The organism is Luteimonas salinilitoris, from assembly GCF_041300785.1.
GTDB classification, from domain to species: domain Bacteria; phylum Pseudomonadota; class Gammaproteobacteria; order Xanthomonadales; family Xanthomonadaceae; genus Luteimonas; species Luteimonas salinilitoris.
In genome coordinates this window covers 56,556-110,537 of the sequence record NZ_JBFWIB010000013.1, presented here as the reverse complement: position 1 = coordinate 110,537, position 53,982 = coordinate 56,556, and the positions used below count along the sequence as shown (strand labels likewise).

Sequence of the window (53,982 nt, the reverse complement as noted above, 5' to 3'; positions counted from 1 at the left end):
ACATCTAACAATTCATTCAAGCCGAAGCCGCTTCGCGGGTCGGCTTAATTCAAGCGTTAGGACTCAATGGCATCTTCCGATCTCAACGAGCTTTTCAAAGCCGCTCTTGGCTTCGCTGAGATCATGCTGACCAAAGAGGGAGATTTCATTCCATTCGGCGTGTCAATGGATCCGAGTGGCCAAGTTGCACTCGTTGCGGGTGACGTGGGCTCAGAGCATCCCGCTTCAGCAGATGTAATCGCCCTGCTCCAATCATCCTTCCGGCAGTCTGTCGCCGAGGGCACAATCCGCGCCGCTGGCGTTTGCCTAGATGTGCGCGTCACCCCTCCTGGCACAGCCGCAAAATCCGACGCAATTTGTGTTCGTCTCGCCCACACATCGGGTGAGGCCGTTGAGGTATACGTTCCCTACACTGGGCAGCAACCCGGGACTCACACATATGGAGAGGTCTTTGCCACCCCTGCTAGTGAGTTTAAGGTGGTTGAGTCCTAACAATTCATTCAAGCCGAAACCGCTTCGCGGTTCGGCTTAATTCAGGCGTTAGGCCGCTTTCCCACCATCAATGGAATTGGCGATGACTCGAGCAACGACAATGCATGAAGTGCACAGCGAATACGTGCAGGTAGGCACTCTTCAGATGTATTGCGAGACCCAAGGCCACGGCCCGCCGCTGTTGTTGTTGCACGCAGGGTTCGCGACGATTGAGACTTCGTTCGAAAAATTGCGGCCTGTGTTGGCCAAGCGCTGGACGACGATCGCAGTAGAGCAGCAAGGCCATGGCCACACTGCCGACATCGACAGGGCGCTGACCTACGAGCAGATGGTCAAGGACACCGCAGCGCTACTGCGAAAAAAAAAGATTACCGGTGCCAGTGTCTTCGGTTGGAGCGACGGCGGGATCGTAGCGCTCGGCCTGGCAGCGCGGCATCCGAAAATCGTCCACAAAGTTGCGACTATCGGCTCCGGCTACAACTCCGAAGCAGAGACACCGGAATTCAAGCAACGCTTGGCGGAAATGAAGCCCGACAATGAACACACTTTGCCGTTCCGTGACGCCTATCGGGAGGTCGCACCGAGACCGGAGGAGTGGCCGTTGCTGGTCGAAAAGGTAAAGGCGATGTACGCCGGTTTCAAAGGTTGGTCGGAAGCCGAGATGCGATCGCTCAAGGCACCACTGATGGTGATGCTGGGCGACGAGGACTTCCTCCGTCCTGAGCATGCGCTAGAGTTGTTCAGAATGGTGCCAAGCGGAACACTGGCAATACTGCCGGGTAGCGACCATTCGGCACCCGTCACGCGAACGGATTGGGTGACGGCCATGCTCGTCGATTTTTTCGACGCTCCGTAGCAAGCGACCGCCAATAGTTCTTTCAAATGCGCTGACAAATCGTCTTACCTGTAATCCGCTCGCGCTAGTCGGCTGCCGAACGCAGTATATTTGAGGAGAGAGTCATGGCTGAATCATCAAAAGACTTCGATGAGTTCATGAAGCAACGCGAAGAAGCGTCTGATGCGTTCGTCAACGGTAACTCCAATCCACTAGACAAAATTTCCGCTCAAAGCTCGCCTGCAACTATTTTTGGGCCAAAGGGAGATTGTGTGCAGGGTGCCAAGCACGTAAATGCTGCAAACACCAAGGGCGCTAAGCTCTTCAAGTCCGGGAGCAACAATGCTTTTGAGGTGCTACACAAGGCGGCGGATGACAACATCGCATACTGGGTTGGCATTCAGCGCTCTATCGTGCAGATACAAGGCGAGGAGCAAGGTGTTCCTATGGACTTGAGAGTGACAGAAATATTCCGGCGCGAAAACGGACTGTGGAAACTGATTCATCGGCATGCTGACCGTTTGGCATCGGACAACGCGGCCTAACAATTCATTCAAGCCGAACCCGCTTCGCGGCTCGGCTTAATTCAGGCGTTAGACCGCAGAACGGAGAATCGTGAGTAAAGCAACGAACAACGCAACCGCCGGCGACCCATCAAACGGCTACGAGGCAGTCGCCCCAGAATTCATGCGACGGCGTGAGCAGTCGATCATCGGTATCGCAACAGTCCAAATGTGGTCTCGATTTCTCCCGCGAGGCGGTGCGATTCTCGACCTCGGCTGTGGATCCGGAGTGCCGATCTCGACGGCGCTAAACAACGAAGGATTCGTGGTATATGGCATAGATGCTTCGGCAAGTCTGACTGCAGCGTTTCGCCGCCGGTTGCCTCATGCGCATGTCGCCTGCGAAGCGATCGAGGATTCACGTTTCTTTGGTCGAACGTTTGACGGCGTGATCGCGGTAGGCTTGATGTTTCTGCTGCCCCCAGACGTGCAACGAGATCTCATTCGCAAGGTCGCTGTGGCGCTGAACCCCGACGGTAGATTTCTGTTCACATCCCCGGCGCAGCTGTGCACTTGGACGGACGTGCTGACGGGTCAGGAGTCGCACTCTCTGGGAACCGAGGAGTACAAGGCCGCATTCTCGGAAGCAGGCCTCACGCTGATTGGTGAGTACGAGGATGAAGGCGAGAACCATTACTATGACACACGTCATTCGCGCGCACGTTCGTCAGGCGCGGGTGTTGCGCCTACTTAGTTGACCCGCGACCGCTAACATGCCGCTCCAGAGGACACGCCGCAAGCGGCGCGCCGCTGAGCTGGTATGTTCGGCCTCATGAAGAACGCGCCAGCCGGCTACGAGTGTCCGTTCTGCCGCGTAGCGGAAACTCTGCCGACGCCGGCACCGGGATCGGCCGTTGTTCTGGTGGAGCCGCGCGTGTTTGCCTTCGTTCCGCTCCATCACTACGCGGGCATACAAGGCAACTGCCTAGTCGCACCCAGGCTTCATTACGAGAACGTGCTGGACATCCCCGATAGTCTCGGCAATGACTTCTTTCGTGCCACACGTCTCCTGGCGAGCGCGATGAAGAAGGCATTTGGTTGTGAGGGAATCTCTACGCGTCAGCACAATGGCCCAGCGGGCGATCAAGACGTTTGGCACTTCCATCTTCACGTGTTCCCTCGCTTCCGCGATGATGGCCTCTGGGGCGGGCATAAGGCGCCCTACGTAACCGAAGAGCGTCTAGAAGCGGCGGACCGTCTTAGGACTGCTCTGCGGTAGCGCATGCTTCCTTGCGATGCACTCCGGCCGGAAGCACCATGCTCGCCTAACAGGTCGTGTAGCCGATGCGGTAATTCCTACGGTTCAGTGCCTGAAAGGCGACCGGATCGGTGTCCGGCACCGGCACGAATCCCTCCGGCGGAGACGGATGGCGGAAAAGGAACGTCCGCTTCCCGTCGTACACGGCCAGCGGCACCGCCAGCGGGTCGAAACCGGGCCAGAGGCCCTCTCCTGCGTGCTCCGCGGCCAGCCGCGCCACTTCCCGTTCCAGGTCGGCCGCCGCGAGCGGCCGCTCTTGCGCCGGGCCGCTTCCGTCCGCGGGGGCGGGCTGCGGCCGGTCGCATGCGACCAGGGCTGCGCCCAGCATCATGAGCAGACACCATCGCATCGGTCCGATCCTCCCCGAAGCCCGGCCGCCATCCTACTCCGCGCGCGCGGCGGCGACACGATGCGAAGAGTGCCCGTTGAAGCGCAGGTGCGGGCACATGCGCACGCCAACGCCGGACAAGTACGATGGCACCGTGGCGAGCGATACTCGGCAAACGTCCGTCGGCGGGGAAGAACATGTCCAGGTATCCATGCATCGTCCTTTTGTGCAGCCTCACGCTCGTCCAGCAGTCGCTTCCGGCCCTGGCCGGGCAGACTGCAGAGAGCGCCGGGATGGAATCAGCGCCCGCTGCCGCGAGCCGCGACGGGCAGCACGATTTCGATTCCAACATCGGAACATGGAATACCCACCTCAGGCGCCTGCAGCATCCCCTGAGCGGCTCCACCACCTGGGTCGAGTACGAAGGCACGTCGGTCGTGCGGGAGCTGCTGGGCGGACGCGCGAACCTGGTTGAACTCGAGGTCGAGGGTTCGACGGGCCGCATCGACGGCCTGCTGCTCCGCCTCTACAACCCGAAGTCCCGCCAGTGGAGCATGCACTACGCCAACGTCGCCAGCGGTGCCCTGGTCAATCCCCTGATCGGTGCGTTCAAGGACGGCCGCGGCGAGTTCTACGCACAGGACACCTTCGAGGACCGCGCGGTCCTGGTCCGCTTCGTGATCACGCAGCGCGGGCCGGATGCATGGCGCTTCGAGCAGGCGTTCTCGGACGACGGCGGCAGGACGTGGGAACCGAACTGGATCGCAACCGACACCCGGCGTCGGGAAGCCGCGCAATCGGGCGGAGGCGGCGAATGAGCGGCCCCGCCTCGCGTCCGGCAGGGATGGAGCGGCGGCCGATGCATGGGCTCTTTGCCGCGGCAGGCGCCGTGGTCCTCGCCTGCGTGGCCGCGCTGTCCTCGCTCGACGCACGCGCCGAGGCGGCGGAAGCGGAGGTTCCGGCAGAGAGCGTGGCCGTGCGCATGCTCTGGTCGACGCTGGATACGTTGTGGAACGCACGCGACGCGGAGCGGTTCGGCGACCTCTTCGCCGTGGACGCGAGCTTCGAGTTCGTGGACCGCGGAGAGCGCCTGGAAGGCCGCAGGGCGATTCGCCGCCACTTCGCGCAGCGGTTCCCGCGATTCGCCCCGGATGTCCGCCATCGCACGCACGTGCGCGAGGTGCACGCCATCGCGCCGGGCGTGAGCACGGTCGACGGCAAGGTGGAGATCCTGCGGGAAGGAACCGGCGACGGTGCGGAGCCGGTAGTGTCGAGGACGTTCGCGATCTTCGCCGTCATGCTGCGGACCGCGGACGGCTGGAAGATCCGGACGCTGCGTGCCTACGCGTTGCCGGCGGCCGACGGGCCCGCGCCTGCGTCCACCTGACGACACCCGCAAGCCATCGCCTGCCGCGCCGGCGGCGAACGGCGGGGCCGCCGTTACGCTCTGCGTGGATTGAAGCGCGAGCGTTGCGCGCGTCCTGTACTCACGATGCCTCGGTCTCTTCGGTCTTGATGTTCGCCTCCACCTGGATGCGCAGCGTCACGTCCATGTCCAAGCCATACTCCTTGCCCGCGTCCAGGCCGAACTCGCTGCGGTCGAAGGTGGCGTGGGCATCGGCGCCGCACCAGTCGCGCTTGAAGATCGGGTGCGGCTGGCAGTTGAAGCGATCGATGGCGAGGGTGAGCGGGCGGGTGACGCCGTGCAACGTGAACTCGCCCTCGACCCGGGTGGGTGCGCCGTCGCGGAAACCGGCCAGGGTGCCACGGTAGGTGGCTTCCGGGTAGCGTTCGGTATCCAGCAGATCCTTGCCGATCGCCCAGTCGTTGAGCGCGTCCAGCCCGAAGTCGATGCTGCGCGCATCGACGACGACCTCCACGCTGCCGGTGCCGCGCTCGCGGTCGAGGCGCACCTCGCCGCGGCTGCGGTTGAACTTGCCACGCCACGTGGACATGCCCACGTGGTCAGCCTCGAAGCTGGGGAAGGTGTGCTCGGGCTCGAGCACGTACACGACCTCGGCGGCGGTCGCGGCGGTCGCGGCGAGGGACAGCGCCAGCAGGGCGGGAAGGCGGTAGCGGGTCATGGCAGGCTCCAGTGCGTGAAAGGAATGGCGTTGCTTGCCTTGGCGACGTTCGGCCTGGGCCGGAATCGACATCGGCGGGCCGTTTCCCTCCGTGCGGCCATTGCCGGACTGTCGCACGGGCCCACCGGCACAGCTTCCTGTCACTTCAGGGCCTTGGAACCGCACCGGCGCGGCTGGTAAGTTCGGCTTCCCCGCGCGGCGATGATTGCCGCGCCTCGGTTCGCCCGCCGCCATCGGCGCCCGGGTGTCGATTCCGCAAGGCTCGATCCGTCGTACCTCGAAGGCCGGCGCGGCGGCACGAACCCGCCCGCCCCGTTCCCATCACCCGCATCCGGACCGACGATGACCACAGAATCCGACCCGAACGCCCAAGCCGAAGCCGCCATGGCCGCCCCTCCACCGCCCCCGCAGTCCGTCTGGGCGGCACTGCGCGAGGCGATCCGCGGCACCGGCGCCGACTACACCAAGATCCCGCTGCGCAAGGCGGTGTTCCTGCTGGCGGTGCCGATGGTGCTGGAGCTGGTGCTGGAGTCCACGTTCGCGGTGGTGGACATCTACTTCGTCGGCAAGCTGGGCTCGTCGGCGGTGGCCACCGTGGGCCTGACCGAGAGTTATCTGTTCCTGCTGTACTCGGTCGCGATGGGGCTGGCGATGGCGGTGACCGCGGTGGTCGCCCGGCGCATCGGCGAGCACAAGCACGAGGAGGCCGCGGTCACCGCGGTGCAGGCCATCCTCATCGCGCTGCTGGTGTCGGTGCCGTTCGCGCTGGCCGGCATCGTCTACGCCCAGGACCTGCTGCGCATTATGGGCGCCGACGCCTGGACCCTGGAGCACGGCTACCGCTACATGCAGTGGATGCTCGGCGGCAACGCGGTGATCATGCTGCTGTTCGTGATCAACGCGATCTACCGCGGCGCCGGCGATGCGGCCATCGCCATGCGCGTGCTGTGGCTGGCCAACGGCCTGAACATCGTGCTGGACCCGATCCTGATCTTCGGCTTCGGCCCGATCCCGGCGATGGGCATCGAAGGAGCCGCCATCGCCACCAATATCGGGCGCGGCGCGGGCGTGCTGATGCAGCTGTGGATCCTGTTCCGCGGCGGCCGGCACATCAAGGTGACGGTCTCCCAGCTGGTCTGGCGCGGCGCGATCCTGCTCAACATCGTGCGCACCTCGCTGGGCGGAGTCGGCCAGATGGTCGTGGCGATGACCTCGTGGATCTTCCTGATGCGGATCCTTGCCAGCATCGGCAGCGAGGCGGTGGCCGGCGCCACCATCGCCATCCGCATCATGATGTTCACGCTGATGCCGGCCTGGGGCATGTCCAACGCCGCGGCCACGCTGGTCGGGCAGAACCTGGGCGCCGGCCAGCCGGACCGCGCCGAGGCCTCGGTGTGGCGGATCGGCTGGTACAACATGGTCTTCACCGTGGCGGTGGCGGTGGTGTTCTTCCTGCTCCACGACCGGCTAATCGCGATCTTCACCGACGATCCGACGGTGATCGCCATCGGCGGCGAGTGGCTGCGGATCCTGTCGTACTCCTATTTCGTCTACGGCTGGTGGATGGTCGCGGTGCAGGCGTTCAACGGCGCCGGCGACACCGCCACGCCCACCTGGATCAACCTGGTGTTCTTCTGGCTGATCCAGATTCCGCTGTCGTACGTGCTCGCCATCCAGCTGGACTGGCAGCACACCGGCGTGTTCTGGGGCGTGTTCGTATCCGAGACCTCGGTGGGGCTGTTCACCCTGTGGCTGTTCACGCGCGGCAAGTGGAAGACCAAGCAGGTGTAGCGGGGATTCACTGCCGTGGACCGGCGCGCCAGAGCAGGTATGCGTACACCAGAAGCGAAACGACGACGTATCCCGACTCCACCCATGCCCGCCGCCGGGCGTCGGTTCGCGAGCGGGTGATGTCCAGCAGGAACTGGCGAAGCAGGAACGTATAGAGGATGTAGTACAGGAACGGCACCACGTGCACGTACCAGGGATAGTCCTCCACCCGCCTGCCGAAGCGGCCGAGAATCCAGCCGATCTGGGCATAGATGCCCAGGATCCCGAGCCCGGCATTGATCAGCATCCATTTGACCTGGTCGATCCCGAAAAGCACCAGGTAGAAGGCCAGATAGACGACGATGGCGATGCCGCCGTGGGCGTAGACGAAGCCGAGGTCGGGCGTGTCGCCGCCATAGGCCAGGAAGAAACCCGACAGCCCGAATGCCAGCATGTGGAACATGAAGAACGGATAGATGAATCGGCCGGCATCCGCGGCCAATCCCTGGCGACCTGCTGTAGCGGTCTTCCGATTGCTCTGCGTCATCGTCCTGCCCGATCCTCGTGTCGGTCGACAGGTGTCGCCGCACCTGCCCGCCATTAGGATACGGCGCCAGGCGACGATAGCGGCCAGCCGTCGACCCACTCGTCCTTTCACTGACCCAAGGTCCGCCATGCTTCCGATCGCCGCCCTGCTCGTCCTCGTCGTCGCGCCGCTGGCGTTCGCGATCATCGGCATGGTGCGCATGCGCGGCGAACCGCCGGTTCGGCACGAAGCCGTTCGCCCCTGGCGCTGGCGCATGAGCGCGGTGTCGATGCTGCTGTACACGCTGGCGTTCAACCTGACGTTCTTCGTGCAGGAACTGTTCCTGGTGCTGCCCAAGGCGCTGACGCCTGGCCTGCGCCCCACGCTGTTCCACAACAATCACGGCTGGGAAGGCACGCATCCGCTGGCCTCCCTGTTCCAGGGCACCGGCGCGCTGGCGACGCTGCTGGTCGGCATCGCCGCGGGCCTGTGGCTGCGGCGCACCCGCACAGGACCGGCGTGGTGGCGGCTGCTGGTGTTCTGGATGGCCTTCGGCGGCGTGTTCATGGCATTGCCGCAGGCGGTGATCGGTGCGCTGGTGCCGCAGGGCGACGTCGGCATGGCGATGACGTATTTCGGGCTGGGCCCGGCCGCGAAAGCCACGGTGGCGCTGCTGGCGTTGATCGCGATGCCGCTGTTCGCGCTGTGGCTGCTGCGGCCGTTGCTTGAACTGGCCGGAGACCCCGCACAGGTCGCCGGCGCCGGCGCGCGCATGCGCTTCGTATTGCTGGCGGCCACGCTGCCGGCGCTGCTCGCGATCGTGCTGATCGTGCCGTTCCGGATGCCGCGGGAGTGGGTGGAGGTGCTGCTGTTGCCGGTGATCGTGACCGTGGCCGGACTGGCATGGACGCAGGCCGGCGCGTGGCGGATCCACGCGGTCCGGCCGTTGGAAGGACGTGGCGGTTGGCCGATCGGTGCGCTGCTGGCGGCGGTGATCGCGCTTCTCGCGGTGTTCCAGCTGGTGCTGCGGCCGGGCATCGCGTTTTATTGAGGCGTTCAGCAGAAAGCTGCGGCGGCTTCGGAGGTGCCGGAAATCGAGGCCCGGCTCGCCAGCACGCCGTTCACCGCCGGCGTGCGCCCGGGTGTTGCACTATCACGAAATGCACGTGGTTTGGCACCTGTCGTTCACGGGAAGGCAAGAAATGTTCGGTTAGCGTCGACCGGCGGCCATCCCCCGGTTCTGCGCGTCTTGCACCTGAACAGGCCGCTATTCAGTTCGCCTTCCCTGTAGGAGATTTCCCCATGGCATCACAACTTTCGCGCCAAGCCGGTCTCGCGGCTCTCGTGCTGACGGCTACGCTCGCGGGCTGCGCCAATTACATCAAGCGTGACGAATTCGACGCCACCGTTGCCGAGCTCCGCGCGGCCGACCAGCAACTTGCCTCGCAGATCCAGGCGCTGTCCGACAAGCACGATGCCCTGGTGACCCAGCTCGCGGGCCGGACCCGCCTCGATACCGCCGCATACTTCGGCTTCGACGACGCGACCCTGGACGAACGGGCCAAGCCGCTGCTGGACGATTTCGCCAATGTCATCCGCAGCAGCCACTCGCAGGCATTGATCACGGTGGAGGGCTTCACCGATCCGGCCGGCCCGGCCTCGTACAACAAGCGCCTGGGCCAGGCGCGCGCCGATGCCGTTCGCAACTACCTGGTCAACACCGCCGGCCTGCCGGCCGAGCAGGTCCGCGCAGTCAGCTATGGCGAGGACGAGAATCGCCAGGTGCGTCCGGATGCCTACGGCGACGCAGGGCAGGACAACCGCCGCGTCGGCCTGATCGTCGACTATGCGGGCCCGCGGACCGCCGGCCAGGCGACGTAACCCGCGCGGGAAACGGCAAGCCGGGCCGCTGCTGGCGGCCCGCTTTCGCTTCCGCGGCGGATGCCCGGGCGGTCAAGCATCAGGATCGGGTTCAGTTCAAAAAAGTACCGCAGGATTTCTCCGATTCCGTGCGCGATACTGTCGCCGCCAGCACCTGGAGGACCCGACCATGATCCACTCCGGTACGACTGTGCTGCTCTGGTTCAACGCGGCAGGCTGCGGCCTGTTGGCCGGCCTGTTCTTCACCTTCTCCGCATTCGCGATGAAAGCCTTGGGCCGCATGGAGCCTTCCGGCGGGATCGCGGCGATGAACTCGATCAACGAGACGATCCTGCGTTCGCTGTTCATGCCGCTGTTCTGGGGTACGACGCTGGCGAGCCTGGGCCTGGCGGCCATCGCGCTGTCCGGCTGGAACGAACCGGCCGCCAAATCGATGCTCATTGGCGGGTTGGTCTACATCTTCGGCATGTTCGTCTGCACGATCGCGATCGAGGTGCCGCTCAACAACGAGCTGGCAAGGGTCGACCCCGGCAGCGACGCCGCATTGCCTGTCTGGCAGCGGTACCAACGCCGTTGGACAGGCTGGAATCACGTCCGCACGCTCGCATGCCTGGTGGCGTGCGTACTCTTCATCCAGGCACTGGTCGAAAGGGGCTGAAGCGCGACCAGACGGCACCACCGGGGTGACGATCACCGTGGGCAACTTCTTCGACTGAGCGGAGAACGGGCAGCTCGTCCAGTGCAGGAATTCGGCGTACTTCTCCGCGTTGGAAATGGCGCCAGGGACCGAGGCATCCCGCGTTCTCAAGATTGCGCGATGTCCGCCCGGCCTTCACCCTGCCGGCACCTTGTCGCGGTTGAGGACGAACGACGTCACCACGTCGGTCACGCCGGCCAATCGGGCGATGCGATCGCGGGTGAGGTTGAGTTCGGCGACGTCGGTTCCGGCAAGTTCCACCAGCAGGTCGATCTCGCCGCTGAGCGAGTAGCAGCGGACGACGTCCGGCATCGACACCACCGCGCGCACCACCGCCGGGTCGGGCGTGCGCGCGAGCCGGACCAGCAGGATGGTCGTGAGCCCGGCATCGGCCGGCGCGACATCGACGGTGTAGCGGCGGATCACCCCGTCGGCCTCCATCCGGGCGATGCGGTCGCGCACGCTGCTGCGCGACAGCGAGACGGCGGCGGCCAGCGTCTTCAGAGGCCGGCTGGCGTCCTCGACGAGCAGTTGCAGGAGACGGCGATCGATATCGTCCAAGCGGCGGTCCGTGAATTTGTCGGTGCGATCCGGAAAAATGACGGCGACGGTGCGGCCGGCCAAGTGGCAGCATGGCATTGTCCCAGCCGAGGAACACGTACTCGTGCAACGCCGACAATTCTGCCAGCTGGCGGCCGCCATGATGGCGCTCCCCGTGCCAGCCTCGAAACGGAACCCCGACATGCGCATCACGCCTCACCACCCGACCGGCCTTGCCTACGCGCAGGCCTGCGAAGTCTCGGATTTCTCGCGCCTGCTGTTCGTCAGCGGCCAGGTGCCGGCCGACGGGGAGGGCCGCGTACCTGCCGACTACCGCAGCCAGTACCGGCTGGCCTGGGCGAACGTGCAAGCGCAGCTCGAGGCGGCGGGCATGTCGTTCGACAACCTGGTCAAGGTGACGATCTTCCTGTCCGACCGCGCCCTGATCCCGCAGAGCAAGGGACTGCGCCAGGAGGTGCTGGGCGACCGTTCGCCGGCGCTGACCATCGTCATCGCCGGCATCTTCGACGAGGCCTGGCTGCTGGAGATCGAGGCCGTGGCGGCGGCGTGATCATGCCGGTACATGCTGCGCTGCTGACGGCCGTGGCGGTCGCCGTTGCCACGACGGCCACGTCCAGCGCGATCCCGGAGGTCCGGGCCGGCGATGTAGCCGCTTCCCGGCCGGTACGCTGGACGCCGGACGAATTGTCCACGCCGCTCTACGAATCCTCGCCGGTGTTCTCGCCCGACGGCACGGAGTTGCACTTCTTGCGCGCCGATACCCGCTTCGGCGGCTATCGGCTGCTGTGGTCGCGTTGCGCGTCCGGGCGGTGGAGCGACCCGGCGCCGCCGCCCTTCGCGGCGCCGGCGGGCACGCTGGAAGCGGATCCGGCGTTCTCCCACGACGGCCGGCTGCTCTATTACGTGTCGGCCAGGGGCAATGCCGACAGCGACGATCTCGACATCTGGAGGGTCGCGCGCGACGACGATGGCCGATGGGGTGCACCGCGCAGAATGCCCGCGCCGGTCAATTCGCCGGCAGCGGAACTGCTGCCGCGGCCGTTGCCGGGCGGGCGCCTGCTATTCGGTTCCAGCCGGCCGGGCGGCCATGGCCAGGGCGATATCTACATCGCCACGCCGCAGGACGGTGGCGGCTGGCGGCTCGAGAACGCCGGGCCACCGATCAGCACGTCGGCCTACGAGTACGAAGCGGAGATATCGCACGACGGCAAGGTGATGGCGGTGGTGGCCGACCGTGGCGAGCGTTCGCATCTGTATCTCTACGACCGCGACGGCGATGCCTGGATCGAACGCGGCCGCGTGCCTGCACGCGACGATGTCTTCCAGGTCGGCCCGCTGCTGTCGCCGACCGGCGATCGGCTGCTGTTCGCACAGGCGGAAGCCGGCGAGCGATCGGGCGAATGGTTCCTGGTCGATCTTCGGCCCGATCCGGACCCGCGCTGGCCGCCGGTGTGCGGCGAGGCAGATCGGCGCGAGCCGAGGAAAGCCGAGGCCATCAAGGCATCGGCCGCTCCGCTCGGGTGACCGGCGAAGAGGGGCAACGCCGTGTCGGCGAGCGCCTGCGGCGATGCCGACACGCCCCGATCACCCCGCGCCTGGTGGCAAAGGGAGCGACGGTCGCGACTTCCCGGTGGCGGCATGCCGCCACCACTCCCACAAGGGTCAAGCGACTGGCTGTTGAGGGCGGCGGCCCGCCGCGCGCAGAAGTCAGGACTTCGCGCCCAACTCGACCACCGGCGCGAAACCGCCGTAGATCAGGCGCTTGCCGTCGAACGGCATCGGGTTGGATTCGGGCGAGAGCCGCGGGTCCTTCATGGCTTTTTGCATACCCGCATCGCGGGTCTCCTTGTCGGGCCATTCGATCCAGGAGAAGACGACGGTTTCGTCGTCCTTCGCCTGCACGGCGCGGCGGAAATCGGTCTGCTCGCCCTTGGGCACGTCGTCGCCCCAGCACTCGAGGACGCGGGTGGCGCCGTATTCCACGAACACTGAATCGCCTTGGTTGGCGTGGTCGATGAACTTCTGCTTGTTGGCGGTCGGGACTGCCATGATGAAGCCGTCGATGTAGGGCATCACTTGTCTCCTGTCGGGTGGTCTGGATCAATCGGACCTGCAGTGGCCGGCGCGGCGACCCGATGGATCAACCGGGCGCGTACTGCCGGGCACCCACTGCGGTGCTCCTGTCGAGCGACGAATCGGCGCACCGGAAATCGACATGCGCCGCCGTCGTATTCGGCCCTGTTCGGGATGGCGGCGCCGTGAAGAGGACGAACGCGACCCGAGCGTCCGGATTACGGCGCATTCCCCTGCGCTGGCCAGAGCGCCAGCACCGAGAGCGCGAACAATCTGCGGGTCTTGCCTGACCCGGTTCGTTGGCGAATCCCGCGCTGCGGCAACGTCGGATTGTCGCCGGTCTTGTGCGCAATGCCCGCGAACCCGAGGATCAGCCGTGGGCGCGTCTCCCCACCACCTTCAAACCACGCCGGTATCGCGCGCATGGCGCGCTCCTACGGACGATGCATACGCCGGTCCTCCGGGAGGTGCCTGCATGACAGGCTATGCGCTCAGCAGCACCCGGTTCATGCGCCGCACGAAGGCCGCGGGGTCCGGCAGCGGGGCGCCGGCGGCGATCTCGGCCTGCTCCAGCAGCAACGTGGCCAGGTCCTTCGATTTCGCCTCATCGGTCTCCGCCTCCACCCGCTTGAGCAGCTCGTGCTGCGGGTTGACCTCCAGGGTGGGCTTGCTCTCGGGGATCTCCTGGCCGGCTTCGCGCAGCAGCCGGGCGAAGTGCGGGGCCATGTCGTAGTCGGCCAGCGCCAGGCACGATGGCGAATCGGTAAGGCGCGCGGAGACGCGCACGTCGGCGACGCGGTCGCCCAGCAGGTCCTTGAGTTTCTGCAGCAGCGGCTTGGCGGCCTGGGTCGCCTCGTCCTGCTTCTGCTTGTCGGCCGCGTCCAGCGGCAATTCGCCCTTGGCGACGTGCTGCAGGGTCTTGCCGCCGTACTCGCGCAGCGAGCCGAGCATCCACTCGTCGATGCGGTCGGACATCAGCAGCACTTCGATGTCCTTCGCCTTGAACGCCTCCAGCTGCGGGCTGCCGGCCGCGGCGGCATGGCTGTCGGCGGTGACGTACCAGATGGTGTCCTGGCCGACGGCCATGCGGCCGATGTAGTCGTCCAGGGAGACCGTCTGCGCGGCGCCCTCCCCATTGGTGGAGGCGAAGCGCAGCAGCCTGGCGATGCGCTCGCGGTTGTTGGCGTCCTCGGCCGCGCCCTCCTTCAGGGTGTTGCCGAAGGCCTTGTAGAAGGTGGCGAACTTGTCGGGCTCGTCGCGCGCCAGTTTCTCGATCAGGTCGAGCACGCGCTTGACGCAGGCGCCCTTGATGCGGTCGAGCTGGCGATTCTGCTGCAGCAGTTCGCGGCTGACGTTGAGCGGCAGGTCGTCGGCATCGACCACGCCGCGCACGAAGCGCAGGTAGTTGGGCAGCAGTTCCTCGGCGGCGTCCATCACGAACACGCGCTTGATATAGAGCTTGAGCCCCTTGCGCTCGTCGCGGCCGCCCATCATCAGGTCGAACGGCGGGCGCGAAGGCAGGTACAGCAGCGTGGTGAAGCTCTGGCTGCCCTCGACGCGGTTGTGGCTCCAGGCCAGCGCGTCGTTGAAGTCGTGGCCGAGCGATTTGTAGAAGCCCTGGTAGTCCTCGTCGGAGATCTCAGCCTTGGGTTTCGTCCACAGCGCGGAAGCGGCGTTGACGGTCTCCCACTCGTTCCTGGGCGCGGCCTTGTCGTCCTCGTCCGCGGCCTCCTTCGGCATGCGGATCGGAAATGCCACGTGGTCGGAATAGCGGTTGATCAGCGAGCGCAGGTGCCAGCCTTCGAGGAAGGTGTCCTCGTCGGGCTTGAGGTGCAGCATTACCGTGGTGCCGCGCTCGGCCAATTCGGCCGATTCGAGGGTGTACTCGCCCTTGCCGTCGCTCTCCCATTTCACGCCCTCGCCGGCCGGCGCCCCGGCGCGGCGGCTGAACACGGTGACCCGGTCGGCCACGACGAAGGCCGAATAGAAGCCGACGCCGAACTGCCCGATCAGGCGCGCATCGGCCTTCTGCTCGCCGCTCATCGCCTCCAGGAAGCGGCGCGTGCCGGAGCTGGCGATGGAGCCGATGTTGGCCACGATCTCGTCGCGGCTCATGCCGATGCCGTTGTCGCGCACGGTCACGGTGCGCGCGTCCTTGTCCCAGCTGACGTCGATGTGCAACTCGCCGTCGTCGGCCATCAGCTCCGGGTGGGCGATGGCTTCGAAACGCAGTTTGTCGCAGGCATCGGAGGCGTTGGAGACCAGCTCGCGCAGGAAGATCTCCTTGTGCGAGTACAGCGAGTGGGTGACCAGGTGCAGGACCTGGGCGACTTCGGCTTCGAAGCGGCGGGTTTCGGGAGGGGCATTCATATGTGGTGTCCTGGTCCGCGCTGGGATTGGATGCGAACGTCGACTATGGGTGTCGGCGGCGGGAATTCAAGCCCGTCCGGTCCCTTCTGTCCGTGGATGCGCCATGTTCACGATGCGTGCGACGCCGCGCATCGGGCCAACCCGCGCAGTCGGGCCACGCCGGCATCGCGCGCATGGCGCGCTCCTACGGAGGCCCCCGCGGGGCCCGTGGCGCCGGATTTTCGTAGGAGCGCGCCATGCGCGCGATGCCGCGGGTCGCACCGACGCCGCGGTCCGCGCGGCCGAGGAAGCGTGCCGACGGAAAATCCGGCGCCCACGCGGCACAGGTCCGCGTCAGGCCGCGTCGTGGAAGATCACCCCGAGCGTGTGGCGGTGGCCGGCCCGCACCGTGCCGACGCCGTGGCGCAGCTTGACCCGGTAGTCGCCGCGGGTCCCGCGCACGGGGCGCATGTTGACCGCGAACACCACCGCATCGCCCTTGCGCAGCGGCACCACCTCGGCGCGCGACTGCATCCGCGGCCGCTGTTCGGTCAGCACGAACTCGCCGCCTTCGAAATCCTTCCCTGGCTCCGACAGCAACGCCGCCACCTGCAGCGGGAAGACGTGCTCGCCGTAGAGGTCCTGGTGCAGGCAGTTGTAGTCGCCCTCGCCATATTGCAGCAGCAGCGGCGTCGGACGCGTCTGCCCGGCGCGATGGCAGCGATCGAGGAAGGCGCCGTGGTCGGCCGGGAAGCGGACGTCGACCGCCATCCGCTCGTGCCAGCGGTTGGCGATCGGGACCAGCGGCGGATACAACGCGGTGCGCAGACGCTCGACCAGCGACGGCAGCGGATAAGCGAAGTAGCGGTACTCGCCGCGACCGAAGCCGTGCCGGGCCATCACGACGCGACTGCGGAAACCCTCGTCGCGACCATAGAGCCCGACGGTGGCATCGCACTGCACTCCGGTCAGCAGTCCCGGCAGCAGCGCCCAGCCCCGCGCGTCCAGGCCGGCGGCGACCGCCGGCCAGTCGATCCGGTCCGCCCCGCTCATGTCGCCGCGGCCTCGCGCTCGAGCAGGGCGCGCTTGCGCTCCACGCCCCAGCGATAGCCGGAGAGTGCGCCGTCGCTGCGCACCACCCGGTGGCAGGGAATCGCCACGGCAAGCGCGTTGGCGGCGCAGGCGCCGGCAACGGCACGCACGGACTTGGGCGTGCCGATCCGGCGGGCGACTTCGGCGTAGGTGGCGGTGCGGCCGGCGGGGATATCCCGCAATGCCTGCCACACCCGCTGCTGGAACGCCGTGCCGCGTATGTCGAGCGGAAGGTCCAGGCCCAGGCCCGGCGCCTCGACGACACCGACCACGCGGGCGACCAGCGATTCGTATGTCCGATCGCCGCCGATGAGGTGCGCCTTGGGAAACTGGTCCTGCAGGTTGTGCAGCAGCGTCTCCGGATCATTGCCGAGCAGGATCGCCGCGATGCCCTTCTCGCTCGAGGCGACCAGGATGGCGCCCAGCGAGCACTGGCCGACGGCGAAGCGGATCGCCTCTTCGGCGCCGCCGGCGCGATAGCGCGTCGGCGTCATGCCGAGCATGGCATTGGCCGTCTCGTAGAAGCGGCCGTTGGAGCCGAAGCCGGCGTCGTAGATCGCGTCGGTCACCGTCTGCCCGCTGGCCAGTCCGTCGCGGACTCGGCTCGCCCGGTGCGCGGCGGCATAGGCCCTCGGCGTGAGACCGGTGGCGGCCTTGAACATGCGGTGGAAGTAACCGGGACTCAGCTCCACCGCACCGGCCAGCTCCGCCAGCGACGGCGGCCGTTCGGCCTGCTCGATCAGGCGGCAGGCCTTGGCGACGATCGCCGCGTTCTCCGCTTCCGTCGAGGCGCCTTCCGGGTTGCAGCGCCGGCACGGCCGGAAGCCGGTCTCGCGCGCCGCTTCCAGGGTGTCGTGGATGGCGACATTTCCCGGATTGGCGGTCCTGGACGGGCAGGACGGCCGGCAATAGACGCCGGTGGTCGCCACCGAGTACCAGAACTGGCCGTCGGCGCTGCGGTCGCGCGCCACGATGCGCGCCCAGCGCGGGTCGCGCCATGCGGGCGGTGTCGCGTCGTCCTGTCTGCGTTTCTGGGTCATGTTCATCACCGGGACTCCTGTGAGATGGGTGTGGAGCCACCATGCCGCAACCCCCGGCCCGCCACACTCCGATGCTTGCTTTCGAATCCGGCCATCGCCCGGATCGGGCGGTCCGGCATCGGCGGGCGGCCAGGCCGGATGCAAATCCCGTCGTCATCCCGGATCCCGGCTTTCCGCAGCCGGACGGCCCGCCCACAAGGGTCTTGGTTTCACAAGGGCGTCACTCCCTCAACGGCTGATCCAGGCCGCGGATCGCCGGCGCGACGCCGGCCCCGTTGCGCATCGGCGGGAAATGGTTGCAATGACCGATGGCAGTCGGAGCGAGGAACGGGGGGCGCTACCGTGTCAGGCGCCGGGCACACTCCCAGCCAACCGGAATCCAGCGATGCGTTCCCTCTCCTGCCTGCTTCCGATCGTTCTCGCCGCCGCCGCCGCGCCTGCGCACGCGGTGGAGATCGACGGTCGTATCGATCCGGAGGAATGGCAGGACGCGCGCCGGGTCACCGATTTCCGCAAGGTGCAGCCGCTCAACGGCGAGCCGGCGTCGCTGCCCACCGAGGCCTGGATTCTGGCCACGCCGGACGGCCTGGCGGTGGCTTTCCGCAACACCCAGCCGCCCTCGGTCCCGCGCACCCGTCAACGCGTGCAGCGGGACTTCAGCGCGCAGGTCGACCGGGTCAACGTGATGGTCGATTTCGACGGCGGCGGCCGCACCGGCTACAACTTCACCGTCAGCTCCACCGAGGGGATCTACGACGCGATCATCAGCAACGAGTCCGAGTTCAACGACGACTGGGACGGCAGCTGGCGTCATGCCGTGGGCGAAGACGACGCCGGCTGGACGGCGGAGCTGCTGATCCCCTGGCACATCGCGCCGATGCGCGAGGCCGGCGGCGACACCCGCACCATCCGGATCTATCTCGATCGCGTGGTCGGCGCCACCGGCGAGCGCGCCGCCTGGCCGCTGGCGAGCTACGAGCGCCCGCGCTTCCTGTCCGAGTTCGCGCCGATCGAGGTCGCCGAGTACAGCCAGTCGCTGCTGGCGCTGACGCCATACGTCTCCGGGCTGTACGACAACGTCGACGGGCGCGGCGAGGCCGACGGCGGGCTGGACGTGTTCTGGAAACCGAACGGCCAGTTCCAGTTGACCGCCACCGTGAACCCGGATTTCGGCCAGGTGGAAAGCGACGATCTGGTGGTCAACTTCGACGCCACCGAGACCTTCGTCAGCGACAAGCGCCCGTTCTTCACCGAGAACCAGGGCCTGTTCGAGTTCACCACGCCGTCCGACTACAGCCAGCTGCTGTACACCCGCCGCATCGGCGGCCCGGCCGACGACGGCGACGGTTCCGGCGACATCGATGCGGCGATCAAGCTCAACGGCAGCCTGGGCGCGACCAAGTACGGGATCTTCGCCGCCGAGGAGGCCGACGAGGCCGGGCGCTCATTCCGGGCGCTGCGCCTGGTGCACGACTTCAGCACCCAGAACCTCGGCGCCATGCTGACCCAGGTGGAGCGGCCGTTCCTGGATCGCGAGGCGACCGTGCTCGGCGTCGACCACAACTGGCGCCCGACTGCACGCTGGAACGTGCGCACGCGGCTGCTCGGCAGCCGGATAGAGCAGGCGGGCGAGCGCAGCAGCGACACCGGCGCCACCGTGTGGGCCGACTACGAGATGGACGGCGGCTGGCGCCAGCAGTGGATCGGCATGCACTTCGGCGACGAACTGCAGATCAACGACGCCGGCTACCTGTCGCGCAACAGCACCAACTACGGGCACTGGCAGCTGCAGCGCCGCTTCACCGACCTGCCGGCCGAATCGCGCTACGCGTCCAAGGACTGGCGCTGGCGCGTCAGCGGCAACTACAACGACCACGGACAGCGGCTCAACCACCAGTTCCGCATGAGCCGGGAGAGCCGGCTGCGCAACGGCAGTTACGAATATGCGCAGATCAACGTCAACAGCGCCCGCGTCGACGACCTGCTGACCCGCGGCAACGGCGTGGTGAAGCTGCCGCCCAGCTTCGGCGCCTACTTCGAATACGATCGCCCGCGCAAGGGCAACTGGGCCTACGAATTCGAGGCCGAGGCATTCAGCGGCGGCCTTTCCGGCAACGACCGGATCGGCTACAGCGTCGAGTTCGAACCCAGCTACTTCGTCAGCGACGCCTTTAATGTCTACGTCGGGTTGTACGCCGAACGCACGCCGGACTGGCTGGTGTGGCAGCGCGACAACCTGATCGGCAGCTTCGACGGGCGCGAGGTGAACCTCAACACCGGATTCAACTGGACGATCGGCAGCCGCCAGGAACTGCGGCTCAGGCTGCAGGCCATCGCGATCAACGCGCGCCTGCGCCAGGGCTATCGCGTCGACCCGATGGGCAATGCCGTCGCCAGCGACGAGCCGGTCGACGATCTCAGCGTGCGCAATCTCGGCTTCCAGGTGCGCTACCGCTACGAGCTGGCGCCGCTGTCGTACCTGTACGTCGTCTATGGCCGCGGCGGCTACGAGGAAGAGACGTTCGCCGACGGCACCGGCCGCCTGCTCCGCGACAGCTTCCGGCTGCGCGACGACGAGCAGCTGCTGGTCAAGCTGAGCTATCGGTTCGAGCTCTGACCCGGCGCCAGACAACGTGCACCACCCTTTCGTAGGAGCGCGCCATGCGCGCGATGCCGCGGGTGTCGGCAGGATCCGGTGGATGCCGCGATTCTGGACCGGAAGGCGCGCCGGTCGCCGGAATTCGCGGGCGGCGCGATGCCCGCGGCATCGCGCGCATGGCGCGCTCCTACGCGTCCCGCGGTCCCGGTAAGCTGAAGACCATGAAGCACCGGTCCGAACCCGCCCTGCAGATCCACGTCGATCCCCTGACCGGTCCCGAGATTGCCGATCTGCTGCGCGCGCACCTGGACGACGTGGCCCGGCACTCGCCGCCCGAAAGCGTGCACGCGCTCGACCTGGCGAGACTGCGGCATTCCGCCATCACCTTCTGGAGCGCGTGGCTGGACGGCGCGCTGGCCGGCTGTGTCGCCATCCGGGAACTCGATCCGCATCACGGCGAAGTCAAGTCGATGCGCACGGCGGCGGCGTATCTGCGCAAGGGCATCGCCGCGGCGCTGATGCGCCACGTGCTGGAGCAGGCAACGCGACGCGGATACCGCCGGCTCAGCCTGGAGACAGGCTCGATGGCGGTGTTCGCGCCGGCCCGGGTGCTGTACGCGCGCTTCGGATTCGAGCCGTGCGGTCCGTTCGCCGACTACGTCGAGGATCCGTACAGCGTGTTCATGACCCGCGTCCTCTGAACGCGAGACTGCAATCGCTCCGGCCATCATCCCGCGCCCACATCAGTCATGCCCGCGAAGGCGGGAATCCAGCGACTTCAAACAAGACACCGGGAGCTGGGCGACCCGTACCCACGCCGTGGCGCTATGCTGCGCCCATGAAGACCTGGATCGTCCTGCTGCGCGCCGTCAACGTCGGCGGCACGGGAAAGCTGCCGATGGCGGAGTTGCGCGCGCTTTGCGAAGACGCGGGCTTCGCCCGGGTGCGCACCTATATCGCCAGCGGCAACGTGGTGCTGCGCAGCGCATCCACGGCGCGACAGGTACAGGAAACGCTGCAGGACGCGCTGGCGCGCCACGCCGGCAGGCAGGTCGGCGTGCTGGTGCGCAGTACCGCGGAGATGAGGCAGGTGCTTGCCGACAACCCGTTCCCGAAGGCGGCGCCCAACCGGGTCGTGGCGATTTTCCTGGACCGGGCGCCGCCCGCCGATGCGCTGGAGACCGTCAGCGGCCGCAAGGGCGAACAGCTCGCCCTGGGCAGGCGCGAGATCTACGTGCACTACGGCGACGGCATGGCCGACTCGAAACTCAAGATCCCGGCGGCGAAAACCGGCACCGCTCGCAACATCAACACCATCATCAGGCTTCTCGAGATGGCGAACGGCTGAGCGTCGGGATTACGCAGCGGCCGTCAAGCTTCCCGTTCAACCGCGCCGCCCCGGACGCGCCGCCGCGAACGCGTGCTCGCGGCTTCCGGCCTGGCCGGGGCGCGTGCGGATTCCTGCTCGGGTTACGGCGCCGGCGGCAGCAACGTACCCTGGTCGGCGTTCGCCAGCCAGACACCGCGGTGACGCGTGTAGCTGACACCGGTGAGTGCGCGCTGGAAGAAGCCGGCGGAGGGAATCCGGTACGTGGTCTCGTACAGGATGAAGGCCGTCCTGCAGCCCTCCACCTTGCGATAGAGTTCGGTCCATTCCCAGACCGCTTCCCGGTTCTCGAAATGGCTGGCCAGCGCATCCATGATCGCGTCGATGCCATAGAACACGGCGCCGCTGGCGAAGATGGTGACCGCGTCGTCGGTATGGACGGCGCGAAATGTCTCGGCGTCATAGTCGCGGAAGGATTCCATGTCGATCCGCTGCGCGACCTCGAACTGGCGTTCGCAGTGCCGGTTCGCGCGCGCGTTCTCGCCGTCGCCGGCGAAGGCCGGCGCGACCGAGGCAGCCAATGCAAGAACACCTGCCAACGCGGACAATCTTCGCGGCAATTCGCGGCCGATATTCGTCATCGTGTCTCTCCCGGGGGAAATGTCCATCGACCGTAACCGCGCGGCGAGGCGCCCGATAGCGCCAATCCGCGCTACCGCAGCGGGGCCAATTCAGGCATCCACGTGCGGCAGCGTGCCGATGACGATGACGATCGAATCCGGCACGTTCCACCCGCACGACGTGCAACGCCCCGGTGCACTGCGCACAAGAAAGGCCCCGCCTGGGCGGGGCCTTGCGGGCGTCCGGAAGCCGTGGCTTATTTCGCCGCGACCACCCGCACCATCTCCAGGCACTTGGTGGAGTAGCCCCACTCGTTGTCGTACCAGCTCACGAGCTTGACGAAGGTGGGATCGAGCTGGATGCCGGCCTCGGCATCGAACACCGAGGTGCAGGTCTCGCCGCGGAAGTCGGTGGCGACCACCTTGTCCTCGGTGTAGCCGAGGATGCCCTTCAACGCGCCCTCGGACTGCGCCTTCATCTCGGCACAGATCTCCTCGTAGCTGGCGCCCTTCTCCAGTTCGACGGTCAGGTCGACCACGGACACGTCCGAGGTCGGCACGCGGAACGCCATGCCGGTCAGCTTCTTGTTGAGTTCCGGGATCACCTTGCCGACCGCCTTGGCCGCACCGGTGGAGGACGGAATGATGTTCTCGAGGATGCCGCGGCCGCCGCGCCAGTCCTTGTTGGACGGGCCGTCGACGGTCTTCTGGGTGGCGGTGGTCGCATGCACGGTGGTCATCAGGCCGCGCTTGATGCCCCACTTGTCGTTGAGCACCTTGGCCAGCGGCGCCAGGCAGTTGGTGGTGCAGCTGGCATTCGAGATGATCGCTTCGCCCGCGTACTTGTCGTGGTTGACGCCGAACACGAACATCGGCGTGTCGTCCTTCGACGGCGCCGACTGGATGACCTTCTTCGCGCCGGCGTCGAGGTGCTTCTGGCAGGTTTCCTTGGTCAGGAACAGGCCGGTGGATTCGATCACCACCTCGGCGCCCACGGCGTCCCACTTGAGGTTGGACGGATCGCGCTCCTGGCTCAGGCGGATGCGCTTGCCGTTGACCACCAGGGTCCCGTCGTCGACCGACACCTCGCCCTCGAAGCGGCCGTGCACCGAGTCGTAGCGCAGCATGTAGGCCAGGTAATCCGGCTCCAGCAGGTCGTTGATGGCGACGATCTCGATGTCGTCGCCGAAGTTCTGGAACGCCGAGCGCAGCACATTGCGGCCGATACGGCCGAAACCGTTGATGCCAACCTTGATCGCCATGAATCGGACTCCTGCAGGCGCCCCTGGAGGCGCGGTGGTGGGGGACGGGCCGATGATTTTAGCAGGCGCCGGCCCCGGGCCGCCCACGCGGCCTTTCGACACCCGGAATCCCGGACGCATGTCGGCCGCGCAGCGCCGGATCGCTCCCCATCCGGCGCGTGGCGATCGAACGGCAGCCGCATCCTGCCGTTAGGGCCTGTTAGCGCTTCCCGAGCAGGTCGCGCCGGGACTGAGAGTGTGCGGGGCAAGGAAGAACGAAGGCGCGTATGTCGATACGCAACTGAGTGATGACGCCGCTCCGCGCGGCCTCAGGCCCGGCCCTTCGGGTTGCGCCGCAGTGGCCGTCAGGTGGTGTTGCGCGGCGCGGCGCCTTGCTGCCTGCAAGGTCAAGCCGCGCGGCGCCGCATGGCGGCCACTGCGGCGCAACCCGACCTGCTCGGGAAGCGTTAACAGGCCCTAGAATCGCGGCATGAATCGATCGTTTCTGCTCGTCCTCACGCTCGTCCTCGTTGCCGCACCCGCCTCCGCCTGGGGCCCGCGCGGGCACCGCCTGGTGGCCGAACTGGCGGCCGCCGCGCTCACGCCCGCGGCGCGCGCGCAGGTCGACCTGCTGTTGCGGGGCGAACCGGAGCCGACCCTGGCCGGCGTCGCCAACTGGGCCGATGAGCTGCGCGCGAACGATCCCGACCTCGGCCGCAAGAGCGCGAAGTGGCACTACGTCAACATCGGCGAGTCGGGCTGCGAATACGTCGCCGCGCGCGACTGCCCGAACGGCGATTGCGTGGTCGAGGCGATCCGCACCCAGGCCGCGATCCTCGCCGACCGCGCGCAGCCGCTGGCGGCGCGCCGGCAGGCGCTGAAGTTCGTGGTGCATTTCGTCGGCGACGTGCACCAGCCGATGCACGCCGGCTATGCGCATGACAAGGGCGGCAACACCGTGCAGCTCAGCATCCCCGACGGCACCCGCGACGGCCGCGGCAGCAACCTGCACGCGCTGTGGGACAGCGGCCTGTTCCGCGACCTGGGCGAATCCGAGGCCCGGCACGCCGCGCGCCTGCGGGCGCTGCCGGAGGTCGTGGCCGGCGGCACCGATCCGGCGGCCTGGGCGCAGGAATCCTGCGCGATCGTGCAGCGGCCGGGCGTGTACCCGCCGCGCGCGACACTGGATCCGGGCTATATCGAGACGTGGCGACCGGTGGCCGAGCGGCAGATCGCGCTGGGCGGACGACGCCTGGCGGCGCTGCTCAACGAGACATTGGGCGATTGAACGGGCGGGTATCGCATCCGCGCCCAGCTGTGATCGCGTAGGCGCTCCAGGTCGACTGGCCTCCTTCCGACGACGCGTCGAATGAACGTGACTAAAATACTATATAGTCACTCGTTGTCCACTCCCTGGGCGGGAGGTAAGCTTCAAACCATGAACAAAGCGACCACTTATCCCGTTTCTGCCCGCGGTCCGGCCGACCATGACGTGCGAGACCAGATCGTTGCCGCGGCCACCGAGCACTTCAGCCGGTATGGCTACGGAAAGACCACGGTCTCCGATCTCGCCAAGGCCATCGGCTTTTCCAAGGCCTATATCTACAAGTTCTTCGAGTCCAAGCAGGCCATTGGCGAAATGATCTGCGCGAACTGCCTGCGCGAGATCGAAACCGAGATCAGGGCAGCCGTTGACGAAGCTGAACGACCGCCCGAGAAGCTGAGGCGGATGTTCAAAACGGCTGTAGAGGCCAGCATGCGTCTGTTTTTCCGGGATCGTAAGCTCTACGAAATCGCCAGTTCAGCGGCCAGCGAGCGCTGGCAGGCCGTGGTTGCCTATGAAGAACGCATCCAGAAATTACTCCAGGACATCTTGCAGGAAGGCAGGCTGACAGGGGATTTCGAGCGCAAAACGCCGATTGATGAAACTTCAATGGCCATCTACCTGGTCATGCGCCCTTATCTCAGCCCCCTGCTGCTTCAGCACAGCTTCGAGTACACCGACGAAGCGCCGGCTCAGCTGTCCAGCCTGGTACTGCGCAGCCTGTCGCCCTGATTCCTGGGTCGTTTGTGACTATTGACTAATTTGGTCACAAGGATTAGATTTCGAGTCCTGGCCATTTTGTTAATGGGACTCTCATGCTCCGGCGCCGCCTCGTTGCTTCCACCGTCATCTGTGTATTGCCGTTTGCGCTGGCCGCATGCGGCGAAAAACCGCCATCTGATCCCCGGACGGACGCCCCGTTGGTCCGTACCGCGGTCGTCCAGGGGGCGCCCTCGGCGTCACGCGCCTTCACCGGGACCGTAGCCGCCAGGGTGCAAAGCGACTTGGGCTTTCGGGTCCCTGGGAAGGTGCTGGAACGGCTTGTAGATGCAGGGCAGGCCGTTAAACGGGGTCAGCCGCTCATGCGTATTGATCCCGTCGACCTGAAGCTTGCTGCCCATGCGCAGCAGCAAGCAGTCGCCGCTGCTAGAGCGGTGGCGCAGCAGGCGATCGGGGACGAAGCCCGCTATCGCGCCCTGCTGGGGACCGGGGCGATATCAGCCTCCTCATACGATCAGAGCAAGGCCGCTGCGGACTCTGCCAAGGCCCAGCTGAGTGCGGCCACAGCCCAGGCCGAAGTCGCCAGCAACGCGAACAAATACGCCGCGCTCGTTGCCGATGCCGATGGCGTGGTCATGGAAACGCTGGCCGAGCCTGGCCAAGTCGTCGCGGCCGGGCAGGTGGTGGTCCGTGTCGCCCATGCCGGGCGCCGCGAAGCGATCGTGCAACTTCCTGAAACCCTGCGCCCGGCGGTCGGCTCCACCGGGCAAGCCAGGCTTTTCGGCCAAGAGGGGGTTGTCGTTCCGGCCACGCTCCGGCAGCTCTCGGATGCCGCAGACCCGCTGACCCGCACTTTCGAAGCGCGGTATGTACTTGAGGGCGCACTGGCCGACGCGCCATTGGGCACCACCGTCACCATCGAAATCTCGGACGGGACCCCTTCTATACGCACCGGCGTGCAGGTGCCAATCGGCGCTTTGTTCGATGCCGGCAAGGGCCCGGGGGTGTGGGTCATTAATGGCCAGCCGGCGAAAGTGACCTGGCGGCCGGTCGCGGTCCAACACCTGGATGACGACGCTGCACGTATCACGGGCCAGCTCAAGCAAGGCGACAGGATCGTCGCGCTGGGCGCACATCTGCTGCGCGAAGGCGAACTGGTGCGAATGGCCGGCCAAGCTGGCGCTGCGGCGACCGGAGGATCCCTTCCGTGAACGAAGGTCGTTTCAACCTGTCGGCGCTCGCCGTACGCGAACGCTCCATCACCGTGTTCCTGATCTGCCTGGTGTCGTTGGCGGGGCTCGTTTCGTTCTTCCAGTTGGGCCGTGCCGAAGACCCGGCCTTCACGGTCAAGGTGATGACCATCATCACCGCCTGGCCCGGGGCCACGGCACAGGAGATGCAGGACCAGGTCGCCGAGAAGATCGAGAAGCGCATGCAGGAGCTGCGCTGGTACGACCGTACCGAGACCTATACAAGACCCGGCTTGGCATTCACGACGTTGACACTGATCGACAGCACACCACCTTCGGAAGTGCAGGAACAGTTCTACCAGGCCCGCAAGAAAGTTGGAGACGAGGCGAACAATCTTCCTTCCGGCGTGATCGGGCCGATGGTCAACGATGAATATGCGGACGTCACTTTTGCTCTGTACGCGCTCAAGGCCAAGGGCGAACCGCAGCATCTGCTGGTACGCGATGCGGAGAGGTTGCGCCAGCAGCTGTTGCACGTGCCAGGCGTCAAGAAGGTCAACATCGTTGGCGAACAGTCCGAGCGCATCTATGTCGAGTTCTCCCATGAACGTCTGGCAACGCTGGGCGTCAGTCCGCAGGAGTTGTTCGCCGCGCTCAACACCCAGAACGCCCTGACGCCAGCCGGCTCCGTAGAGACCAAGGGACCGGAAGTATTCATTCGCCTGGACGGCGCGTTCGATGAACTGCAGAAAATCCGCGACACACCAATCGTGGCGCAAGGTCGCACGTTGAAGCTGTCGGACATCGCCACGGTCAAGCGTGGCTATGAAGATCCCAAGACGTTCATGATCCGCAACGGTGGCGAACCTGCGCTGCTGCTGGGCGTGGTCATGCGCGAGGGCTGGAACGGGCTCGACCTGGGCAAGGCGCTGGACAGTGAAGTCAGCGCGATCGGTGCCGAGCTACCGCTGGGCATGACCCTGTCCAAGGTCACGGACCAAGCCGTCAATATCGACTCTGCGGTCGATGAGTTCATGGTCAAGTTCTTCGTCGCTCTGCTGGTGGTCATGCTGGTGTGCTTCGTGAGCATGGGTTGGCGTGTTGGCCTGGTGGTGGCAGCGGCGGTACCGTTGACGCTGGCAGCGGTCTTCGTGGTGATGCTCGCGACCGGCAAGAACTTCGATCGCATCACGCTGGGGTCGCTGATCCTGGCGCTGGGTTTGCTGGTAGACGACGCCATCATCGCCATCGAAATGATGGTGGTGAAGATGGAAGAGGGCTACAGCCGCATCGCCGCTTCCGCCTATGCCTGGAGCCATACCGCAGCGCCCATGCTCTCTGGCACGCTGGTCACCGCCGTCGGCTTCATGCCCAATGGGTTCGCTCGATCCAGCGCGGGCGAGTACACCAGCAACATGTTCTGGATCGTTGGCATTGCGCTCATCGCGTCGTGGGTGGTCGCCGTGATCTTCACTCCCTACCTGGGCGTCAAACTGATCCCCGACTTGAAGAAGGTCGAAGGCGGCCATGACGCGCTCTACAACACGCCGCGCTACAACCGCTTCCGTCAGATTCTGGAGCGCGTCATCGCGCGCAAATGGCTGGTCGCCGGCTCAGTCGTGGGCCTCTTCGTCTTGGCCATACTCGGCATGGCGGTGGTCAAGAAGCAGTTCTTCCCGATCTCAGACCGGCCCGAAGTGCTGCTCGAGGTGCAGATGCCCTATGGCACATCGATCACCCAAACCAGCGCCGCCACTGCGAAGGTGGAAGCCTGGCTGAGCAAACAAGAGGAAGCCAGAATCGTCACCGCCTACATCGGTCAGGGCGCGCCACGCTTCTACTTCTCGATGGGGCCGGAGATGCCCGATCCGTCATTCGCCAAGATTGTGGTGCGCACCGACAACCAGGACGAGCGCGAGGCGCTGAAACACCGGCTGCGGCAAGCGATCGCCGACGGTCTTGCCCCGGAGGCGCGCTTGCGCGTTACCCAACTCGTATTCGGCCCGTACTCGCCGTTCCCGGTGGCCTACCGGGTCACTGGCCCGGACCCGGACCAGCTGCGCGGTATCGCGGCTGAGGTGCAGCAAGTCATGGACGCCAGTCCGATGATGCGCACTGTCAACACCGACTGGGGCATGCGTACACCCGCGCTGCACTTCACCTTGCAGCAGGACCGATTGCAGGCCGTCGGGCTGACCTCCAGCGCCGTGGCGCAACAATTGCAATTCTTGCTGACAGGCATACCCATCACCGCCGTCCGCGAGGACATTCGCACGGTGCAGGTCGTGGCCCGTTCGGCCGGCGACATCCGACTCGACCCCGCCAGGATCGGCGATTTCACGCTGGCTGGCGCCAACGGGCAGCGCATCCCGCTGTCGCAGGTGGGCGAGGTCGACGTGCGCATGGAAGAACCGATCATGCGCCGCCGCGACCGGATGCCGACGATCACCGTGCGGGGCGACATCGCCGATGGCTTGCAGCCACCGGATGTGTCGTCCGCCATGACCCGGCAGCTCCAGCCCGTCATGGACAAGCTGCCGGGCGGCTACCGCATCGAGCAGGCCGGCTCCATCGAAGAGTCGGGAAAGGCAACGAAAGCCATGTTGCCGCTATTTCCCATCATGCTGGCGATCACCCTGCTCATCATCATCCTGCAGGTGCGCTCGATCTCCGCGATGGTCATGGTCTTCCTGACCAGCCCACTGGGACTGATCGGCGTGGTGCCCACCCTGATTCTGTTCCAGCAGCCATTCGGCATCAATGCGCTGGTCGGATTGATTGCGTTGGCGGGAATCCTGATGCGTAACACGCTGATACTGATCGGACAGATCGACCACAACATAAAGGAAGGGCTGGCTCCGTTCCATGCGGTGGTCGAGGCAACCGTGCAGCGTGCCCGACCGGTGATCCTGACCGCGTTGGCGGCGATCCTGGCCTTCATCCCGCTGACCCATTCGGTGTTCTGGGGAACGCTTGCCTACACGCTGATTGGCGGCACCTTTGCAGGGACGATTCTGACGCTTGTGTTCTTGCCGGCCATGTATTCCATCTGGTTCAAGATCAAGCCCGACAGCGACAGCCGATCCGAGGAGGCGGAGCTCGCATGAACCGGCACAACCGGCGGGCAGACCTTGCCGCATTCAATTCACCCACATCCAGAGGAACTGCCATGTCGAATTCGACAGTTGTCGTTATTACCGGCGTATCGTCGGGCATCGGCCGTGCCGCCGCAGAGCAATTTGCCAAACGGGGTTGCCGGGTATTCGGCACCGTACGCACCATTGCGAAAGCGAGCCCATTAGCCGGTGTCGAGTTTGTCGAGATGGATGTTCGCGACGATGCCTCCGTTCGACTTGGCATCCAATCCATCATCGACCGGACCAAGCGCATCGACGTGCTCGTCAACAACGCGGGGATGAACTTGATCGGCGCGGTGGAGGAAACAACGACCAGCGAAGCCGCATCTCTGTTCGACACCAACGTGTTCGGCCTGCTGCGTACAACACAGGCGGTACTCCCGCACATGCGAACGCAACGTCACGGAAGAATCGTCAATGTCAGTTCCGTGTTCGGCTTTCTCCCGGCTCCGTACATGGGGCTTTATTCGGCCTCCAAGCATGCTGTGGAGGGGCTGTCTGAATCCCTGGATCATGAGGTGCGCCAGTTCGGCATCCGCGTAACACTGGTCGAACCGGCTTATACAAAGACCAACCTGGAAACCAATTCGCCTCAGGCAAAGTCGAAGATCGCGGACTACGACCGCGAGCGCGACCTCATCTCGCGCTCTGTCGCTGACACTGTCAACGGCGCACCTGAACCCTCCGGGGTGGCAAACACGATCGTCGAGGCGGCGCTTGGCACCTGGCGTATGCGCCGCACTCCGGCCGGACAGGCATCGCTCTTGAGTAAATTGCGCCGCTTCATGCCTGCAGGCGCTGTCGATGCAAGCCTGAGGAAAACGCTCGGCCTGGCTTGAAACCCTCGCCCGGAAGCGCCGTGCCGGCGGCCGCGACCTCGCCGGCCTCGTCTCGCGACGCCATATATCGTCTTCCGGCAGGCCCACCGCGAGGTCTTCCCATGCAGCCGCAGGTCCAGCCCTTCTTCCATCGGGACAGCAACACCTGATCGTACGTGGTGTCGGAGCCGGACGGGCGCGCCGCGGCCATCGTCGATCCGGTACTCGACTTCGACCCGAAGGCCGGCCGCACCTCCACCGCATCGGCACAGGCGCTGCTCGAGCACGTGCACGAACGCGACCTCGACGTCGCCTGGATCCTCGAGACCCATGCCCACGCCGATCACCTGAGCACCGGCCACTGGCTCAAGCGCCGGCTGCCGCGGGCGAAGCTCGCGATCGGCGAGGAGATCTGCGCGGTACAGGCCACCTTCCGGCCGATCTTCAATCTCGGCGCGCATTTCCCCGTGGACGGCTCGCAATTCGACCACCTGTTCGGCGACGGCGAGGCATTCCGCATCGGCGCGCTGCAGGGCCGGGCGATCCCGGTGCCGGGGCACACCAGCGACAGCAACGCCTATCTGATCGGCGATGCGCTGTTCACCGGCGACTCGCTGTTCATGCCCGACGGCGGAACGGCGCGCTGCGATTTCCCCGGCGGCAGCGCGGCCAAGCTGTACCGCTCGATCCGGCGCCTGTTCGCACTGCCCGATGCCACCCGCGTGTTCGTCTGCCACGACTACGGCCCCGGTGGCCGCGAGGTCGCCTGCGAGACCACCATCGGCGAACAGAAGCGCCAGAACATCCACGTGCGCGAAGGCACGGGCGAGGCGCAGTTCGTACAGATGCGCGAGGCGCGCGACGCCACCCTGCCGATGCCGGCGCTGATCATCCCCGCGGTGCAGACCAACATCCGCGCCGGCGCACTGCCGGAACCGGAAAGCAACGGCACGCGCTACCTGAAGATCCCGCTCGATACGCTCTGACGCCGGCGCTCCGCACGTGCCCCGGCGCTGCCATGCAGCGTTGCGCCGAGATGCGCTACCTTGTGGGCATTCCTGCCGCCGTTCGCTGCAATGAACCGCACACAACTGCTTCGCTGCCTGCTGCTGACCTTGCTGTTCGCCGGCAACACCTCCTGCGCCACCGCCCAACAGCCGGAACGCATGCACGACCCGAGGCTGCGCGCCTCCGCGCCGCGGCCGCCCGACGTGGCATCGCCGGTGGCGGTGTCGCTGGACGCCACATCGCGATCGCAGCTGCCGCGCGAGCGGGTCCGCGCCGAGGTACACGGCGAGACGCTGCAGTGCGAGGGCGTGTCGCTGGCTGCGCTGCTGCGACGGACCGAACAGGCCATGCCGCAGCGCCTGCACGGCCCGCACCTGGCACGCTACGTACTGGTCACCGCGCGCGACGGCGGGCGCGCATTGTTCTCGCTGGCCGAACTCGATCCCGCCATCGGCGGCACGCGGGCCTACGTGGTGGATCGCTGCGGCGGCGCGCCGCTCGACAATGCAACCGGGCCGTTGCGGCTGCTGGTGCCCAGCGACGGCGACGCCGCACGCGGCGTGCGGCAGCTCCTGGCGATCGCAGTGATCGTGGCACCGTGAGCGACACCATCCTGCTGCTGGCGCTGTTGTTCCTGTTGGTCGCCACGCTGTATTCCTCGGTCGGCCACGCCGGCGCCAGCGGCTACATCGCGGCGATGGCGCTGCTGGGCCTGGCGCCGGAACAGATCCGGCCCACCGCGCTGGCGCTCAACCTGCTGGTCGGCGGCATCGGCCTGTTTCGCTTCTGGCGCGCCGGCCACGTGCGCTGGCGCAACGTGCTGCCGTTCGTGGTCGCCTCGGCGCCGGCCGCGTTCCTGGCCGCCGGCGTCACCTTGCCGAAGGAAAGCTATTCGGTCCTGCTCGGCGTGGTGCTGCTGGTCGCCGCCGCCGGCGTGTTCCGCCATGCCGCGCATGCCGAGGAGGAAGATGCGGTCGCCGCCGACCGCCGCGTGCCCTGGATTCCCGGCCTGCTCACCGGTGGCGCCATCGGCGTCCTTTCCGGCCTGACGGGCACCGGCGGCGCGATCTTCCTGACGCCGCTGCTGCTGTTCGCCCGCTGGATGCCGACCCGCGAGGCCAGCGGCACCTCGGTCGCCTTCGTCTGGATCAACTCGCTCACCGCCCTGGCCGGCCTGTTGCGCGCCACCGGCACCCTGCCCACGGCGCTGCCGCTGTGGCTGTGCGCAGTCGCCGTCGGCGCCCTGATCGGGACCCAGCTGGGGCTGAAATGGTTGCCGGCAAGAGGGCTGCGCCGCGCACTGGGCGTGGTGCTGCTGGTCGCGGCGGGCAAGCTGCTGTTCGCCGCGTGACGGCGCTATCGGCGCATTCCCATGCTCGTCAGCCGCTGCCTGTCGAATCACCACCGGGATCGAACGTGATCGGCACCTGCAGCCAGCCCTCGACCGGTTCGCCGTCCTCGACCCGCGGTTCGAGCGTCCACCGCCGCGCAGCCTCGATCGATACGGCATCGAACACGTCTTCGGGTTCCGACTGGACCACACGAACCTCCTTCACGCTGCCGTCGGTCGCGACCAACAAGTGCAGCAGCACGGACCCGGACTGTCCGTTCGCCAGTGCCTGCGGCGGATAGTCCGGGGCCGGCGCGGAATCCTCCCGCTTCGGCGCGGCCGGTCCGGCGGCGACCGGCTCGAGCCGCGGCAACGCATGCTTCCAGAACTCGACCGACACCCGGATGCGGGTGGGTACCGGCCGTCCGTTTGCGTACTCGGGCGTGTAGACGTCATCGCGCAACATTTTCTCGGCGCGATCGGCTTCGATGCTGCCAGGAGGATCCGCGTGTTCGATCTCCACGCGTTGCACGCGGCCATCCGCGCCGACGTGCGCCAGCAGCGTCGCCCTGCCGCCATCGGCAGTGAAACCATCGCCGTACGCCCGGATCGGATCGGGCCAGCGGTAAACACCATCGGCGTCGCGCACGAGTTCCGTTGTTCCGTTTGCGGAACCTTTGGATCGGTCCGTGAGCAGGATGCGATCGGCCGGAAGGCGCGACAGCATGACCTCCGGGGCCCGTCCCGCCGGATCGGGCGGCAGCACGACGTCGAGCGGGACGGCAGCGTCGCCACCGATCGCCTGCCGACCTTCCTCGACGGTACCGCCACGCGTCAGCGTCCAAGTCGCACCGGGCGATTCCGGCGTGCCGGCACCCCGCAGCCGGAGCGACCAAGGCCTGCTGTCGTCCTTCGATGCGATCACGAGGTCGACGCGCGGATCGAGCACGACGTTCGTGCCGTCGCCGTCGCCCGCGCCGAACATCGACGGGCCGCGGATCTCGAGCTCCAGGCCTTCGGGAACACGCACGCTGGCGATTGCGACACCGTTCTCTTCCACTCGGCCGTACAACACCGGTGCCGCCGACTTCGGCTGCAACGCCCAGGCGGCATAGCTGCTGGCGGCCAGCACCGCCGCCACCGCCGCGAAGCCGGCGCGCCGGCGCCAGGCGCCGGGTTGGGGTTTCTTCAACATGAGGATTCGCTCCTTCAACGTTCGGCTGGACTGCCAATGACAGCCGACCGGCAGTCCAAGGACGGCCAGCTGCGTGTTGAGCATCGCGCCGGCATAGGCACGACGGGAATTCGGGTGGCGCGCGATCACGGCGGCGTCGCAGGCGAGTTCCTGGTCGTTGCGAAACAGCGATGCGGCCAGGTGCAGGAGCGGATTGAACCAGTACCCGATGCGCAGGATGACCACCAGCAGGTTGATGCGCGTGTCGCCGCGTGCCAGGTGCATGCGCTCGTGCGCCAGCACCAGCTCGCGCGCGTGGGGCGAATAGCGCGATTCGAAATCGACCGGCAACACGATGCGCGGCGACCAGGCGCCGATGACGGCCGGACAACCGACGGCATGCTCGGCGCGCAGGGTCCCGTCCTGCCGCGGAGCCAGGCGCCCGAGCCCCGCGACAAAACGCCGCTGCTGCCCGAAAAACCATGCGCCGGTGCAGACGGCGCCCATGCCCCAGAGAACGAGCAGCCGGAAGGGCCAGGAATCTTCTCCGGCCGAAGCGTCTCCGGCCCCGGGGACCTGGGCCGCACCCACCGTCACCGCGCCGGCAAGTTGCCGGGGCATGGGCAAGGTCATGGCAGGCAGCAACGATTCGCGCACCGGCACCGGCAGCAGGACCGCCAGCATCGCCAACGGCACCAGTCCCCAGACGGCATAGGCCGCACGTGCACCGAACGCGGCGCGCAACGGGATGCGCAGCGACAACGCCAGCAAAAGCGCGACGCCGCCCGCCGCGGCGGTTTCGACCAGACCTGTGAGAAGCGCGTCAACGTTCATCGTCGAAACTCTCGATCAATCGTCGCAACTGCTCGATGTCGGCCGGCGTGAGCCGCCCGCGTTCGCTGAAGTGCGCGACCAGCGGCGCCACCCGCCCGCCGAAGAGACGCTCGACGAATCCCTCGCTCTGCCGCGCCACCCAGTCCTCGCGCGCCAGCAGCGGCGCATAGAGATAGCGACGCCCCTCCCTGGTCGCCCGGATCGCGCCCTTCTTCAGCAGCCGATTGAGCAGGGTCTTGACGGTCGGCTCCTGCCAGTCGCGCGAGGCGCGCAGGGCGGCGAACACCTCCTCCGCGGCAAGCGGCTGACGCTCCCAGAGCACCTCCATGACCGCCGATTCGGCTTCGCTGATCTGCATCGTTTACATCCGTAATTTTTAGTGGAGATTACACCTGTAATCGTCGTTGTCAAGCCGCATTCGCAGCCGGTGCGATACTCATGGCATGAATACGCCACGCCTGTTCGAAGATCTTGAAAGCGCCGTCGATTTCCTGCTCGAACGCATCCCCGGCCCGCTGCACGTGGGCGCCCCGCTCGGCCTGGGCAAGCCGCACCGGCTGCTCAACGCGCTGTACGCGCGGGTGGAGCAGGACGCATCGCATCCGCTGACGCTGTACACGGCGCTGTCGCTGGATCCGCCGCCGCCGGGCGGCGCCGGGTTGGAGGGGCGTTTCCTGGCGCCGTTCGTCGCCCGGCATTTCGGCGAGGATTTCCCGCGCCTGGCCTACGTCGCCGCGATGCGCCGCGACGCCCTGCCCGCGCATATCAGCATCGAGGAGTTCTACCTGCAGTCCGGCGCCCTGCTCGGCTCGGCGCAGGCGCAGCGGCGCTACGCCAGCCTCAACTACACCCACGTCGCCCGCGCGCTGGTCGATCGCGGCCTCAACTGCATCGTGCAGAAAGTGGCTACGAACGAGGACGGCACGCGGCTGTCGCTGTCGTCGAACACCGACCTGACCTTCGATGCGGTGGACGCGGTGGTGGCGCGCGGACTGCCGCGCCCGCTGCTGATCGCCGAGATCGATCCGCGGCTGCCGTGGCTGGACGGCACCGCCGCGGTGGACGCGTCGTACTTCGATGCGGTGATCGCACCGCCGCCACCGTACCCGCAGCTGTTCGGACTGCCGCGGCAGCCAGTGGGCGATGCCGAGTACGCGATCGGCTTCTACGCCAGCGCGCTGGTGCGCGACGGCGGCACCCTGCAGATCGGCATCGGCGCCCTGGCCGATGCGCTGTGCCACGCGCTGGCATTGCGGCATACCGACAATGCCGCCTACCGGCGGGTGCTGGCGGCGCTCGATCCGGAACTGGAGTCGCACCCCGCGGTACGCGCGTCCGGCGGGCTGGCGCCGTTCGCGCAGGGCCTGTACGGCTGCAGCGAGATGCTCAACGAAGGCTTCAAGCGCCTGGTCGAGGCCGGCGTGATCCGGCGCAAGGTGGTCGACAAGGCAGCGCTGATGCGACGGATCAACGACGGCGACGCCAGCGACCTGGATCGGGAACTGGTCGAGCGCGACGGCGAGTTCCTGCACGGCGCGTTCTATCTCGGCTCGCCCGACTTCTACGCCTGGCTGCGCACGCTCGACGACGACACCCGCCGCGGCATCGGCATGAAGCGCGTCGGCGAGGTCAACGAACTGTACGGCCTGGACGAGGGCCTGGAGCAGCTGCAGCGCCGCGACGGCCGCTTCTTCAACACCTGCATGATGGCCACGGCGCTCGGCGCGGCGGTTTCGGACGGGCTGGAAGACGGGCGCGTGGTCTCCGGCGTCGGCGGCCAGTACAACTTCGTGGCGATGGCGCATGCGCTGCCGGACGGCCGTTCGGCGCTACTGCTGCGCGCGGCGCGCGACAGCGGCGGCAAGGCCGCATCGAACCTCCGCTGGAACTACGGCCACGTCACCATCCCCCGGCACCTGCGCGATCTCTACATCACCGAGTACGGCATCGCCGACGTGCGCGGCAAGGTCGACGAGGATTGCGTGATCGCGATGGCCGGCATCGCCGATGCGCGCTTCCAGCAGCGGCTGCTGGACGAGGCGAAGCGGTCGAAGAAGCTGCGTGGCGACTTCGCGGCGCCGCAATCCTGGACGGGCAATACGCCGCAGCGGCTGCACGAGGTGCTGGCCCCGCTACGCGCCGAGGGCATCCTGCCCGACTACCCGCTCGGCAGCGACTTCACCGAGGTCGAGCAGCGCCTGGTGAAGGCGCTGGCCTGGCTGAAGGATCGGACCGCGACCACCGCCGGCAAGCTCGGCACCATCGCCGCCGCGCTACTGCACGGCCGCAGCGGCGATGTCGAGGCGCTGCGGCGCATGGAGCTGGAAGTGCCGCGCACCCTGGGCGAGCGCATCGAGGCGCGGCTGCTGGCACTGGCGTTGCGGCGTACCGGTCAATAGAGCGCTTCGCGGAAACGCAGGTGCATGGAATATGGGGAGCAAAGGGAGTCACGGCCACGCGTCGTCGCGACTTCCGTCGCTCCCACATCCTTCGTTCCTCGGATCCCGGTCGAGCTCTTGTGGGAGCGACGGAAGTCGCGACTCGCCCCCCCAGCGGCGGCATGCCGCCGCCACTCCCACAGGGATACTCAGGCGAGGCCCTTGACCGCGGCGGCGACCTTGTCGGCGGTGAAGCCAAAATGCTCGAACAGCACGCCCGCCGGCGCCGACGCGCCGAAGCGGTCGAGGCCGACCACGGCGCCGTCGAGGCCGACGTACTTGCGCCAGAAGTCGGTGACGCCGGCCTCGACGGCCACGCGCCGGCGGCAGGCATCCGGCAGGACCGACTCGCGGTAATCCGCGTCCTGGCGGTCGAAGACGTCGGTTGAGGGCATCGACACCACGCGCGTGCGCACGCCATCGGCGTCGAGCGCCGCCTTCGCCTCCATGGCGAGGCCGACCTCGGAGCCGGTGGCGATCAGGATCGCATCGGGGACGCCGCCCTCGGCGTCGGCCAGCACGTAGCCGCCGCGCGCGATCGCCGCCACCTGCGCATCACCGCGCGCCTGGTGCCGCAGGCTCTGGCGCGAGAACACCAGGCAGCTGGGGCCGTCGTTGCGCTCGATCGCGGCCTTCCACGCCACCGCCGACTCGACCGCGTCGCAGGGGCGCCAGACGTCGTTGTGCGGGATGTAACGCAGGCTCGCCAGATGCTCGACGGGCTGGTGGGTGGGGCCGTCCTCGCCCAGGCCGATCGAATCGTGGGTGTAGACATGGATCACGTGCGCGCCCATCAGCGCGCCCATGCGCACGGCGTTGCGGGCGTAGTCGCTGAACACCAGGAAGGTGGCGTCGTAGGGGATGAAGCCGCCGTGCAGCGCCAGGCCGTTGCCGATCGCGGTCATCGCGAACTCGCGCACGCCGTAATAGACGTAGTTCGCGCCCGGATCGTCGCTGGCCGCGGTCTTGCTGCCGCTCCATAGCGTCAGATTGGAGCCTGCAAGGTCGGCGGAGCCGCCGAGCAGTTCCGGCAGCTGCGGCGCGAACGTCTCGATCGCCATCTGCGAGGCTTTGCGCGATGCGATGCTCGGGCCGTCGGCCTGCAGTTTGGCGATATAGGCATCGGCGGCGGCGGCGAAGTCGCCCGGCAGCTCGCCGTGCGAGCGCCGGGCCAGCTCCGCGGCGAGGTTCGGATGCCGCTCGGCATAGGCGTCGAACAGCCGGTTCCACTGGTCCTCGCGCACGGTGCCGGCGCCCTTGGCGCGCCAGCCGTCGTAGATTTCCTGCGGGATCTCGAACGGCCCGTGCGGCCAGTCCAGAGCCTTGCGCGCGGCGGCGATCTCGTCGGCGCCGAGCGGCGCGCCGTGCGAGGACTCCTTGCCGGCCTTGGTGGGTGCGCCGAAACCGATCGTCGTGCGGCAGCAGATCAGCGTGGGCCGCTCGTCCTGCGCCAGCGCGGTGTCGATCGCGGTCCTGACCTCGTCCGGATCGTGGCCGTCGACACCGCGGATCACCTGCCAGCCGTAGGCCTCGAAGCGCGCCGGGGTGTCGTCGGTGAACCAGCCGGCGACCTCGCCGTCGATCGAAATGCCGTTGTCGTCCCAGAACGCCACCAGCTTGCCCAGCTTGAGGGTGCCGGCGAGCGAGGCGGCCTCGTGCGAGATGCCCTCCATCATGCAGCCGTCGCCCATGAACACCCAGGTGCGATGGTCGACGACGGCGTACTCCGGGCGGTTGTAGCGCTGTGCCAGCAGCTTCTCCGCCAGGGCGAAACCGACGGCGTTGGCGAAGCCCTGGCCGAGCGGGCCGGTGGTGGTCTCGACGCCGGTGGTGACGAAGTTCTCCGGGTGGCCCGGGGTCTTGTAGCCGAGCTGGCGGAAGTGCTTCAGGTCTTCCAGCGGCAGGTCGTAGCCGGACAGATGCAGCAGCGCGTACTGCAGCATCGAACCGTGGCCGTTGGACAGCAGGAAGCGGTCGCGGTTGAACCACTTCGGGTTGCTGGGGTTGTGGCTGAGATAGTCGTTCCACAGCACCTCGGCGATGTCGGCCATGCCCATCGGCATGCCCGGGTGCCCGGATTTGGCGGCTTCGACCGCGTCGGCGGCGAGGAAACGGATGGCGTTGGCGAGGTCGCGACGGGTCGGCTTGGTCATGGAGTCCGGGGGCGTTGGCTGCAGCAGGCGGGATGCGCATTGTCCCACGAGCGCCGGCGGTTTGCCGGCCGGCCGCGCACTTCCCGGCGCCCGGTCCGGGGCATGCGGGGAAAAGGCTTCTTCAGCCGCGGATCAACGCGGATCGACACGGATAAAGCCGCCAGGGTGTTTTGCTCGAACGGCACTTCCTGGATCTTCATCCAGCGAACGCTCTGGTGAAAGAATGGCTTGGATCACATGCTGCCGCTCTCATTCGCGTTGATCCGCGTTGATCCGTGGCCAGAATGCTGTTGCACGCTCTTGAGAGCGCCCGCTGCGAACCTGCGCCTATGCCGCCTCCTGCAGGACCTCGGCCTTTGCCTCGCTGCGCCCGATCACCACCGAGCCGGCCATGTCGCCGCCGACGTTGACCACGGTGCGGCACATGTCCAGCAGGCGGTCGACGCCCAGGATCAGGCCGATGCCCTCGGGCGGGATGCCGAACATCGCCAGGATCATCGCGATCACCGGCAGCGAGCCGCCGGGCACGCCGGCGGCACCGACCGAACCGAGGATGCACAGCACCAGGATCATCACCTGCTGCACGAGGCTGAGCTCCACCCCGAAGAACTGCGCCAGGAACAGCACGGTGATGCCCTCGAACAGCGCGGTGCCGTTCATGTTGGCGGTGGCGCCAAGGGTGCAGACGAAGCGGGCGACGCGGCTCGGCACGCCGAGGTTGTCCACCGTGACCTTGAGCGTGGTCGGCAACGTCGCGCTCGAAGACGAGGTGGAGAACGCGGTCAGCAGCGCCGGCTCCGCGCCGCGCAGGAACGTCAGCGGCCCCATGCCACCGAACAGGCGCAGCAGCAGCGGAAACACCACGAAGAAATGGATCGCCAGCGCTGCCAGCACGGTGCCGACGAAGCGCGCCAGCTGCAGCAGCACGTCGATGCCCAGCTTGGCGGTGATCGAGAACAGCAGCGCGGCCACCGCGTACGGCGCCAGCGCGATCACCCAGCCGATCAGCTTCAGGCAGATGTCGTACACGCCCTGCACCGCGTCGACGAAGCTGCGGGTGCCGTCGCTGCGGATCACGGTGGCGGCAACACCGAACATCAGCGCGAAGAACATCACCGCGATCAGGTCGCCATTGGCGGCGGCCTGGACCGGGTTGCGCGGCACGATGTTGAGCAGGATGTCGACGCCGGACACCCCCTGGCGCGCGCTGGCGATCTCGACGGCGCGATCCGACGATGCGGCAAGCAGCTCCTGCCCCACTTCCGGCGGCAAGCCGGTGCCCGGCTGCAGCAGGTTCACCAGCACCAGGCCGATGGTGACGGCAATCGCGGTGACCGCCAGCACCCACAGCAGGGTCTTGATGCCGATGCGGCCGAGCGCGCGCGGATCGCCGATCTCCACCACGCCCAGCACCAGCGCCGAGAACACCAGCGGCATGACCAGCATGAACAGCAGGCGCAGGAACAGCTGGCCGATCGGGTCGGTGACGTAGGCGATCAGGCCCTCGAGCCAGGCCGCCTCGCCAACGAGCAGATTGGCGGCGATGCCGGCAGTGGTGCCGACGACGAACCCGATCAGCATCTTGGTATGCAGCGGCATCCGGCGCGGAGCGGTCACGGTCGGCTCGGTCATGCAGGGCGGTTCCGGTGGGACAACGCGCAGCTTAGCAAAGCGCCCCGGCGGGGCCGGCGGCGTGGGCCGCGGCCGCCTCTTCCGTAGGAGCGCGCCATGCGCGCGATGCCGCGCCAGACAGTCCTTTCCGCTACGACGAAGCCAGCCCCGTCGCCACGGGCGGTGTCAGTGAATAGCCCGCACCTTTAAGCCAAAGAAGATGAGGTGTTGGTCCATCGTGATGGGCTTGGCTATTGATTGGCACCGCCCGTGGCGACGGGGCTTGTCTCACCGCTCACCGCAACGGAAAGGACTGCCTGGCGCGGCATCGCGCGCATGGCGCGCTCCTACGACAGACGCCCCGCCGGCGAAAAATCATTCGGGATACAGCGGCGGCAGCGGCGACGGCTTGGCGGATGCGGCAGCCGGCGGCCGGCGCAGGCCGTCAGCGAACACCTCACGCACCGCGGAACGCGCCGCCGCGGCATCGCCACCCGCCCAGCGTGCGCGCTGCAGCATGTCGATCGCCGCGCGCTGGGCCGGATCGGCGAGTTGCGCCCGCAATGCGTCCAGGTCCGCTGCCGGCGGCGATGCCAGCCTGCACAGCGCATCCCCCACCTCGCCCAGATCCGCGGTGTCCAGCGCGAGTCGCAGGCGCCGCAACCGCGCCGCGTCGGACGCGCAGTCGGCAGGCGTCGCGGCGCCCGGCGGGTCGGACTTCGCCACCGGGCGCCGCTGCAGCGCCCACACCAGCGTGCCCAGCCACAGCAGCGCGAACAGCACCGTCGCCACCGCCCAGGGCCGCACTTCGCCCTGCACGCCGGGCACCCGGATCCAGTCCTGGTCGTCGCCGGTCGCGGCGGTCACGGGCGCAGCCGGGACGGCGTCCGCCGCGGGCGCCGCAGACCCGCCCTCCACCTCCAGGCCGAAGTCGGGCAACGACGCCGTTCGCGCACTGCCCGCGCGCACGTCCCACCATTGCAGTTGCGGACCCCGCACCTGCAGCCGGCCGGCGCGTGCGGGCACGATCGAGAAGCGGCGCGTGAGCCGGACCTGGGGACGGCCGCGGTCGAAATGCTCCTCGATCTCCGGCGGTTCGGCGAAGACCTGGGCGCCGTCCACCTGCAGTTCCGGAGCGACGATCTGCGCCCCGGTTGCGCCGTCGGCGCGCAGTTCCATGACCACCGTCGCGGCCTCGCCGACGCGGGCCGATTGCGGCGTCTGCAGATAGCGCACGTCCAGTCCGCGCAACGGCAGCCACGGTTGCGGCGCGCCGTCCGGGATCGGCGCGATCTCGAGGAAGCGCGGCGCACCGCTGGCACGCAGGATGCGCGAGCCGTTGCCGAACACGTCGTCGAAGAAGCTGCCGCTGCCGCGACCGGTGAACTGCGCCCCCGGAACGGTCAGCGTGCCGCTGCGCTCGGGGATCAGCAGGAAACGGCGCTCGACCACGGTGTAGCGGCGGCCGTCGATGTCGCGGCTGTACTGCAGGTCGTTGCCGATGCGCTGCAGCGATGCGCCTTCGGGCTGCGGTTGCTCGAGCTGCCCGGACACCAGCGGCGTGGCGTAGTACAGGCGCAGCACGTAGCCGATCGCCTGCTGCACGTAGGCCTGCTGGCTGTCCGCTTCGGCCTCGATGAAGGTCACCGCCCCGGCGCGCGCCGGGGCGGTGCTCGCCGGGCTGACGGTCATGGTCAGCGGCTGGGTGCGCTCGCTGCCGACGCGCAGCGCCGGCACCGTGACCAGGCCCTCGCGCCGCGGCTGCAGCGCGACTGCGAACAGCGTGCGGGCTTGCGTGCGGCCGTTGACGGATTCGATCCGGCGGCTGCTGGTATGCCCGCTGACCGTGAAATCCCGGTCCAGCGGCGACCAGTCCGGCGCGTCCACGCCGGCCTGGTCGGTCTCGACGTTGAGCGTTGCGGTCTCGCCGAGTTCGACCCGGTCGCGGTCGAGCCAGGCACGGGTCTGCGCCTGCGCCATGACGGGCAACAGCAGCGACCACAGCAACAGGAACAGCGGCAGGCGTCGGCTCCACGGCATCATCGGTCGGTTCCTTCGCGCCGGCGGCGTTCGTGCTCGAGCCTGAACTTGGCGCGCAGCAGGCCGCCGGGATCATCCGGCACCCGTCGCAGCCAGGCTTCGTTGGCCTCGCGTTGCTCGCGCGCCTCGGGGGTCTCCGCCGGTTCCGCGGCGGCGGTGCGCTCTTCTTCGCCGGCCCGCTGCGGCTGGGCGGCCTGGCGCATGCGTTCGCGTTGCGCGTCATCGGCCTGCTGCTGCGACTGTGCGTCTGCAGGCTCAGGGGCCTGCTCGGCATCATCCGGACGGTCGCCGGAACCCGGCTCGCCGTCACTGTCTTCCGGGGAAGGCTCCTGCCGCGGCTCTCCGTCCTGCGGGGCCTGGGGCGGCTGCCCGGAGCGCTGCTCGCCGTCGGCATCGGCGCGCGGACCCGATGGCGGCTGCCGCCGCATCGCCGCTTCCACCGCCTGCCGGTTGGCGATCGCGTCCTCCATTCCCGGTTGCGCCTGCAGGGCCTGGTCGTAGGCGGCGATGGCCTCCTCGTAGCGGCCGGCCTTCGCCAGCGCGTTGCCGCGGTTGTACGCGGCCTCGGCGCCGGACAACCCCCGCCAGGCGCGCTCGGCGGCGGCGAAGTCGTCGTTGCGGAACGCCTCGATCCCGCTGCGCATCCGCAGGTAGTCGGCCTGGTCGGCGCGGCGCCACAGGTCGCCGCTCTTCGGCTGCTGCGGCGGCGCCGCCGATGACGGCGATGGCAGCGCCGGCAGCTGTGCGGCCGCGGGCGGCAGCGGCAGCCACAGGCACAGCAGCAGCGCGCCCAGGACACCGCCGCGACGGAAGGCGAACACGGCCAGCAGCAGCAACGGCAACAGCAGCCAATAACCGTCGTCGAGCCGGACGCCGGCACGGCCGCCGCGGGCAGTGCCGGCCGCGGCCGTCGCATCCAGCACCCCGAGCGCGCGCAGGTCGGCGTCACCGGCAGCAATGCCTGCATAGCCGCCGCCACCCGCGCGCGCCAGCGCGCGCAGTGCGTCCGCCTCCAGCTGCGCGCGCAGGATGCGTCCGTCGGCGCCGCGATAGGTCCCGCCACGGGCGCTGCCGAGGCCCAGCACCGAGACGCGATAGCCGTCGCGGGCGGCGGCCGCCGCCGCGCGCTGCGCCTCGGCGTCGGCGCCGCCGGTCAGCAGCAGGATCTCGCCACTGTCGAACCCGGCGCGCCGCAACAGTCGCGCCGACCGGTCGATCGCGCGCCCGGGCCGGCTGCCGTCGACGGGCATGATCTCCGGCGACAACGCGTCGATGAACAGTGCGACATTGGCCGCGTCGGCGGTCAACGGCGCGACGGTGAACGCATCCTCGGCGAAGGCGACCAGCCCGACCTGTCCGCCGGCGCGTTCGCGCAGCAGCGCGTCGATCTTGGCCCGCGCCTGCAGCAGCCGCGACGGCGGCAGGTCGTTGGCGAGCATGGCGCTGGAGAGGTCGACGGAGATCACCAGCGGCATGCTCGGCTGCCAGAGCGGCTGCGTGCCATGGCGCCAGCTCGGGCCGGCCAGCGCCAGCACCGCGAGCGCGAACGCCAGCAGCGCCGCCACCAGCCCGCCGATGCCGCGTGTGCCCGCCCGCGCTTCCAGCAGGTGCGGCAGCAAGTGCGGATCGACGTTGTCGCGCCAGGCGCTTCGCGCCTGCCGCTGCGCCCGCCACCACCAGGCGAGGACCGGCAGCGCCGCCAGCGCCCACAGCCAATGCGGACGGAGGAATTCCAGCTCGCCGAACAGGCCGCTCATGCCCGTGCCCCTGCCAGTCCGGACCGACGCCAGCGCCGCAGCCGCGGCAGCAGCAGCGCGTCCAGCCCCAGTAACAACGCCAGCCCCAGTGGCCAGTAATATCGCTCGACGCGCGGGCGTACCGACTGCGCCGGCCGCTGCACCGGCTCCAGGCGATCGATCTCGGCGTAGATGCCGGCGAGCTCCGCGGTATCGCGGGCGCGGAACATGCGCCCACCGGTCATCGCCGAGACCCGCTGCAGCGTCGCCTCGTCCATTTCCTCGCCGCCGCCGGGCCCGCGCACACGGAAGCCGAACATCGACAGCTCGCCGCCGTCGCCGCCGAAGGCGATGGTGTGGATGCGCACCTGGGCATCGCGTGCGAGTTCCGCGGCCTTGACCGGCTCAAGCAGCCCCGCGGTGTTGACGCCATCGGTAAGGAGGATCAGCACGCGCTGGCCGGCCTCCGCCCCGGTCTCCGCGCGCAGGCGCTTGACCGCCAGGCCGATCGCATCGCCGATCGCGGTCTCGCGCCCGGCCAGGCCGATCACGCTGTCGAGCAGCTGTTCGCGCACCGAGTCGCGGTCGAGCGTGAGCGGCGCCACCGCATAGGCGCGGCGTCCGAACACCAGCAAACCGACCCGATCGCCGGCGCGCCGGTCGAGGAAATCGGCGATGACCGCCTTGGCGGCAGTGAGCCGGTCGACGATGCGATCGCCGAGCAGCATGTCCTCCTCGGCCATGCTGCCGGACAGGTCCACCGCCAGCATCAGGTCGCGCCCCGCCTGCGGCGGCTGCACCGCCTCGCCGAGTTGTTGCGGCCGCGCCGCGGCCACGCACAGCAGCACCCAGGCCAATGCGCCCAGCCACAATGCAGGCCCGCCGCCTGCGCGCGCCGGCCCTCGCGCCGCGGCGATCGCGCTCAAGCGCTCGCCGTAAGGCACCCGTAGCGCGGCGCCGCCGCTGCGCGCCGCCGGCAGCAGGGCACGCAACAGCCATGGCAGCGGCAGTGCCAGCAACAGCCACGGCCAGGCGAAGCCGTCGAGCCCGAAGGGCAGCCACGACCAGGCGCCGTCGTTCATGGCCGGCCCGTGGTCCACACGAGAAACCGCGCCCGCGCGATCGTGCGCAGGCGCGCCAGCTGCACGGCATCGACGTCGCGACGATAGCCGCCTTCCAGCAGCAGCTGGCCTGTCTCGCCATCGAACGCGGCCTGCTTCGCACCGCGATCGAGCAAGCGCAGCCATTCCTCTCCGCCCAGCGCCTCCGCTCCCGGCTCGCGCCGCCGCGCGGCACGGCGCAGCAACTCGGAGATCGCGGCGACGGCGGCTGCCGGCGTGGGCGCGCCGTCGACCGTGGCGTCGAACAGGCGCTCCATCTCCCGCCGGCGCCGGCGCCGGCGCCGATACGCCCACAGCAGCGCCGCGACGATCGCCAGCAGCAATGCGGCCAGCAGCCACCAGCCGGGGGCGGGCAGCCACCACGATGGCGCCGGCGGTTCGTGGATGTCGCGCAGCACCAGCGCGCTCACGCCGTCCCCCGTGTCGAGAACAGCGGCAGCCAGGCATCGCTGGCCGCGTCGCCCGACAGTGCCTGCACGCGCACGCCGCGCGTGGGCAGGGTCGCCAGCGCGGTGCGCAACGGCGCTTCGAAGGCGTTGCGCCAGCGTTGCCGCTGGGCGGCGACGCCGAGATCGAGTTCGATCCGCTGCTGCCCGCTGCGGAACGGCAACGGCGCGCGCGGCGGATCGCGTTCGAGCGGGTCGGTCAGCAGCAGCACCACCACCTCGCCGTGCATCGCCAGCGCCGGCCAACGGCGGGCGGGAACGGCGGCGATGCTGGCCGGATCGGCCAGCACCAGCAGCCGCGAGCCGGGGCGCAGCAGCCTGCCGGCATGGTCGAGCGCGACATCGAGCCCGGCATCGTCGCCGGGAGGTTGCGCATACCAGCGTACCAACGCGTCCAGCACGCGCAGCGCGCCGCGCGGGCCGGAGGCGGGCGGCACCGGCGCCTCGGTGGCACTGCCCCGCAGCGCCGCGATCCGGTCGCCGTCGCGCACCGCGGCCCAGGCGCCGATCGCGCCGGCGCGTGCCGCCTGCACCGACTTGAAACGCACGCGGGTGCCGAAATACAACGCCGGCGCGGTGTCGGCGACGATCAGGGTCAGGCGCTCGCGCTCGGCCTGGTAGAGCTTGGTGTGCGGCCGGCCGCTGCGCGCGGTGAGCCGCCAGTCGATATGCCGCGCATCGTCGCCCGGCGCGTACTCGCGCGATTCGGCGTACTCCATGCCGCGCCCGCGCAGCGCCGACGGCGCCGGGCCGGAGGCCCCGTGGCGGCCCCGCCGCGGCACGCGCCGCGCGGTTGCGGCGGCACGCAACTCGACCAGTTCGGCCAGCGACGGCCGGATACCGTCGGCTTCGGGTGAATGAGGGCCAGTGCCGTGATTCATGTCGTGAACGGCGGGCGAAACACGCCCGCCTTGCTCGTCAAACCGGATAGTGCATTCCGAAGCGCCGTAGAGCGGAGCTTGCTCCGCTGCTCCCGGTTCTGGCTCCGGCACCCGCGCAGCCGAGCAAGCTCGGCTCTACGCGCTGCCGTGAAGCGCGCCATCGCGGCGGCCGCGTCTCGCCTCGTCAAGGCAGCGGTACCTTCTCCAGCAGTTCCGCCACCAGCCGCTCGCCGTCCCAACCTTCCGCCGTCGCCTCGTAGCTGGGCAGCACGCGATGCCGCAGCACGTCGGGGGCTACCTCGCGCACGTCCTCGGGGGTGACGTAATCGCGACCGGCCAACCAGGCGCGCGCGCGCGCGCAGCGCTCCAGCGCGATCGATCCGCGCGGACTGGCGCCCCAGGCGATCCGCCGCGCCAGCGCCGCGTCGTAGCGCGCGGCATCGCGCGAGGCCAGTACCAGTTCGATCAGGTAGCGCTCCAGCTGCGGCGCCAGGTGCAGCTCGAGCACCGCCGCGCGCGCGGCGAAGACATCATCGAGCGGCAACTGCCTCGGAACCGCATCGGTCGCCTGCAAAGTGGCGCGGGCGCGCTCGCGTGCCAGCCGCAGGATCTCGGTTTCGGCGGACACGTCGGGATAGCCGATCCGCACGTACATCAGGAAGCGGTCGAGCTGCGCCTCGGGCAGCGGGAACGTGCCCTCCTGTTCGATCGGGTTCTGCGTCGCCATCACCAGGAACAGCGGCGGCAGCGGATACGTGTGCCGCCCAACCGTCACCTGGCGCTCGCCCATCGCCTCGAGCAGCGCCGACTGCACTTTCGCCGGCGCGCGGTTGATCTCGTCGGCCAGCAGCAGCGGATGGAAGATCGGCCCCGCCTGGAACTCGAAACGGCCGTCCTGCGGCCGCCAGACCTCGGTGCCGGTCAGGTCCGCCGGCAGCAGGTCGGGCGTGAACTGCACACGGGCGAACTCGGCTTCCAGGCGCGCCGCCAGCGCCCGGATCGCGCTGGTCTTGGCCAGCCCCGGAGCGCCTTCGACCAGCAGGTGGCCGTCGGCCAGCAGCGCGATCAGCAGCCGTTCGATGAGCGCCTGCTGGCCGACGATCTCGGCGGACAGATCGTCGCGCAGGGCGCGGAAGGCGTCGTGCAGGCGCGACGCCTCTGCATTGCGGGCTGGGATATCCATGATGTTGTGAACGACGGTCCCGTGAACGGCGACGCGAAGCGCGTCAGGCGCAGTTTGACCGAAACCGGCCGTGGAGGTTCACGGCCGCGGTCGCGCCCCGTCGGCCTGCTGCGCTGCCAAAACGATGACGGGGCCCGAAGGCCCCGTCGTCATGTCATTTTCCGCTTCGTCCGCTCAGCCGGCGCGCTGCGCGACCCGCAGCACCTTCGGCGTGACGAAGATCAACAGCTCGGCCTTGCTGTTGCTCTTGCCGCGGGTCTTGAACAGGTTGCCGATGATCGGGAGGTCGCCGAGGAACGGGATCTTCGACATCGTCTGCCGGTCCTGGAACTCATAGACGCCGCCGATCACCACGGTCTGGCCGTCGTCGATCAGCACCGCGGTGGTGATCTCGCGCCGTGCCAGGTTCGGGACCGAACCGAAACCCACGATCTCGGTGAAGTCCTCGATCTCGTCCTTCTTCACGTTCATGGCCAGGAACACGCGGCCATCGTTGGTGATGGTCGGCGTGACGGTCAGCTCCAGCAGCGCCTCCTTGAACTGCACGGTCGGCACGTTGTTGCTCTGGCCGCCGGTGACCGTCAGGTAACCCACCTCGCGGCCCTGCTTGATCACCGCCTCCCTCTGGTTGCTGGTGACGATGCGCGGATTGGAGATCACCTCGCCGCGCTGCTCCTGCTGCAGGGCCTGCAGTTCGAGATCCCAGTCGATGGTGTTGCCGAGAATCGTGAAGGCGATCGAGCCGGGGTTGAGGTCGCGGATGCTGAAGTCGTTGTTCAGCGCATTCTCCCCCCAGCTCGGAAAATCGCCGTCTGGGTCGCGGATGAACTCGTTGGTCGACTCGATCAGGCCTTGGTTGCTCTCCAGCGAACCGGACGCGATCAGATTATCCTTGGCGCCCCTGACCCCGAACCGCGCCCCCAGATCCCGCGCGAACGACTCGTTGGCGATCACGATCCGCGCCTCGATGACCACCTGGTCGACCGGCTTGTCGAGCATCGTGACCAGCCGCTTGATCTCCGCCACCCGCTGCGGGATGTCGATCGCCAGCAGGGTGTTGGTGCGGCGATCGAAGCTCAGGCTGCCGCGCGAGGACAGGAAGCCGCGGTTGTTGCTGGCGCCGCCACCGCCGCCGCCGCCCGAGCTGGTCTTGCTCTCGTCGGTCAGCAGCCCCGCGATGTCCTCGGCGTTGCCGTAGCTGATCGGGATGTACTCGGTGACCATCTCCGCGCGCTCCTCGATCGCCAGGCGCGCGTCCGCCTTGTCCTGCTCGAACTTGGCGATCTCCGACTGCGGCGCCACCCAGACCACGTTGCCGCTGCTGCGCTTGTCCAGCGACTTGGCCTGCAGCACGATGTCCAGCGCCTGGTCCCACGGCACGTTGATCAGGCGCAGGGTGACGTTACCCTGCACCGTGTCGGAGGCGACGATGTTGAGGTTCGACTCCTCGGCGATCAGCTGCAGCACCGTGCGCACCGGCACGTCCTGGAAGTTGAACGTCACCGGCCGGCCGCTGTAGGCGCGCTCGCCCGGGGCCGTGGCCGTGGCCTGGCTGGCCGCGACGGCGGTATTGGCCGCGCCGACCGCACGCTGTGCCTGCGCCGCCCGCGGCACCAGCTCGACGATGTACTCGCGGCCGCTCTGGTAGGCCATGGGCTCGAACGCGCCCTGTGCGCTGAGCACGATCCTGGTACCGGTGCCGTTCTGCATGGCGTCGATGCGCTGGACCGGGGTGGCGAAGTCGGTCACGTTGAGCGGCCGCTGCAACGACGCCGGCAAGTTGGCGTTGCCGACGTCGACCACCACGCTGCTGCCCTGGGTGCTCATGTCGGGGGCCGCGCCCTCGCCGTCGAAGCTCAGGATCAGCTTGCCGGAGCCGCCCTCGCCGCGCTTGAAGTCGATCTTGTCGACCGCGACGGCGCCGGGAATCCGCTTGGCGGGATCGGTGGCCGCGATCGGCGCCGCCTGCGCCATCGCGACGTACGGCGCGACGGTCGCGGGCTGCGCGGCGTGCACGCCGGCGGTGGCGGCCAGCAGGCCCGCCACGAGTCCGAGCGCCGCAGTGTGGATCGGCAGGACGCGTCGCGTCGATTGCGGGCCTTGCGCGTTGCTAACGATCATCATCCTTCCCCTAATCAATTGTTTTCGAGCGCAACCGACGCCGGGCGTTCCAGCCAGCCGCCCGCGCCATCCGGCACAAGTTCAACGAGTTCGATGCGATCCTCGGCGATCGACGTGATGCGACCGTCGCTCTGGCCCAGATAGTCGCCCACACGGATGCGATGTGTCACCTTGTCGGGCGCCATGACCAGCCCGACCAGGCCGCCGCCCTGGCCGATGGTACCGACCATGTCCATGCTGTCGAGCGGGAATTCCTCCAGCGGCTGCTTGCGCCGGTCGGAGTCCGGGCGCGGCCCGCTGCCGCTCGCATCCGAGGTGAAGGCGTCGCTGAAGGGGTCGCGCAATCCCTGCGCCGCGTATTCGAAGGTCTCGAACTGCTGCATCACCGGCAACGGATCGAGCGGCGGCGCCGGCTGTGCGCGCACGTTGGCCACCCATTCCTCGAGGTTCGGCGCGTCCCCGGGGCTGCTGGTGACGCCGCGGCCGCAGCCGGCGAGCGCCACCGCGAGCGCCAGCCCGAGCGCGCCGCGCATTGCATTCCGACTCATGCGCATGTCAGTGCCCCCCCCCGGCGCTGGCCGCCGCCGCTTCCTGCTCGGCCGTTTCCTCTTCGTCGAGGTAGCGGTAGGTCTTCACCGTGCCCGCCAGCTCCAGGTTGGCACCCGGGCGGATACCGCCGCCGCCGCGCGGCTGCAGCGAGATGTCGTGCATCGTCATGATCACCACGCGCGGCAACGAGGCCACGCCGCTGACGAACGCGCCGAACTGGTGGTAGGAGCCCTGCATGCGCAGCGCGATCGGCTTCTCGGCGTAGAACTCCTTGGGCGTCTCCGGACCGGGCTGGAACAGCTCGTTCTGGATGCCGGTGGCGATCGCGGTCTGCGAGATGTCGACGATCAGGTCGGGCATCTCGGTGCGGCTGGGCAGCTGCCGCAGCATCTGCTGCAGCTGCTGCTCCATCTGCGCCAGCTGCTGCTTGAGCGGCTCGAGATTGGCGGCGCGGCCCTGCTTGGTCTCGAACTCGGCGCGCTTCTCCGTTTCCTGCCGCTCGAGCCCCTCGAGCTGGCCGAGCTTGTCGCGCACGACCAGCCACCACAGCAATCCGAAGATCAGCAGCCCGAGCAGCACGCAGAAGCCGATCTTGTACTCGCGCGGCCACGAGCCGGCGTTGTTGAAGTCGAGCTCGCGCAGCGACACCTTGCGTTTCTGGCTCACGAGGCGGCTCCTTCTGCGGCTGCGGTCGTATCGGCGGCTTCACCGGCTTCGCTGTCCACGTCGCCGTCGACGCCTTCCTCGCCCTCGGCCACCGCGTTGGGGCTGGCCAGGGTCACCGAAAGACGGAACTGGTAAGGCAGGCCCGGGTTGAACGCCGCGCCATCGGCCGCCTTGGCCTCGATGATCGACAGGTCCGGCCGCGTCATCCAGCCGGAGCCCTCCAGGTTGCGCATGTAGGTGCTGACCCGGGCGTTGGACTGCGCTCGCCCTTCCAGCGTCAGCTTCTGGCCTTCCTGCTTGAGCGTGGTCAGCATGACGCCGTCTGGGATCGTGCGGACCAGCGAGTCGAACAGATGCACCATCTGCGAGCGGCTGGCCTGCAGCTCCTCGATCACTTCCTTGCGCGCCAGCAGCCGGGCACGCTGGCGGTCGAGTTCGTCGATCTCCTTGATCTTCTCGTCAACCTGGGCAATCTGCTGGTCGAGATAGGCATTGCGCGCCTGCTGGCCTTCGATCTGGCCATTGTAGTACGCGTTCACCAGGAACCACGCCAGCACGCCGATCACGGCGGCAAAGGCGAGCATGACGCCGAATTCTTTCTGTCGCTGCTTGCGGCGCTCGGCGCGCCACGGCAGCAGGTTGATCCTCGCCATCAGTCGAAGCTCCTCAGTGCGAGCCCGCAGGCGATCATCAGGGCCGGTGCGTCCTGTGCCAGCGCGTGGGCCTGCACGCGCGCACCGAGCGTCATCTGCGCCAACGGATTGGCGACCACGGTCTGGACCCCCAGCTGCTCTTCCACCATCTCGGACACGCCGGAAATCGAGGCGCAGCCCCCGGCGAGCACGATCTGGTCGACGCGGTTGAACTCGCTGCCGGCATAGAAGAACTGCAGCAGACGGCTGATCTGCTGCACCAGGGCCTCCTTGAAGGGTTCGAGCACCTCGATCTCGTAGCTGTCGGGCAGGCCGCCCTGGCGCTTGGCCAGGCCCGCCTCCTCGTAGCTGAGGCCGTAGCGGCGCATGACCTCGTCGGTCAGCTGCTTGCCGCCGAAGACCTGCTCGCGGCTGTAGATGCTGCGGCCGTTGCGCAGGATGTTGAGGGTGGTCATGGTGGCGCCGATATCGACCAGCGCGACGATGCCGTCATGCGGCGTGTTCAGCGTGCCGGCCAGCAGCGCGTAGGCGTTCTCGATGGCGAAGGCCTCGACGTCCATCACCCGGGCGGACAGGCCGCCGAGTTCCAGGGCGGAGGCGCGCATCTCCACGTTCTCCGAACGCGACGCGGCCAGCAGCACCTGCGCCATCTCGGCGTTGCCCGGCATCGAGCCGAGTACCTCGAAGTCGAGGTTCACTTCCTCGATCGGGTACGGGATGTAGTTCACCGCCTCCAGCTCGACCGCGGACTCCATCTCCTCCTCGTCCAGGTCGGCCGGCATCGGGATCACCTTGGTGATGACCGCCGAACCGGCGACCGCGGCCGCGGCATGCCTGGCCTTGCTGCCCGAGCGCGACATCGCGCGGCGGATGGCCTCGCCGACCGCCTCGACCTCGACGATGTTCTTCTCGACCACCGCATTGGGCGGCAGCGGCTCGACGGCATAGTGCTCGACCCGATAGCGCTCGCCCGAGCGCGACAGCTGCAGAAGCTTGACCGCTGTCGAACTGATGTCGACGCCTACAAGCGGCGACTGGCTTTTTGTGATTAGCCCCACGATTTTCCCCTTTGTCACGGGCGCTTAAACGCGCAACGTGCCCCGGCGCATTAAATAACGGACTTTTCACCCCTTGGCAACCGTCGACATGTCTGAACCGTGCGGCAGTGCGCTGTTCGCCCCTCCGACTGAACGCCGAAACGGGATCGCCCGGGCCAAGGACCGCTCTCCTCTATACTCCGCGACCACGACAATTGTGACGCACTCCAGCCGGATACCCCACCCATGCCCTCATTCCGACGCCTGTTGCGCTGGCTCCTGATCGCGGTCCTGGGCCTGGGCCTGCTGGGAGTGCTGGCCGCCGGCACCCTCTACTTCGTGGTCTCGGCGCGCCTGCCGGACGTGCAGAGCCTGCGCACCGTCGAACTGCAGGAGCCGATGTACGTCTACGCCCGCGACGGCCGCCTGATGGCCCTGTTCGGCGAGATCCGGCGTTATCCGGTCCGGATCGAGGA

Annotated in this window: 51 protein-coding genes (1 of these 51 cut by a window edge); 25 read left to right on the top strand and 26 right to left on the bottom strand. The window is 67.9% G+C overall.

Going from position 1 to position 53,982, the window contains the following annotated elements:
- The first annotated feature begins 592 nt into the window (after positions 1-592).
- From AB5T46_RS16780 to AB5T46_RS16765, 4 genes are all read left to right on the top strand, one after another.
- Entirely contained in the window at positions 593-1,348 is a 756-nt protein-coding gene (locus AB5T46_RS16780) for an alpha/beta fold hydrolase (protein ID WP_370565199.1), read from the top strand.
- Positions 1,349-1,452: 104 nt separating this feature from the next.
- Positions 1,453-1,872, top strand: coding sequence for a Cif family virulence factor (locus AB5T46_RS16775; RefSeq protein ID WP_370565198.1), 420 nt, complete (start codon positions 1,453-1,455; stop codon positions 1,870-1,872).
- A gap of 70 nt (positions 1,873-1,942) precedes the next feature.
- Positions 1,943-2,584, top strand: coding sequence for a class I SAM-dependent methyltransferase (locus tag AB5T46_RS16770; protein WP_370565197.1), 642 nt, complete (start codon positions 1,943-1,945; stop codon positions 2,582-2,584).
- A gap of 66 nt (positions 2,585-2,650) precedes the next feature.
- Positions 2,651-3,109 (top strand): HIT family protein, encoded by a 459-nt coding sequence (locus tag AB5T46_RS16765; protein ID WP_370565196.1) that lies wholly within the window; start codon positions 2,651-2,653, stop codon positions 3,107-3,109.
- A gap of 46 nt (positions 3,110-3,155) precedes the next feature.
- Here the strand turns inward: AB5T46_RS16765 and AB5T46_RS16760 are convergent, their stop codons facing one another.
- Positions 3,156-3,479 carry a hypothetical protein gene (locus AB5T46_RS16760; RefSeq protein WP_370565195.1) on the bottom strand — a complete coding sequence of 108 codons (324 nt, stop codon included), beginning with the start codon at positions 3,477-3,479 and terminating at the stop codon, positions 3,156-3,158.
- Between the two features lie 290 nt (positions 3,480-3,769).
- Between AB5T46_RS16760 and AB5T46_RS16755 the strand changes: the two genes are divergently transcribed.
- The gene (locus AB5T46_RS16755) at positions 3,770-4,294 is read left to right on the top strand and encodes a hypothetical protein (protein WP_370565194.1); all 525 of its coding nucleotides are present in this window, start codon (positions 3,770-3,772) and stop codon (positions 4,292-4,294) included.
- A gap of 41 nt (positions 4,295-4,335) precedes the next feature.
- On the top strand, positions 4,336-4,863 hold the full coding sequence (locus AB5T46_RS16750; RefSeq protein WP_370565193.1) for an SgcJ/EcaC family oxidoreductase: 528 nt from the start codon (positions 4,336-4,338) through the stop codon (positions 4,861-4,863).
- 100 nt (positions 4,864-4,963) lie between these two features.
- Here the strand turns inward: AB5T46_RS16750 and AB5T46_RS16745 are convergent, their stop codons facing one another.
- Entirely contained in the window at positions 4,964-5,560 is a 597-nt protein-coding gene (locus AB5T46_RS16745; protein ID WP_370565192.1) for a YceI family protein, read from the bottom strand.
- A 342-nt stretch (positions 5,561-5,902) separates the two neighbouring features.
- Between AB5T46_RS16745 and AB5T46_RS16740 the strand changes: the two genes are divergently transcribed.
- On the top strand, positions 5,903-7,351 hold the full coding sequence (locus AB5T46_RS16740) for an MATE family efflux transporter (protein ID WP_370565191.1): 1,449 nt from the start codon (positions 5,903-5,905) through the stop codon (positions 7,349-7,351).
- A gap of 7 nt (positions 7,352-7,358) precedes the next feature.
- Here the strand turns inward: AB5T46_RS16740 and AB5T46_RS16735 are convergent, their stop codons facing one another.
- The gene (locus tag AB5T46_RS16735) at positions 7,359-7,877 is read right to left on the bottom strand and encodes a hypothetical protein (protein ID WP_370565190.1); all 519 of its coding nucleotides are present in this window, start codon (positions 7,875-7,877) and stop codon (positions 7,359-7,361) included.
- Between the two features lie 127 nt (positions 7,878-8,004).
- On the opposite strand from AB5T46_RS16735, the gene AB5T46_RS16730 reads away from it, so the two are divergent.
- The 3 genes from AB5T46_RS16730 (at position 8,005) to AB5T46_RS16720 (ending at position 10,395) form a co-directional block, all read left to right on the top strand.
- Positions 8,005-8,907 (top strand): hypothetical protein, encoded by a 903-nt coding sequence (locus tag AB5T46_RS16730; RefSeq protein WP_370565189.1) that lies wholly within the window; start codon positions 8,005-8,007, stop codon positions 8,905-8,907.
- 251 nt (positions 8,908-9,158) lie between these two features.
- Positions 9,159-9,737 (top strand): OmpA family protein, encoded by a 579-nt coding sequence (locus tag AB5T46_RS16725; protein WP_370565188.1) that lies wholly within the window; start codon positions 9,159-9,161, stop codon positions 9,735-9,737.
- 190 nt (positions 9,738-9,927) lie between these two features.
- A complete protein-coding gene (locus AB5T46_RS16720) occupies positions 9,928-10,395 on the top strand; it encodes an anthrone oxygenase family protein (protein WP_370565187.1) in 468 nt (155 codons plus the stop codon).
- 174 nt (positions 10,396-10,569) lie between these two features.
- On the opposite strand, the gene AB5T46_RS16715 is transcribed toward AB5T46_RS16720, so the two are convergent.
- On the bottom strand, positions 10,570-11,058 hold the full coding sequence (locus AB5T46_RS16715; protein ID WP_370565186.1) for an Lrp/AsnC family transcriptional regulator: 489 nt from the start codon (positions 11,056-11,058) through the stop codon (positions 10,570-10,572).
- A gap of 118 nt (positions 11,059-11,176) precedes the next feature.
- Here AB5T46_RS16715 and AB5T46_RS16710 point away from each other — a divergent pair, with 118 nt between their 5' ends.
- Together AB5T46_RS16710 and AB5T46_RS16705 are read left to right on the top strand one after the other, a co-directional pair.
- Complete coding sequence (locus AB5T46_RS16710) at positions 11,177-11,545, top strand: RidA family protein (protein WP_370565185.1); 369 nt, start codon at positions 11,177-11,179, stop codon at positions 11,543-11,545.
- Between the two features lie 2 nt (positions 11,546-11,547).
- The gene (locus tag AB5T46_RS16705; protein WP_370565184.1) at positions 11,548-12,519 is read left to right on the top strand and encodes a TolB family protein; all 972 of its coding nucleotides are present in this window, start codon (positions 11,548-11,550) and stop codon (positions 12,517-12,519) included.
- 183 nt (positions 12,520-12,702) lie between these two features.
- On the opposite strand, the gene AB5T46_RS16700 is transcribed toward AB5T46_RS16705, so the two are convergent.
- From AB5T46_RS16700 to ada, 5 genes are all read right to left on the bottom strand, one after another.
- Complete coding sequence (locus tag AB5T46_RS16700) at positions 12,703-13,068, bottom strand: DUF1428 domain-containing protein (protein WP_370565183.1); 366 nt, start codon at positions 13,066-13,068, stop codon at positions 12,703-12,705.
- Between the two features lie 218 nt (positions 13,069-13,286).
- Positions 13,287-13,493: a hypothetical protein gene (locus AB5T46_RS16695; protein WP_370565182.1), complete on the bottom strand. Its 207-nt coding sequence runs from the start codon at positions 13,491-13,493 to the stop codon at positions 13,287-13,289.
- 58 nt (positions 13,494-13,551) lie between these two features.
- Positions 13,552-15,438: a molecular chaperone HtpG gene (htpG, locus tag AB5T46_RS16690; RefSeq protein ID WP_370565181.1), complete on the bottom strand. Its 1,887-nt coding sequence runs from the start codon at positions 15,436-15,438 to the stop codon at positions 13,552-13,554.
- A gap of 333 nt (positions 15,439-15,771) precedes the next feature.
- Entirely contained in the window at positions 15,772-16,470 is a 699-nt protein-coding gene (locus AB5T46_RS16685) for a 2OG-Fe(II) oxygenase (RefSeq protein ID WP_370565180.1), read from the bottom strand.
- Positions 16,467-17,549: a bifunctional DNA-binding transcriptional regulator/O6-methylguanine-DNA methyltransferase Ada gene (gene ada / locus AB5T46_RS16680; protein ID WP_370565179.1), complete on the bottom strand. Its 1,083-nt coding sequence runs from the start codon at positions 17,547-17,549 to the stop codon at positions 16,467-16,469. The genes AB5T46_RS16685 and ada overlap by 4 nt, the downstream gene beginning before the upstream one ends.
- Before the next feature lie 385 nt (positions 17,550-17,934).
- Between ada and AB5T46_RS16675 the strand changes: the two genes are divergently transcribed.
- The 3 genes from AB5T46_RS16675 (at position 17,935) to AB5T46_RS16665 (ending at position 21,496) form a co-directional block, all read left to right on the top strand.
- Positions 17,935-20,166 carry a DUF5916 domain-containing protein gene (locus tag AB5T46_RS16675; RefSeq protein WP_370565178.1) on the top strand — a complete coding sequence of 744 codons (2,232 nt, stop codon included), beginning with the start codon at positions 17,935-17,937 and terminating at the stop codon, positions 20,164-20,166.
- Between the two features lie 203 nt (positions 20,167-20,369).
- Positions 20,370-20,849, top strand: coding sequence for a GNAT family N-acetyltransferase (locus AB5T46_RS16670; RefSeq protein ID WP_370565177.1), 480 nt, complete (start codon positions 20,370-20,372; stop codon positions 20,847-20,849).
- A gap of 137 nt (positions 20,850-20,986) precedes the next feature.
- The gene (locus AB5T46_RS16665; protein ID WP_370565175.1) at positions 20,987-21,496 is read left to right on the top strand and encodes a DUF1697 domain-containing protein; all 510 of its coding nucleotides are present in this window, start codon (positions 20,987-20,989) and stop codon (positions 21,494-21,496) included.
- A gap of 122 nt (positions 21,497-21,618) precedes the next feature.
- Here the strand turns inward: AB5T46_RS16665 and AB5T46_RS16660 are convergent, their stop codons facing one another.
- Together AB5T46_RS16660 and gap are read right to left on the bottom strand one after the other, a co-directional pair.
- Positions 21,619-22,116 (bottom strand): Cif family virulence factor, encoded by a 498-nt coding sequence (locus tag AB5T46_RS16660; protein ID WP_370565174.1) that lies wholly within the window; start codon positions 22,114-22,116, stop codon positions 21,619-21,621.
- Between the two features lie 236 nt (positions 22,117-22,352).
- Positions 22,353-23,357 carry a type I glyceraldehyde-3-phosphate dehydrogenase gene (gene gap, locus AB5T46_RS16655; protein WP_370565173.1) on the bottom strand — a complete coding sequence of 335 codons (1,005 nt, stop codon included), beginning with the start codon at positions 23,355-23,357 and terminating at the stop codon, positions 22,353-22,355.
- Positions 23,358-23,826: 469 nt separating this feature from the next.
- On the opposite strand from gap, the gene AB5T46_RS16650 reads away from it, so the two are divergent.
- From AB5T46_RS16650 to AB5T46_RS16615, 8 genes are all read left to right on the top strand, one after another.
- On the top strand, positions 23,827-24,624 hold the full coding sequence (locus AB5T46_RS16650; protein WP_370565172.1) for a S1/P1 nuclease: 798 nt from the start codon (positions 23,827-23,829) through the stop codon (positions 24,622-24,624).
- 150 nt (positions 24,625-24,774) lie between these two features.
- Positions 24,775-25,392, top strand: a complete 618-nt coding sequence (locus AB5T46_RS16645) for a TetR/AcrR family transcriptional regulator (protein ID WP_370565171.1) — start codon at positions 24,775-24,777, stop codon at positions 25,390-25,392.
- An 83-nt stretch (positions 25,393-25,475) separates the two neighbouring features.
- Positions 25,476-26,591 (top strand): efflux RND transporter periplasmic adaptor subunit, encoded by a 1,116-nt coding sequence (locus AB5T46_RS16640; protein ID WP_370565170.1) that lies wholly within the window; start codon positions 25,476-25,478, stop codon positions 26,589-26,591.
- Positions 26,588-29,677: an efflux RND transporter permease subunit gene (locus AB5T46_RS16635; protein WP_370565169.1), complete on the top strand. Its 3,090-nt coding sequence runs from the start codon at positions 26,588-26,590 to the stop codon at positions 29,675-29,677. The genes AB5T46_RS16640 and AB5T46_RS16635 overlap by 4 nt, the downstream gene beginning before the upstream one ends.
- Positions 29,678-29,739: 62 nt before the next feature.
- Positions 29,740-30,546, top strand: coding sequence for an oxidoreductase (locus AB5T46_RS16630; protein ID WP_370565203.1), 807 nt, complete (start codon positions 29,740-29,742; stop codon positions 30,544-30,546).
- Positions 30,547-30,701: 155 nt separating this feature from the next.
- The gene (locus AB5T46_RS16625; protein ID WP_370565168.1) at positions 30,702-31,511 is read left to right on the top strand and encodes an MBL fold metallo-hydrolase; all 810 of its coding nucleotides are present in this window, start codon (positions 30,702-30,704) and stop codon (positions 31,509-31,511) included.
- A gap of 90 nt (positions 31,512-31,601) precedes the next feature.
- Positions 31,602-32,135 (top strand): hypothetical protein, encoded by a 534-nt coding sequence (locus AB5T46_RS16620; protein WP_370565167.1) that lies wholly within the window; start codon positions 31,602-31,604, stop codon positions 32,133-32,135.
- Positions 32,132-32,884 (top strand): sulfite exporter TauE/SafE family protein, encoded by a 753-nt coding sequence (locus AB5T46_RS16615; RefSeq protein WP_370565166.1) that lies wholly within the window; start codon positions 32,132-32,134, stop codon positions 32,882-32,884. The genes AB5T46_RS16620 and AB5T46_RS16615 overlap by 4 nt, the downstream gene beginning before the upstream one ends.
- A gap of 28 nt (positions 32,885-32,912) precedes the next feature.
- On the opposite strand, the gene AB5T46_RS16610 is transcribed toward AB5T46_RS16615, so the two are convergent.
- On the bottom strand, positions 32,913-34,871 hold the full coding sequence (locus AB5T46_RS16610) for a TonB family protein (RefSeq protein WP_370565165.1): 1,959 nt from the start codon (positions 34,869-34,871) through the stop codon (positions 32,913-32,915).
- Positions 34,861-35,229 (bottom strand): BlaI/MecI/CopY family transcriptional regulator, encoded by a 369-nt coding sequence (locus tag AB5T46_RS16605; protein WP_370565164.1) that lies wholly within the window; start codon positions 35,227-35,229, stop codon positions 34,861-34,863. Before AB5T46_RS16605 ends, AB5T46_RS16610 begins: the two co-directional genes overlap by 11 nt.
- Before the next feature lie 85 nt (positions 35,230-35,314).
- On the opposite strand from AB5T46_RS16605, the gene AB5T46_RS16600 reads away from it, so the two are divergent.
- On the top strand, positions 35,315-37,270 hold the full coding sequence (locus AB5T46_RS16600) for an acetyl-CoA hydrolase/transferase C-terminal domain-containing protein (protein WP_370565163.1): 1,956 nt from the start codon (positions 35,315-35,317) through the stop codon (positions 37,268-37,270).
- A gap of 188 nt (positions 37,271-37,458) precedes the next feature.
- Here AB5T46_RS16600 and tkt read toward each other — a convergent pair whose 3' ends face one another.
- From tkt to AB5T46_RS16535, 13 genes are all read right to left on the bottom strand, one after another.
- The gene (gene tkt / locus AB5T46_RS16595) at positions 37,459-39,462 is read right to left on the bottom strand and encodes a transketolase (RefSeq protein ID WP_370565162.1); all 2,004 of its coding nucleotides are present in this window, start codon (positions 39,460-39,462) and stop codon (positions 37,459-37,461) included.
- Between the two features lie 327 nt (positions 39,463-39,789).
- The gene (locus AB5T46_RS16590; protein ID WP_370565161.1) at positions 39,790-41,094 is read right to left on the bottom strand and encodes a dicarboxylate/amino acid:cation symporter; all 1,305 of its coding nucleotides are present in this window, start codon (positions 41,092-41,094) and stop codon (positions 39,790-39,792) included.
- Positions 41,095-41,448: 354 nt separating this feature from the next.
- Positions 41,449-43,116 carry a BatD family protein gene (locus tag AB5T46_RS16585; protein WP_370565160.1) on the bottom strand — a complete coding sequence of 556 codons (1,668 nt, stop codon included), beginning with the start codon at positions 43,114-43,116 and terminating at the stop codon, positions 41,449-41,451.
- Positions 43,113-44,870, bottom strand: coding sequence for a VWA domain-containing protein (locus AB5T46_RS16580; RefSeq protein ID WP_370565159.1), 1,758 nt, complete (start codon positions 44,868-44,870; stop codon positions 43,113-43,115). The genes AB5T46_RS16585 and AB5T46_RS16580 overlap by 4 nt, the downstream gene beginning before the upstream one ends.
- Positions 44,867-45,931 carry a vWA domain-containing protein gene (locus AB5T46_RS16575; protein WP_370565158.1) on the bottom strand — a complete coding sequence of 355 codons (1,065 nt, stop codon included), beginning with the start codon at positions 45,929-45,931 and terminating at the stop codon, positions 44,867-44,869. The genes AB5T46_RS16580 and AB5T46_RS16575 overlap by 4 nt, the downstream gene beginning before the upstream one ends.
- On the bottom strand, positions 45,928-46,380 hold the full coding sequence (locus tag AB5T46_RS16570; protein WP_370565156.1) for a DUF4381 family protein: 453 nt from the start codon (positions 46,378-46,380) through the stop codon (positions 45,928-45,930). Before AB5T46_RS16570 ends, AB5T46_RS16575 begins: the two co-directional genes overlap by 4 nt.
- Complete coding sequence (locus AB5T46_RS16565; protein ID WP_370565155.1) at positions 46,377-47,297, bottom strand: DUF58 domain-containing protein; 921 nt, start codon at positions 47,295-47,297, stop codon at positions 46,377-46,379. The genes AB5T46_RS16570 and AB5T46_RS16565 overlap by 4 nt, the downstream gene beginning before the upstream one ends.
- 184 nt (positions 47,298-47,481) lie before the next feature.
- Complete coding sequence (locus AB5T46_RS16560) at positions 47,482-48,480, bottom strand: AAA family ATPase (protein WP_370565154.1); 999 nt, start codon at positions 48,478-48,480, stop codon at positions 47,482-47,484.
- Positions 48,481-48,654: 174 nt separating this feature from the next.
- Positions 48,655-50,601 carry a type IV pilus secretin PilQ gene (locus tag AB5T46_RS16555; RefSeq protein WP_370565153.1) on the bottom strand — a complete coding sequence of 649 codons (1,947 nt, stop codon included), beginning with the start codon at positions 50,599-50,601 and terminating at the stop codon, positions 48,655-48,657.
- 14 nt (positions 50,602-50,615) lie between these two features.
- Positions 50,616-51,149, bottom strand: coding sequence for a pilus assembly protein PilP (locus tag AB5T46_RS16550; RefSeq protein WP_370565152.1), 534 nt, complete (start codon positions 51,147-51,149; stop codon positions 50,616-50,618).
- 7 nt (positions 51,150-51,156) lie between these two features.
- Positions 51,157-51,816, bottom strand: a complete 660-nt coding sequence (locus AB5T46_RS16545; protein WP_370565151.1) for a type IV pilus inner membrane component PilO — start codon at positions 51,814-51,816, stop codon at positions 51,157-51,159.
- Positions 51,813-52,469, bottom strand: coding sequence for a PilN domain-containing protein (locus AB5T46_RS16540; RefSeq protein WP_370565150.1), 657 nt, complete (start codon positions 52,467-52,469; stop codon positions 51,813-51,815). Before AB5T46_RS16540 ends, AB5T46_RS16545 begins: the two co-directional genes overlap by 4 nt.
- Positions 52,469-53,527 carry a pilus assembly protein PilM gene (locus AB5T46_RS16535; RefSeq protein WP_370565149.1) on the bottom strand — a complete coding sequence of 353 codons (1,059 nt, stop codon included), beginning with the start codon at positions 53,525-53,527 and terminating at the stop codon, positions 52,469-52,471. The genes AB5T46_RS16540 and AB5T46_RS16535 overlap by 1 nt, the downstream gene beginning before the upstream one ends.
- A 225-nt stretch (positions 53,528-53,752) precedes the next feature.
- Here AB5T46_RS16535 and AB5T46_RS16530 point away from each other — a divergent pair, with 225 nt between their 5' ends.
- Positions 53,753-53,982, top strand: the 5' end (the start) of a protein-coding gene (locus tag AB5T46_RS16530) for a penicillin-binding protein 1A (RefSeq protein ID WP_370565148.1). The gene runs 2,281 nt beyond the window's last position; 230 of the gene's 2,511 nt are visible here — the first part of the coding sequence; its start codon is at positions 53,753-53,755; its stop codon lies off the right edge, out of view.

Coding starts and splice junctions, on each gene's coding strand:
- AB5T46_RS16780 (WP_370565199.1), top strand. CDS start 593: ATGCATGAAGTGCACAGCGAATACGTGCAGGTAGGCACTCTTCAGATG.
- AB5T46_RS16775 (WP_370565198.1), top strand. CDS start 1,453: ATGGCTGAATCATCAAAAGACTTCGATGAGTTCATGAAGCAACGCGAA.
- AB5T46_RS16765 (WP_370565196.1), top strand. CDS start 2,651: ATGTTCGGCCTCATGAAGAACGCGCCAGCCGGCTACGAGTGTCCGTTC.
- AB5T46_RS16760 (WP_370565195.1), bottom strand. CDS start 3,479: ATGATGCTGGGCGCAGCCCTGGTCGCATGCGACCGGCCGCAGCCCGCC.
- AB5T46_RS16755 (WP_370565194.1), top strand. CDS start 3,770: ATGGAATCAGCGCCCGCTGCCGCGAGCCGCGACGGGCAGCACGATTTC.
- AB5T46_RS16750 (WP_370565193.1), top strand. CDS start 4,336: ATGCATGGGCTCTTTGCCGCGGCAGGCGCCGTGGTCCTCGCCTGCGTG.
- AB5T46_RS16745 (WP_370565192.1), bottom strand. CDS start 5,560: ATGACCCGCTACCGCCTTCCCGCCCTGCTGGCGCTGTCCCTCGCCGCG.
- AB5T46_RS16740 (WP_370565191.1), top strand. CDS start 5,903: ATGACCACAGAATCCGACCCGAACGCCCAAGCCGAAGCCGCCATGGCC.
- AB5T46_RS16735 (WP_370565190.1), bottom strand. CDS start 7,877: ATGACGCAGAGCAATCGGAAGACCGCTACAGCAGGTCGCCAGGGATTG.
- AB5T46_RS16730 (WP_370565189.1), top strand. CDS start 8,005: ATGCTTCCGATCGCCGCCCTGCTCGTCCTCGTCGTCGCGCCGCTGGCG.
- AB5T46_RS16725 (WP_370565188.1), top strand. CDS start 9,159: ATGGCATCACAACTTTCGCGCCAAGCCGGTCTCGCGGCTCTCGTGCTG.
- AB5T46_RS16710 (WP_370565185.1), top strand. CDS start 11,177: ATGCGCATCACGCCTCACCACCCGACCGGCCTTGCCTACGCGCAGGCC.
- AB5T46_RS16705 (WP_370565184.1), top strand. CDS start 11,548: ATGCCGGTACATGCTGCGCTGCTGACGGCCGTGGCGGTCGCCGTTGCC.
- AB5T46_RS16700 (WP_370565183.1), bottom strand. CDS start 13,068: ATGCCCTACATCGACGGCTTCATCATGGCAGTCCCGACCGCCAACAAG.
- AB5T46_RS16695 (WP_370565182.1), bottom strand. CDS start 13,493: ATGCGCGCGATACCGGCGTGGTTTGAAGGTGGTGGGGAGACGCGCCCA.
- htpG (WP_370565181.1), bottom strand. CDS start 15,438: ATGAATGCCCCTCCCGAAACCCGCCGCTTCGAAGCCGAAGTCGCCCAG.
- AB5T46_RS16685 (WP_370565180.1), bottom strand. CDS start 16,470: ATGAGCGGGGCGGACCGGATCGACTGGCCGGCGGTCGCCGCCGGCCTG.
- ada (WP_370565179.1), bottom strand. CDS start 17,549: ATGACCCAGAAACGCAGACAGGACGACGCGACACCGCCCGCATGGCGC.
- AB5T46_RS16675 (WP_370565178.1), top strand. CDS start 17,935: ATGCGTTCCCTCTCCTGCCTGCTTCCGATCGTTCTCGCCGCCGCCGCC.
- AB5T46_RS16670 (WP_370565177.1), top strand. CDS start 20,370: ATGAAGCACCGGTCCGAACCCGCCCTGCAGATCCACGTCGATCCCCTG.
- AB5T46_RS16665 (WP_370565175.1), top strand. CDS start 20,987: ATGAAGACCTGGATCGTCCTGCTGCGCGCCGTCAACGTCGGCGGCACG.
- AB5T46_RS16660 (WP_370565174.1), bottom strand. CDS start 22,116: ATGACGAATATCGGCCGCGAATTGCCGCGAAGATTGTCCGCGTTGGCA.
- gap (WP_370565173.1), bottom strand. CDS start 23,357: ATGGCGATCAAGGTTGGCATCAACGGTTTCGGCCGTATCGGCCGCAAT.
- AB5T46_RS16650 (WP_370565172.1), top strand. CDS start 23,827: ATGAATCGATCGTTTCTGCTCGTCCTCACGCTCGTCCTCGTTGCCGCA.
- AB5T46_RS16645 (WP_370565171.1), top strand. CDS start 24,775: ATGAACAAAGCGACCACTTATCCCGTTTCTGCCCGCGGTCCGGCCGAC.
- AB5T46_RS16640 (WP_370565170.1), top strand. CDS start 25,476: ATGCTCCGGCGCCGCCTCGTTGCTTCCACCGTCATCTGTGTATTGCCG.
- AB5T46_RS16630 (WP_370565203.1), top strand. CDS start 29,740: ATGTCGAATTCGACAGTTGTCGTTATTACCGGCGTATCGTCGGGCATC.
- AB5T46_RS16620 (WP_370565167.1), top strand. CDS start 31,602: ATGAACCGCACACAACTGCTTCGCTGCCTGCTGCTGACCTTGCTGTTC.
- AB5T46_RS16610 (WP_370565165.1), bottom strand. CDS start 34,871: ATGAACGTTGACGCGCTTCTCACAGGTCTGGTCGAAACCGCCGCGGCG.
- AB5T46_RS16605 (WP_370565164.1), bottom strand. CDS start 35,229: ATGCAGATCAGCGAAGCCGAATCGGCGGTCATGGAGGTGCTCTGGGAG.
- AB5T46_RS16600 (WP_370565163.1), top strand. CDS start 35,315: ATGAATACGCCACGCCTGTTCGAAGATCTTGAAAGCGCCGTCGATTTC.
- tkt (WP_370565162.1), bottom strand. CDS start 39,462: ATGACCAAGCCGACCCGTCGCGACCTCGCCAACGCCATCCGTTTCCTC.
- AB5T46_RS16590 (WP_370565161.1), bottom strand. CDS start 41,094: ATGACCGAGCCGACCGTGACCGCTCCGCGCCGGATGCCGCTGCATACC.
- AB5T46_RS16585 (WP_370565160.1), bottom strand. CDS start 43,116: ATGATGCCGTGGAGCCGACGCCTGCCGCTGTTCCTGTTGCTGTGGTCG.
- AB5T46_RS16580 (WP_370565159.1), bottom strand. CDS start 44,870: ATGAGCGGCCTGTTCGGCGAGCTGGAATTCCTCCGTCCGCATTGGCTG.
- AB5T46_RS16575 (WP_370565158.1), bottom strand. CDS start 45,931: ATGAACGACGGCGCCTGGTCGTGGCTGCCCTTCGGGCTCGACGGCTTC.
- AB5T46_RS16565 (WP_370565155.1), bottom strand. CDS start 47,297: ATGAATCACGGCACTGGCCCTCATTCACCCGAAGCCGACGGTATCCGG.
- AB5T46_RS16560 (WP_370565154.1), bottom strand. CDS start 48,480: ATGGATATCCCAGCCCGCAATGCAGAGGCGTCGCGCCTGCACGACGCC.
- AB5T46_RS16555 (WP_370565153.1), bottom strand. CDS start 50,601: ATGATCGTTAGCAACGCGCAAGGCCCGCAATCGACGCGACGCGTCCTG.
- AB5T46_RS16550 (WP_370565152.1), bottom strand. CDS start 51,149: ATGAGTCGGAATGCAATGCGCGGCGCGCTCGGGCTGGCGCTCGCGGTG.
- AB5T46_RS16540 (WP_370565150.1), bottom strand. CDS start 52,469: ATGGCGAGGATCAACCTGCTGCCGTGGCGCGCCGAGCGCCGCAAGCAG.